Raw genomic sequence first — 57,671 nt, 5'->3', positions numbered from 1 at the left:
TGCTGGACATCTTTGAACATGAAGCTTTTGCAGCCGGCAATACAACAACGAATTTTATTGAGAAAACATTAAAAGTATGAGGAGGAATAATTGTGGCAGTAATTACAGCTAGTATGGCAGGAAATGTATGGAAATTATTGGTAGGTAAAGGAGAAGCAGTAAAGGCTGGAGATGAGGTAGCTATCTTAGAATCAATGAAAATGGAGATACCGATTACAGCTGAGCAAGATGGAATTGTGAAAGAAGTAAAAACGAGCGAAGGGGACTTTATCAACGAAGGCGATGTTTTATTTGAAATGGAATAAAAGGATGTGATTCCATGACTTTACCAAAGCAAGTCACGATTAAAGAAGTTGGACCTCGTGATGGTTTACAAAATGAGCAAAAATGGTTAGCCACTGAAGATAAAGTAGCTTGGATTAATCAATTATCAGCTTGTGGCTTCAATACGATAGAAATCAGCTCGTTTGTATCACCAAAATGGATTCCGGCATTAAAAGACGCGGAAGAAGTTGCCCGGTTAATTGAACGTAAAAATGGGGTTACTTATTCAGCTTTAGTCCCAAATCAACGTGGATTAGAAAGAGCATTGCATGTGGGCGTTGATGAAATCGCAGTTTTTATGTCAGCGAGTGAAACGCATAATCAAAAGAATATAGCTAAATCGATTTCAGCAACATTGCCTGTATTAGAAGAGGTTGTGAGGGGTGCTAAACAAGAAAATAAAAAAACACGTGCTTATGTATCGACTGTTTTTGGATGCCCTTATGAAGGTGAGATATCACCTGAAAATGTTCTTTCCATTGGAGACGCATTGTTTGAGATGGATATAGATGAGATTTCATTAGGGGATACGATCGGTGTCGCAAATCCAAAACAAGTAGAAGATTTTCTCTCATTGTGGCAAAGGAACTTTCCAAAAGAAAAGTGTGCGTTACATTTTCATGATACGCGTGGTTTAGCCCTTGCTAATATTCATGCAGCTTTGACACTAGGCTATACGACTTTTGACGCTTCAACGGCAGGTTTGGGTGGCTGTCCTTATGCTCCAGGAGCATCGGGGAATGTAGCAACGGAAGATTTACTTTACATGCTTCATCATATGGGCATTGAAACGGGCTTAGATGAGCAGGCGATCCTACAGGCGAGCGCATTCGTTTCAAAGAAATTAGCCAGAAAGCAGTTAAGTCATAACTTACAAGTATACATGACTGATAGAGAAACCTATTCCTAGTAGGAGGACTAAATGAAAACAAATAACGAAGAAGTTAAGACACTTGAAGAACGAGCTCAGCGCATTTACCAGGGTGGTGCACAGAAATATCACGAACATAATGAAAAGCAAGGTAAACTTTTTGTGAGAGAACGTTTGCAGTTATTGTTTGACCCAGATTCTTTTGTTGAAGAGGCTCTGTTTGCTAATAGTGAGGCTGATGGTTTACCTGCTGATGGTGTTGTAACAGGTTATGGAAAAATCAATGGTCAAACGGTATGTGTTATGGCTAATGATTCAACCGTGAAAGCCGGTTCATGGGGACAAAGAACCGTTGAAAAGATTATTCGTATTCAGGAACGTGCAGAACGTCTCCAAGTGCCGATGTATTATTTAGTAGATTCTGCCGGTGCTAGAATTACGGATCAAGTTGAAATGTTTCCAGGTAGAAGGGGAGCAGGTCGAATTTTTTATAATCAAGTAAAGCTTTCAGGACAGATACCCCAAATTTGCTTATTGTTTGGTCCGTCTGCTGCTGGAGGAGCATACATTCCAGCCTTTTGTGATATCGTCGTAATGGTCGACCAAAATGCGTCCATGTATCTAGGTTCCCCTAGAATGGCGGAAATGGTGATAGGCGAAAAAGTTAGTTTGGAGGAAATGGGTGGTGCAAGGATGCATTGTTCTATTTCTGGATGTGGAGATATTTTGGCATTGAATGAACAAGAAGCAATTGAAATGGGCCGAACATACTTAAGCTACTTTCCAGCAAATTTTGCCGAAAAGCCAAAACAAGTAAAGGCAGAGGAAGCTGTAATATTTGAAAAAACGATTGAGGATATTATTCCTGCAAATCAGAATGTACCTTTTAATATGTATGAATTAATTGATAGAATCATTGATGAAGGAAGCTTTTTTGAGATAAAGAAGCTTTTTGCACAAGAAGTCATTACTTGTTTTGCGAGACTGAGTGGTCGTTCAGTCGGCATTGTCGCTAACCAACCGAAAGTAAAAGGTGGTGTACTTTTCCCTGACTCGGCTGATAAAGTCGCAAAATTTGTACAATTATGTGATGCCTATCATATTCCGTTAGTGTTCTTAACAGACGTTCCGGGATTTATGATTGGTACAAAAGTAGAGAGAGCAGGAATAATCCGTCACGGTGCTAAAATGGTTGCGGCCATCTCAGAAGCAACGGTACCTAAAATTTCAATCATTGTAAGAAAAGCGTATGGAGCAGGCTTATATGCGATGTGTGGACCTGCATTTGAGCCTGATTGTTGCATAGCCTTACCAACAGCACAAATTGCAGTCATGGGTCCTGAAGCAGCCGTAAATGCCGTGTATGCCAAGAAGATTAGTGAGCTTGATGAAGGGGATAGAGCCGCTTTTATTGAAGAAAAAAGACGTGAGTATAAGGAAAACATTGATGTATATCGTCTTGCATCTGAACTCGTTATTGACGGCATTGTCCATGGAAATGAGCTTCGAAATGAGTTGATCGACCGATTAGATGTGTATGCTTCCAAACAGCAAATTTTTAGCCATAGGAAACATCCGGTATACCCTGTGTAAACGGAAGAAGGGATGAATTATGAGAACCGTTATAGTTGGAGGGGCAAGAACGCCTTTTGGTAAATTTGGAGGACATCTAGCCTCTCTTACAGCTATGGAACTTGGTGGAATCGCTATTAAGGAGGCGATTCTACGAAGTGGTATTGAGAGCAGTTGGATTGATGAGGTAATTATCGGTCATGTTTTACAAGCGGGCCAGGGACAAATCACTTCTCGCCAAGCAGCGAAAGAAGCAGGGCTTGCTTGGGATGTTACCACAGAAACCATTAATAAAGTGTGTGCCTCTGGTTTACGAGCGTTATCACTAGCTGACCAGATTATTCGTTCCGGCGATGAACAGGTTATCGTTGCAGGTGGGATGGAGTCAATGTCACATGCCCCGTACCTTAACAAGGCAATGAGGTGGGGAGCAAAAATGGGTGACATAAAAATGCACGACTCGATGCTAACAGATGGGTTAACATGTGCGTTTACCGGCGTTCATATGGGCTGCTATGGTAATGAAACAGCGAATAAATTTAACATCACAAGGGAAGCGCAGGACGAGTGGGCTTTGAGAAGTCACTCATTAGCTATCAAAGCACAAGAGCAAGGTCATTTTGCAGAAGAAATCGTGCCTGTTTTAATTAAAAATAGGAAAGATGATTCTGTTTGGGTAAAAGCGGATGAAGCTCCTCGAGCAGACACAAGTTTAACGAAGCTTGGACAACTGAAGCCGGCTTTTGGGGCGAATGGTTCCATAACAGCAGGTAATGCACCAGGAGTGAATGATGGGGCTTGTGCGATGGTAGCGATGAGTGAGGACAAAGCTAAGCAATTAGGTATTCAACCGATAGCAACGATTATCGCTCATGCTTCAGTGGCAGTAGAAGCGTCAGACTTTCCAGAAACACCTGGCTTGGTCATTCAACAATTGTTAAAGAAAGCTAATATGAATGTAGCTGATATTGATTTATTTGAAATTAATGAAGCATTCGCAGCAGTAGCTTTAACCACTCAAAAACTCGTTGATATTGATGAAAATAAAATCAATGTGAACGGAGGAGCTATTGCACTCGGTCACCCAATCGGTGCAAGTGGGGCAAGAATCGTCTTAACACTAATTCATGAACTGAAAAGAAGAGGCGGAGGCTACGGTATCGCCTCCATCTGCAGCGGCGGCGGCCAAGGAGATGCGATTTTACTAAAGGTTTAACTCCATCACAATAAAAGTAGTTCATCTCATTTAAGCTTGTTCAACCGAAAACGAACATAGGAAGTACTCTTTCATCTTTTTTGGTATTTTGTCAACTGCCATTATACTGGATTTGGGGAGGTGCTACTTTCTATAGTCGAAAGGTCAAATCAGCTTGAAAATGTGTATCACTTTTATACAAAAGACGACATTTCCACGATGTCGTCTTTTTTATGAAAAAAATATAAAAAAATACTAATCACTCATGTTCGTTTTTTAAATCGGAATCAATGGACTGAACGGAGCCTAATAAGTTAAAACACAATCTGTTACATAACAATTTAACTTTTATATAACAATTTCAAAAATCTTTTATAAAACAGTTCACAAAAGATCGTTACTGTTATATAATACAAATATCGGAAGGGAAGGTTGTTCTAGTACAAGTTAAATTCAGAATTTTAATGCTTTTCCTTCAAGAAAATAGAAAAGTTTAGGAAGGGGAAAAAATCATGGCTAACCAAGAACAAGTAAAGGCATTAGAAGAACACTGGGAGAATGAAGCACGATGGCAGAATATCACGCGACCATATTCAGCTCAGGATGTGTTCAAATTACGTGGTTCACTACAAATTGAATACACGCTAGCACAACACGGAGCTCAAAAGCTATGGAAGCTTGTAAATGAAGAGGACTATGTCAATGCATTAGGTGCTTTAACCGGTAACCAGGCCGTTCAACAGGTGAAGGCAGGACTTAAAGCTATTTATTTAAGTGGATGGCAAGTTGCTGCAGACGCAAATTTAGCCGGTCAAATGTATCCAGATCAAAGTTTATATCCAGCTAATAGTGTTCCTTCTGTTGTGAAAAGAATCAACCAAGCTTTACAAAGGGCCGATCAGATTGATGTGTTAGAAGGTAAAGAAGGCTCTGATTGGTTTGCCCCGATTATAGCAGATGCAGAGGCTGGCTTTGGTGGTCAACTAAATGTATTTGAATTAATGAAAGCCATGATTGAAGCAGGAGCAGCGGGTGTTCATTTTGAAGATCAACTTGCCTCAGAGAAAAAGTGTGGACACTTAGGAGGAAAGGTTTTATTACCGACACAGCAAGCGGTTAAAAACCTAATCTCTGCAAGACTTGCGGCGGATGTATTAGGTGTTCCAACGGTTTTAATTGCTAGGACCGATGCTAATGCTGCTGACTTAATTACAAGTAATATTGATGAATATGATGCTGAATTTATTACGAAGGAAAGAACACCGGAAGGATTTTACCGAACAAATCCTGGAATTGATCAGGCGATTTCAAGGGGTTTAGCGTATGCACCTTATGCTGACTTGATTTGGTGCGAGACGTCGGAGCCCGATCTAGATGAAGCAAGGAGATTTGCAGAGGCTATTCATGAAAAGTTCCCGAATAAATTATTAGCGTATAATTGTTCCCCGTCCTTTAACTGGAAGGCTAAATTAGATGATGACACGATCGAAAGTTATCAGAAGGAGCTTGGTAAGATGGGGTATAAGTTCCAATTTGTAACATTAGCAGGATTCCATGCGTTAAATCATAGTATGTTTGAATTAGCTCGGGGCTATCAGGAAAGTGGGATGGCAGCCTATTCAAAACTTCAACAAGCTGAATTTGCGAGTGAAAAATACGGGTATACAGCGACGAGACATCAACGTGAAGTGGGAACTGGATATTTTGATGAAGTATCGCAAATTATTAGTGGTGGTACATCGTCTACAACAGCGATGAAAAATTCAACAGAAGCGGATCAATTTGTTTAATTTGTCAATATCAACTCATTCAGAAGTGAGCAAATAATGATAATAGTAAAAATTATCGATAGGAGGGGGCTATTTTATGAAAAAAGCTCAGCATGTAACAACAATGATTTGTGCAGATTGTGGACATCAAGTGAAAGCACCTCATGATTCGTATACAACAAAATGTGATCATTGTTTAAGAAAAGAAGTAGAATAGAACCAATCTAATGTAACTTATTACTAGTTGTGTCACTTTTGGATGAAATAAAACTGAATGTTCAAAAAAGGGAGTGAGCTCTTCCTTTTTTGAATTTTAGAGGAGGAAAACAATGAAGTATCAACATTTGGGGCGTATAGATGTAGCAGAGGAGCTTTATGATTTTATTGAAAAAGAGCTTAGGGTAGGATCGGCAATTAGTTATGAGTCATTTTGGCACGGAGTCGAGAGCTTAATTGCGGAATTGACGCCAAAAAACGAACAATTGTTGAAAAAGAGAGTAAAGCTTCAAACTCAATTAAATAATTGGTATCAAAAAGAGGGTTTCTCTCAGACAACCTATGAACCATATCTACGTTCCATCGGATATTTAGAAGAAGAAGTAGCTGATTTTAAAATTTCTACGAGAAATGTTGATACAGAAATTACACATCAAGCAGGTCCACAGCTCGTCGTACCATTAGATAATGCGAGATATGCCTTAAATGCGGCTAATGCTAGGTGGGGGAGTTTATATGATGCATTATACGGAACAAATGTAATATCAGAAGAGGAAGGCTGTGAAAAGGGAACAAGTTATAATCCAAAAAGAGGGGAAAAAGTTATTGCATTTGCCAAAAACTTTCTCGATGAGATAATCCCATTAGAAGTTGGCAGTCACTTTGACGTATCGGAGTATCACGTAGGAGAGAGAGGCTTAGAGATTATACTAGCAGATGGTCAAAAAACTAGCTTAAAATCACCTGAAAAGTGGCTAGGATTTAATAGAGTAAACAACAAGATTGAGTCACTTTTATTTATCAATCATCATTTGCATGTAGAGGTTCAAATAGACCGTGAGCACTTCATTGGTCAAGGCGACAAAGCGGGTGTAAAAGATGTCCTATTAGAAGCAGCTCTAACGACGATTATGGACTGTGAGGATTCCGTTGCTGCTGTCGATACAAAAGATAAACTCCGCCTCTACCAAAATTGGTTAGGGCTTATGAAAGGTGATTTACAAGAAAGTTTTATCAAAGATGGAAAGACGATAACAAGAAAGCTCGCTCCTGACCGCTCCTTTCAAAAGCTAAATGGAGAACGTCTAACTTTATCCGGGCGGTCATTGCTCTTTATCCGTCATGTCGGACATTTAATGACAACGAATATGATTCTATTAGATGGAAAAGAAGTGCCTGAAGGTATAGTTGATACGATTGTGACGTCATTTATTGCGAAATACTCCTTAGTTGGTCGGTCTAACAGAATAAATTCTCAGCAAGGTTCTGTTTATATTGTTAAACCAAAAATGCATGGATCAGAGGAGGTAGGTTTTGCTAATACATTATTTAACCGTGTTGAGGATTTAATAGGTTTAGAGAGAAATACGTTAAAAATAGGTGTGATGGATGAAGAAAGACGAACCTCTGTTAATTTGAAAAACTGTATTTATCAAGTTCGCAAACGGATCGTTTTCATTAATACAGGTTTTCTTGATAGAACGGGTGATGAAATTTTTACTTCCATGGAACTCGGTCCAGTGGTCAGGAAGTCGGCTATGAAACAGCAAGTTTGGTTAGAGGCGTATGAACAATCAAATGTTTTATGTGGGCTTAGTACAGGTTTTTACCATTCTGCTCAGATTGGTAAAGGGATGTGGGCGATGCCTGACCAGATGAAAGAAATGCTGGATCAGAAGAAAAACCATCCTCAAGCAGGTGCTAATACCGCTTGGGTACCTTCACCAACAGCTGCAATATTACATGCTCTTCATTATCATCAAATTGATGTATTCACTATTCAAAAAGAAAAGCAGCATAATAAGTATGATTTAATTAGTCATATACTCACACCGCCACTAGCCACCAAGGAAAGCTGGTCACCTGCAGAAATTCAAGAAGAGCTAAATAATAATATTCAAGGTATATTAGGTTATGTAGTACGTTGGGTCGATCATGGTGTCGGTTGTTCTAAAGTTTTAGATATTCATCATATTGGATTAATGGAGGATCGAGCGACCTTAAGAATCTCCAGTCAACATATTGCTAATTGGCTCCACCATCGTATTTGTACGGAGGAGCAAGTGAATGAAACATTTATAAGTATGGCAAAAGTTGTAGATAAGCAAAATGAGCAAGCTTCCAACTATCGCTCATTATTAAGAGGGGAAAATGGCTCCAATGCTTTTCAAGCAGCGTTAGCGTTAGTTTTTGAGGGCAAAAATCAACCGAGTGGATACACGGAGCCAATCTTACATCGTTTTCGCTTGAAAGAGAAAGAAGAGGCACTATTAAATAGAAGTTTTTAATACATGATTGATTAATGGACTACACATCGACTGATTCATCAATTTTGTCGATGTGTATTTTGTATGAAAGTGGACTTAGGGGCGATAGGTTGTGCCTTAAAGTTATCTGGTCATCCATCTTACGATAGACGACCTTAACAGGACAATGCTCCCTTTTTGGTCGTGCGGACTCCTCATAGTGATGGAGTTGTAAACGGGCCAACTGTTTAAATAGTCGCCACTACTTTCATCTTTGTTGGTGGCGAAGTGAATGGGGCTTCGCCATGTGGGTTTTGTATGAAGGTGTAACTGGGGAGGCGGCCCACCTAAATTCATTTTCAAGATTCATAAACTGGTAAATGGTGAATTAGCATTCAGTTTATAAAATGATGGGAACACATTATCTACAGCAGTTATGGTTTTAATAGGTAGTACGGTATTGATTATTGCTATTCAATTTCTGACATGTAGAGAGAATCACCGCTTTTAACATTGATAATAGTTTTTAACGGAGCAATTCTTTTTCTTGCCTTTCGAGATTAACAGTGATAAAATTCAAACCAATCTAAGGTATAAATATCTTAGAAGACAATCATTATTATGATAATTAAATAGTTTCCTTCGGGGCCGGGTGAAAATCCCGACCGGCGGTGATGAGGTCAACCTCTAAGTCCGTGACCCGGACGCTATACAAGCGGACGGTGGATCTAGTGAAAATCTAGAGCCGACAGTGAAAGTCTGGATGGGAGAAGGAAGTGAAAGCACCTAGACACAGGAGAGATCTAAAATTTTTTAGAGGAACTGTGGTTTATTTGTTTTTCAAAAAAGTGGTAATTTCTTTTTTGAATGTGCAAATACATAGGTTTATTTTGTGCTAGCATTTTGCCTCCCCAATGAACAATCGGGAGGCTTTTTTATGTTCTGTTTCACAAATAAACGTCAGCGTGCAATGTTGCCCTCCCAATCATAATGAGTGATGTAAAGAGAATGAAAGGAGGGGTTTGATGTTTACAGGAATTGTTGAAGAAATGGGTGAAGTGCAAAGCATCCGTCAAGGGCAAGAGCAATTTGTTTTAGTTGTGAAAGCCAATCATATTTTAGAAGATTGTCATGTAGGCGACAGTATAGCAGTAAATGGGGTATGTTTAACCGTTACGCAACTAAAGCCACCATATTTTACGGCAGATGTTATGCCAGAAACATTAAAATCATCTAATTTACAACAGGTTAGAAGTGGCCAACGTGTTAATTTAGAAAGGGCGATGGCTGTAAATGGACGTTTTGGTGGACATATCGTTTCAGGTCATGTTGATGGTACAGGTAGAATTCAGCTTATAAAAAAAGAGAAAAACGCTGTTTATATTCATGTGGACGTCTCTAAGAGTTTAACGAAATATATGATTCTAAAAGGTTCAATTACGGTTGATGGGATCAGTTTAACGATTTTTGACGTGAGTGATGATTCGTTTACGATTTCCATTATTCCACATACGTTCAGTCAAACGGTTTTAAAAAACAAGAAAGTTGGTGATTGGGTCAATATTGAGTGCGACGTTTTGGCGAAATATACGGAAAAATTATTAAGTCAATCACAGACATATAAGGAAGAAAAAACGAACATTACGAATGAATTTTTAGAGAAAAATGGATTTATTTAAAAAAGGTGGTGAAGAGATGGAGAAAAAAGAAGAGCGGTTTGATCCAATTGAAGAGGCTTTAGTGGCCTTAAAAAAAGGAGAAGTCATTATTGTTTGTGACGACGAGGATCGTGAAAATGAAGGTGATTTCTTGGCATTGTCGGAAAAGATAACGCCTGAAATTGTGAACTTTATGGTTACGTTTGGTCGAGGACTTGTTTGTGTACCGATTACTGAAAAGCGTGCTATGGAGTTGGATTTGAAGCCGATGGTCGATACGAATACAGACCCACATGGCACAGCATTTACAGTTAGTGTCGATCATGAACAGACGACGACAGGAATTTCAGCTTATGAACGTTCACTAACGATTCAAAAGATTATCGAACAATCGGAAACGAAATCCTCATTTAAACGTCCTGGCCATATCTTTCCACTCATCGCTAAAGACGGTGGAGTCTTAAGACGAGCCGGACATACGGAAGCGGCCGTTGATTTAGCCCATTTAGCAGGTGCAGAGATAGCTAGTAGTGTGATTTGTGAAATTATGAATGATGACGGAACTATGGCGAGAGTACCTGAATTAAGAAAAATCGCCGAAACACATCAATTAAAAATGATTACCATTAAAGACTTGATTGAATACCGTCTTAAAAAAGAAACGTTTATACAAAGAGAGGTCGTTGTAGATTTACCATCGGAATACGGACACTTTAAAGCTGTTGCTTATACGAACCAAATCGATCAAACAGAAAGTATAGCATTAGTAAAAGGGGAGATAAATGGTGAAACACCTACGCTCGTAAGGGTACATTCCGAGTGTTTAACAGGAGATATCTTTGGTTCGAGACGTTGCGATTGTGGCCCGCAACTGCAAGCGGCTCTTCATGAAATTGAGCGAGCTGGAACTGGCGTTTTGTTATATATGAGACAAGAGGGGCGTGGCATTGGTTTAATTAATAAACTCAAAGCTTACAAACTGCAGGAAGATGGTTATGACACAGTTGAAGCAAATGAAAAACTTGGTTTTAAAGCGGATTTAAGAGAGTATGGGATTGGAGCACAGATTTTACGTGACCTCGGTATTAAACAAATGCGACTACTTACGAATAATCCACGCAAAATCACAGGGTTAAGTGGGTATGGCTTATCAATTATCGAACGTATGCCTTTACATTTTCCTGCTGTGAAAGAGAATCAATCATATTTACAAACCAAATCAGAAAAGCTCGGTCATTTATTTAACATCGACGAATTATTGAGAAATGAAGGAGGAGTTCAGAATGGTCAATAGATTAGAAGGACATTTGATTGGAACAGACTTAAAAATTGGAATTGTAGTAGGAAGGTTTAATGAATTTATTACGAGTAAATTATTATCAGGGGCAGAAGATGCCTTGAAACGACATGGTGTTTTAGCAAGTGATATTGATATTGCGTGGGTGCCAGGTGCTTTTGAAATCCCATTCGCGGCGAAAAAAATGGTGGACAGCAACCGCTATGATGCGGTAATCACGTTAGGTACCGTAATTAGAGGTGCGACACCACATTTTGATTACGTATGTAATGAAGCAGCCAAGGGTATCGCTTCTTTATCTCTATCTTCAGGGAAACCAGTTATTTTTGGCATTTTAACGACAGATTCTATTGAACAAGCGATTGAAAGGGCTGGTACAAAAGCTGGAAATAAAGGCTGGGAATCGGCTACAGCTGCGATAGAAATGGCAAATTTATCAAGAGCATTTGATCAAGAATAGGAAATGAAGAGGTGAGCCAAGCATGTGTTGGCTCACCTGTTTCTTTGTTTTAAGAGTTTTTTCGTTTTATTTGATTCTGGCGTTCTGCGATAACGTCAGATCGGTCTCTCAGTTTATGTTTATGAATAATATAAGGCTCCGTGAATTCAGGTTGCTGCCAGCTAATGCCTAATTCCTCACTTCTCTTTTGTATAAGCTCATGAATTTGTTGATCAAAAAAGGGAATTTTTATTGGCTGGAAAAGAACCTGTATGTGCTGTGCTTGTTCGGGCTCAGAGTTAAGTATGGTTGAAATAGTGTGAATGTGGTTGGAAATATCTGCTGCTAATTGGTCATAATCAATATTTAACTGACGAACAGATTCTGCTTCAGCCATTAAATAATTTCTTGAGCTGAGTAGCATCTTTTTAGCTCCAGCATAATTGCCTCTTCTTTCATGGTAAAGTCCAACAGAAAGCTGAATTAAACCGACCCAGACAGGGTGCCGCTGACTTTCCTCCGCCTCTTTCCAATATTCTTCAAGCACTTCATGGCATTCAAAATAATCATAATTAGCGTGGAAATAAACTAGATAATCTAAAAATGGTTTAGGGTACATCATCATCATCCTTAACTCTCAATACTAAAAACAGATAAACTCAATACTGCTAGTTTATCATTGAAGCCATACAAATGTGAAGAAAAGACCGCCCAAGATGCTCCAACAAGGCAGTTAAGCAAGAAAGTGGGTGAGTTATACTACAGCATGATCGGTAGCGATGAGCAGAGCAAAGCTCCGCATATGAGCATCAGCATCAACTTTCATATAAAACGCCCATGTCGGAGCTAAAATGCTGTGCCACCAACAAAATGAAAGTAGAGTTTAGCTTTTAACTGGTGGCTTTTCGTTCACTTTGCCTTTGTTCTTTTTCATTTTAAAAGAATGATGTTAGACTGTTTTTACTTGAGAATTAGTAGAAACCCAGCAGACGGTGGCGGGCTGAAATCCACTGGCTGTGCCAGTTAGTTCAGCGCGACGTGATTGACGCACAGCATGATTTTCGGTAGCGGCGAGCAAAGCTCCGCACATGAGTACCAGCATCAACTTTCATACAGAAAATCAAAGATAGGGTCTATCGACAAAATATGATATAATTTCTATGAAAATACTAATCATTTAGGAAGTGCTTGTGATGGACTTATGAATACATACGAAGTAAAGCTTGATAGCTTTGAAGGTCCACTTGACTTATTACTTCATCTTATTAATCAAGCAGAAGTTGATATATATGATATACCCGTTGCCAAAATTACTGACCAATATTTAGCATATATACATACAATGCAAGAAATCCAATTAGATGTGGCTAGTGAATATTTAGTGATGGCGGCGACGCTACTCGCGATCAAATCTAAAATGCTTTTACCAAACCAAACGTTAGAGCTTGAGGAAGAAGCGATTGACTATATAGACGATGACGATCCCCGTGATGAACTCGTTCAACGATTAATTGAATACCGGAAATATAAAGATGCTGCCACAGAATTAAAAGAACGAGAGGAAGAAAGAAGCTTCGTTTTAACACGAGCACCAGAGGATTTAGATCCTTATGTAACAGATGAAGAAAAAAGAGATATCTCCATACAAGGAGTATCGCTGTTCGATATGCTTGCTGCTTATCAAAAACTAATGAAAAGAAATAAACTGAAAGCCCCGCAAACAAGAACGATTAGGAATCAAGAATATTCTATTGATATACGAATGACGGAAGTTTTGGACTTTCTACAAAAATCACATGGTCAATGTAAGTTTGAGCAATTATTTGTGCCGGAGGATAAATCTCAAATGGTTGTAACATTTTTAGCCATTTTAGAATTAATGAAAACAAATACGATTACCTGTCAACAGAACTCAAATTTTGAAAGCATTATGATTTATGAAATGAATAAGGAGAACGTAAATGGAGAATAAGGCGTTAATTGGAGTTATTGAAAGCTTATTATTTGTATCTGGAGACGAAGGGTTATCAGAAAACCAATTATTGGAAATCATTGATGCGGAGCCTATGCAAATTCAACTTGCCGTGCAACATTTAAAAGACGAGTATCAACAAAAATCACGTGGATTGCAATTAATTGAGATTGCTAATACGTATCGACTGGCCACTAAACCAGAGCATTTGAGTTATATAAAAGCATTGGCGGTTTCTCCGATACATAAGGGGCTTTCACAGGCTGCTCTTGAAGCACTAGCAATCGTTGCTTATAAACAACCGATCACACGCGTTGAGGTTGAAGATATTCGTGGAGTAAAATCTGAAAAAGCCTTGCAATCTTTAATGACGAAACTTCTAGTGAAGGAAGTCGGGCGAGCGAAAGGCACAGGTAGACCGATTTTATATGGAACGACACTTCAGTTTTTAGATCATTTTGGTTTAAAGACGTTAGCTGATTTACCACCACTACCTGATCATGTTGATGAAAATGATGAAGAGGAGGAAGATGTAGATTTATTTATAAAAGAATTAGAAACAGAAGAAACATGAAGAACTGCAGAGTACTGTAGTTCTTTTTTTTGATCAAAATGAAAATGAGTTCACATTTGGGCTTTTTATTCATAAACTATAAAATGATGTTTTTTAAGGGGGATGACATGAGTATTTATATTAGTGAAGTAAAGCGTTGGTACGAAGACAATAAAGATTTTTTGTATGCTGAACTGAATCACTTATCTGAACAGGAAAAAGGAGAACTTCGTCAACTGTTAACTCAAATTGAACAAGTATTATCATTAGAGCACAGAAGTCATAATCAGATATCCGATGCGAGTTTATCACATTTATTAGATTCCGTTTACATGCTAATTGAAGGGAATTTGAGTCGTGGGGAACGGGCTCCTGTGCCGATTGGTGGTCATACTCTACCACCTTTGCCGTATGCGTATAATGCTTTAGAGCCGTATATCTCGGAAGATATTATGTACTTACACCATGATAAGCATCATAAAAGCTATGTGGAAGGCTTAAACAAAGCAGAATTAGAAATGCAGACGGCCAGAGAAACAGGGAATTATGATCTTATTAAACATTGGGAACGAGAAGCGGCATTTAATGGAGCGGGACATTATTTGCATTCTATCTTTTGGGAGATTATGTCTCCGAACGGTGGGGGTGAGCCAACAGGTGAGCTATTAAGTGAAATTAATCGTTCATTCGGTAGCTTTGATAAAATGAAAGAGCATTTTACTCACGCGGCAGATGCAGTTGAAGGTGGGGGATGGGCAATTTTAGTATGGTCACCAAGGGCTAAACGTTTGGAAATTTTGCAAGCGGAAAAGCATCAGCAACTTTCCCAACAAGATGCGATTCCTCTCCTTGTACTTGATGTGTGGGAGCATGCTTATTATTTACAATATTTAAATGAGAAAAAGGATTATGTGAATGAATGGTGGAACATTGTGAATTGGCCAGCAGTAGCGATGAGGTATGAGAAAGCTAAGCTTGTCCAGTGGAATTAGATAGGAAAAAAAGACGGATCGTATCAACTATTGACACGATCCGTCTTTTGTTTTTTATAGAATAGGAGAAAGTAGTCTGGATATAGACTCTTTAAATCGAATCCAGCTTGAACGATTCTCATATAACTCGGGTGTTAATTCAAACGATAATTTCATATCCTCCTCAAACATTAGAGCTAAATTTTCAGAAGTATTCATGTCATATATAAAAGCTGTAACCTCAAAATTTAATTTAAAGCTTCGCATATCAATATTCGCTGTCCCCACAGCATTAATACTTCGATCAATAATTAATGTTTTGGCATGGATGAAGCCATTATCATAAATATAGACTTTGGCACCTGCTTTTAATAACTCTCCAACATAAGAGTATGTTGCCCAATAGACAAATGGATGATCAGGCTTATTAGGTATCATCACACGTACGTCTACACCGGATAATGCAGCGATTCGAAGAACATCAAATAAGGTTTGATCAGGGATGAAATAGGGGGTCTGAATAAAAATGGAATCATTGGCTTCTGAGATCATTTTTACATAACCGTTTTTAATTTGCTCCCATTCTGAATCCGGACCACTTGATACGATTTGCATAGGCACATTATTTTCTTGTTCAAAATAGTTTTCAGGAAAATAACGCTCCTCGTATTCAATCTCTTTTTTCTTAGCGGCTTGGTTCCAATCTAAGATAAAGCGTGTCTGGATAGCGTGAACAGATTCACCTTGTAAGCGTAAGTGAGTATCGCGCCAATACCCGAATCTCTCTTTCTTGCCAAGGTATTCATTACCGACGTTAAATCCCCCAATATAGCCAGTTTTTCCATCTATATTGACTAACTTTCGGTGATTTCGGTAATTTAATCGTAAGTTAATAATCGTAAAACTTGAAGGAAAGAAAACAGCGACTTCTCCACCCGCGTCTTCAAATTCCTTAAGATGTTTTTTCCTTAATTTCCTTGAGCCTAAATCGTCATATAAAAGCCTAACGGTGACACCCTGCTTAGCCTTTTTAGTTAATAACTTGATTAATTTTTTCCCGAGATCATCATGCTTCAAAATATAATATTGGATGTGAATATAGGAGGTTGCTCGATCAATATCCTCAAATAAAGTATTAAATTTTTCTTTACCATCATAGAAAATATCGATGTGGTTATGCTTGGTGAGAAGTGCGTCATTACTCATCAAATGTAAATAAATTAGATCGCGGTTTTTTTGAACCATTTCATTTCTGAATTGGAATTGAGGGTCGATGAGTTGTTCCTTTTGTACGGAAATAGAATCCTCTAAGCCTATTTTTTTAATACCTTCCCAATAAAAAAGCTTACTTCGTGTTAAGTTTTGTCCAAGTAATAAATAAATGACAAATCCTAAAAATGGAATAAAATAAAGGACTAATAGCCATGCCCACGTTGCAGCAGGATCTTTCCTTTCAATAAAAATAAGGACTGTTGCAAAAATGAAATTTAAAATAAAAAGTACGGTGACGAGTGTTGAAAAAATGTCCATAATTTACCTACCTACATTGTTCTGACATGAAAGCGTATGAACCTTATATCAGAGGAAATATTTACTTTCTTCTATCATACCCGATTCATAGGTAGGATGAAACGAATTTCCCTTTAAATATCCGATTCTTTATATTCAAAATGATATATTCTTTGCTTGTAGTATGTTTGTTAATATTTCTGGATTTCGAAACCCTCATTTTCAATCCAATCAGCATAAAGGACGGCGGTTGGACCCGCAATCCCCCTTCGTAATAATTCATCCATTAACCATGATTCCTTTCTGTTTAAGAAGTTGAGGCTTTCGTAAATAATTTCACCATCCATAATGAGTGCAATCGGCAAATGACTGCTTTTTGCAGGAATTCGTAAGTCTTCGTTTTTAGGTGTATTGTAATTGAATTTTTTCATTACACTTAATGTGCCATTTGTTTCGAGAATGCCATTTTGTACCTCTCGTATCGAAAAGACGTCCTTTTCTCTTAATAAATGCTGTAATTGATTGAGATCAAGTTTATTCTTCTTAAGTTCTTCATATTGAATTTTGCCGTTAACAATGATAAGTGAAGGCTTTCCTTCTAAGAGGGCTCTAGATTCACGGATTTTTTGTGTAATCATTTCGATGAAAAAAATTAATGCTCCCCAAAAACAAATGGCATACAGAACATAATGTAAGCCAATTTCAGGATCGTATATAGCGTTACCTACGAGTTCCCCAAGTACTAATGCAGAGATGAAGTCAAAGGGAGTTAATTGTGTAATTTGGTTTTTGCCTAGAAATTTGGTTAAGGCTAATAAAGCGAAAAAGCCGATTAATAATTCTACTGTTAAGGAGACAAAGTTCATATTCATATGCGTTTGCACCTCTGTTTTTACTTTTGTATGAAAGTTTATGGAGCGTTAATCAACGCTACCGAAAATCATGCTCCGAGACATCACGTGGCGCTGAGCTAATCGGTGCAGCCAGCGGATCTCATCTTTGCCATTACGTCCCATGGGAGTAGATATTTCCGTCCGCTTCGTATTGCTAATTCTCAAGTAAAAAAATCTAACATTATTCTTTTAAATGAAAAGGACAAAATCAAATTAAACGAAAAACTAACTGTTAACCAGTCAAGGATCAATAATTTGGCGGCGGAGCAGTTAGCTGCGTCTAAGGTTAATAAGATGGCTGGTATTTGATTTTAAATAATTGTTGACCTTTCCGACTTTAATTTTGGTCCGTATTTGAAAATTAATCTGGTTATTTTAGTTTGCCATGTGTTAATTAGCTTTTTGGCTGATTTACTGTCTTGTTGCTTGGCTAGATTGAATTCGATTTTTTATTAGCATGTACCTTACTTCTCATTATTATTTCTCGAAGTAGTAGTTGAAACAATTAACATAATTTGTAACTAATAGTTTGGCAATAATGTTGAAAAATATAGAAGAAGTTCGAATATAAATAAAAAGGAGTGAGAGTTATTACTGTTATTGCGAAAATACAACAAACGATGGTGGGATTAAAAAGTGCTCAAGCAAGCTTAGAAAGCTTTGCTTTAGAGACAGATAATCAACAAGCCAAACAATTATACCAACAGCTTTCACAACAAACACAAGCCATTGTGGATAGCTTAGAACCGAGAGTACAGCAAGTGATGCAAGAAGAACCACAGTATCGACAATGATCCATTTTACAGCCTCCATCATTGATCGGAGGCTCGTTTTACATATTTTACAATTATCTAAAAGGGAGGCGAGGAGTTATGAAGACTAAAAGCAGATGTATCGGATTTTTTGTTCTACTTCTTCTATTAAGTGCTTGTTCGAATGGAGATTCACCAACCGTACAATCGTTACTGGTGGATCATAAACAATTTGAACAAACGGAAGCTAACGAGAGTAAGAAAAAGTTAATGGAGCTAGATGAGTTTATTGATGTACATGGGGTATCGATTGAAGATCGGATTTATTTATCACCTAAAGTTAAACAATTGGCACGTTTTCGATTAAATGGACTTAGGAAACAATCCTTTGATCAAATTAAAAACCTATATCCCGAACACGAAATACATGTATCTACAGATAAAAAAGTGTATATGGAACTAGAGAAATTAGAGCAAAGATTAAAGGACGGCAAAATTACAGAAGAAGAGCTTAAGAAAGAGCTTGATAAAATTGAAAAGCATATGAAGGGGTGACTAAACAATGTCAAACAGTAAACAAAAACAAGCGACGCCAACACAGCAGGCTTATCAAGCGTTAGCAAATAGGTACGAAATAAAAAGACCGGTTCTAAAAAACTGTATCAGGGCATTTATAGTCGGAGGCTTGATCTGTATAATCGGACAAGCCATAAATATCTTCTTTTATACATTTTTTGATTTTACGGAGCGCACGGCTAGTAACCCAACCGTTGCTGTGCTTATTTTACTGGCCGCATTATTTACTGGATTTGGGGTGTACGATCGGTTTGCCCAGTTTGCTGGAGCCGGTACAGCCGTCCCTGTAACAGGATTCGCTAACTCAATTACATCAGCTGCCATCGAACATCGAACAGAAGGTTACGTATTAGGTGTCGGTGGTAATATGTTTAAATTAGCAGGCTCTGTGATCGTATTTGGTACCGTCGCTGCTTTTTTGATTGCTTTAATTAAAACCATACTTATCCAATGGGGAGGGCTGTAAACGATGTTACAAGGTCATCAGTCGTGGATTTTTCCTAATAAGCCAGTCATTCTATCAACCGGTACAGTAGCAGGACCATTTGAAGCCAACGGTGCAATCGCTCATGACTTTGATAAGCTACATGACAACCTTTGGCTTGGGGAGGATTCATATGAGAAAGCTCAGAAAGTATTAATTGAAGAAGCGGTAACCATTGCGATTGAGAAAGAAAAGTTAACCAAGGAGCAAATTACATTCATGCTGTCAGGTGATTTAGTGAATCAACTAACTCCTTCGTCCTTTGCAGGACGCACCTTGCAAATCCCATATCTAGGTGTATTTGGTGCTTGTTCAACCTCAATGGAGGGTTTAGCTTTAGCGGCTTTTATAATTAATAATCGCGGGGCGAACTATATCGCTACAGTAGCATCTAGTCATAATGCAGCCACAGAAAAACAGTTTCGTTACCCTACTGAATATGGTGGTCAAAAACCTCCAACATCGCAATGGACCGTGACAGCAGCAGGAGCAGCTATCGTCGCTCCACAAGGAATAGGTCCTGTCGTTACATCGGCAACGATTGGAAAAATTGTTGATATGGGTATTTCCGATCCTTTTAATATGGGGGCAGCGATGGCTCCGGCTGCTGCTGACACGATAGAAGCCCATTTTCGGGATAGACAATTACCCTTTGATTATTATGATTTAATTGTCAGTGGAGACTTAGGGAAAATTGGTCTGAAAATAACGCGAGAATTATTAAAAGAAAAAGGTATGGTTTACTCAGACGAACAGTTTCAAGATTGTGGATTATTAATTTACCGTGAAGGCCAGCCTGTTTTAGCAGGTGCGAGTGGGCCAGGCTGTTCAGCATCGGTGGTGTATGGACATTTATTAAAGAGAATGAGTCAAGGTGAATTTAAACGGATTCTTGTTGTGGCAACGGGTGCTTTATTGTCTCCTTTATCCTTTCAACAAAAAGAAAGTATACCAACGATAGCTCATGCTGTTTCGATTGAAAGGGGAGTGAATATCGAATGATTTTCTTATGGGCTTTTCTAGTTGGAGGTTTAATTTGTGTCATTGGACAATTATTAATGGATGTGGGCAAACTGACCCCTGCACATACGATGACGGTTTTGGTTGTGTCAGGTGCGATTCTTGATGGCTTTGGTTTGTATGAACCTCTTATCGATTTTGCAGGTGCAGGTGCAACGGTTCCAATTACGAGCTTTGGTAATTCACTTGTGCACGGGGCAATGGCAGAAGCCGAGGCTAACGGACTAATTGGGGTGATTACCGGTATTTTTGAAGTAACAAGTGCAGGGATTTCAGCGGCGATCATTTTTGGATTTTTTGCGTCACTTATTTTTAAACCGAAAGGGTAGATTTTATGACTATTGGAAAACAAGTGAAGGGGACTTTAGCCACATTAAAAGGGATGGAAGCGACGATTGCAGCGATAGCACTCCAAGGTGACGGAATTGAGAAGCGAAGTCGTTTCCATGAGGCAAACTTAAAAGTTAAAGCTGTCATTCATGAAATCGAAAAAAGAGTAGCAGAGCTCGAAAGAGAAGAGCCACAGTATAAAGGGAATTGAGGTGGAAAATATGCCTGGATGGTTAGAAGTAACTGTTAGAACAATTGCAGCCTTAGTTAGCTTATTTATCATTTCAAAAGTTGTCGTGAAAAAACCGATTGGAGAAAGCTCATTTTTAGAATTTGCTTTATTTACAGGTACGGTTATGATTGCGGCCATTAGTGCTGTCATGTTAAGTATTCCACCAGTTTTAGCTTTATTAGCATTAGTTATTTGGACTTTGTCAATTGTATCTATTTATTTTATTGCAATTAAAAGTGCCTCATTTCGAACATTCTTTTTTGGGAAGGGTACCGCAGTCATTCAAGAAGGAAAAATATTAGAGGATGCATTAAACAAACAGCATATTACGGGTGATGAATTGTTAAGAAAGCTAAGGCAGAAAGATATTTTTCGATTTGCTGATGTTGAATTTGCTCTTTTAGAAACAAATGGTGAGTTAAATGTTTTACTAAAAGATGAGAAGGTCCAAGTGATAAAACGAAAAAGTGTTAAACAAAGTAAACAGCCTGAAACGGTTATTGCTGATGGGCGTATTTTGGATGAAAGCCTCGGCAATAGAGGATTGAATCGAGATTGGTTGCAAACAGAATTAGCGAAACAAGACATTTCACTTGAGAATGTTTTTTTAGGACAAATTGATGAGAATGGCGATTTATATGTTGATGTATTCGATGATAGCTTACAGCAAGTTGAACCTGTAACCTTACCATTATTAAAAGCACAAATTCATAAAGTACAGGCCGATTTACAATCTTACGCATTAGATACAAACAATCCAGAAGTAAAACAAACCTATCAATGGTGCTATAACCAAATCACTGAAGCATACTTAACGTTAAAAGGCGACCTTCATTAATGTTGAATAAGCTGAATATGTGTATCTTCTCGTGTATATGCGAGAGTAAGCTGTTGGTTAGGGTCGCTCGTACAAAGAAATACATCTTCAATTCGAGCAATACCTTTGTCATAAATAAAAGATAAAATATAATCCTTGTTAATGGAAAGCTCTTTCATTACTTCTAATTGAAAAAGACCATCGATAATGACAGGGTAAGTAATCCCTGAAGAAACCTTACGTAATCCCATATCTTCTAAGGCCGGAGACGCTTTTTCTGGCTTTTTTTGTATACTGATATCTCCATTAGCTTCAATAATACCTATCTCTACTTCATCAAGATCAAAAACACCCTTTTGTCTAAGTAACTGCAAGATATTATCAATCGTATAACGAATCGATTCAATGTTTTGGACGAGTAATTTTCCATTTTTAATAATGACAGTAGGCTCAAAAGTAATCCATTTGCCCATTTTTCTATTCTTGATTAACATACGAGCGATTAATTTCTGAAATAATGCGATCACCATAATGGCAAATACAGTATGGATGTGAGGGATCGTAGGATCAGCAATATCAGCACCTGTTACGGAGGCTAAACTCATAATAATTAAGAAATCAAAAATCGGTAGTTCACCAATTGATCGCTTACCCATTATAAGTGTAGCAAATAATAATAAAGGGAAAATGGAAATGATTCTTAAAAAAATGATGGCAAATTCTTGCAGTAACATGTAAGAGCAGCTCCTTAAAATTTCCACATAATGGCTAGTGTGTGCGGTAATTGGTTTTATTATGAATCTGTTTTGATAAAAAGGCATAAGTAAGCTTGTCTAGCATACATTTTTTAAGAAGAGACATGCTATAAGAATCAAAGTGCTTAGATAAGATGAATTTGGAATGTAGGTGATCGTATGAAACGAATGAAGTGGTTAATGATTGTTATGGCAATGTGTATTCTTTTACCAAACGTAACGACAGTGAAAGCAGTGAATGACCGGAATTTCTCCGTATCGGCCCAGGCTGCTATTTTGATGGAGCAATCTTCAGGACGCATTTTATACGCGAAGGCAGAGCATGAACCGTTAAGAATCGCTAGTATCACAAAAATTATGACAGCGATTCTTGCCATTGAATCAGGTATGTTAGATGAAACGGTCGTTGTTTCTGATCGAGCGATTCGAGCAGAGGGCTCATCGATTTATTTACGTGCCAATGAAAAAATTAAATTGCATGACCTTGTTTATGGATTAATGCTTAGGAGTGGAAATGATGCTGCTGTAGCGATAGCTGAACATGTGGGTGGAAGCTTAGATGGATTTGTTATGCTTATGAACCAAAAAGCAGAAGAAATTGGTATGGAACATACAAGTTTTAAAAATCCGCATGGCTTGGATGATCATGAGGACCATTACTCAAGTGCTTATGATATGGCTTTATTAACTCAATATGCGATGAATAATGAGAAGTTCAGGACCGTATCAAGCACGAAGTCCTATAAAAGTTTAAACCTAGATGAGGAAATACGTGTATTCAAGAATAAGAATCGTTTATTAACAGAGCTCTATCCCCACTCAACAGGTGGAAAGACAGGTTACACCAAAAGAGCGAAAAGAACGCTTGTGTCGACAGCATCCAAAGAGGATATGGATTTAATTGTCGTAACGATTAATGCACCGAGTGATTGGCATGATCATATGAATTTATTTGAATGGGCGTATGACCAATATGAATTAGAGGCAATCTTACCTAAAGGAAAGGTCGAGGATGTGGGCGATGAATTTTATCGTGACCATGTGATCAGCAAAAACGAACTTACCTACCCGTTGACTGAATCTGAAAAAGGACAGCTTCATAAAAAATTTACCTTTTTAAAAATACCAGAAAAAAGGGTAGAGCATTCATTTCAAAAAAATAAACCCGTAGGTAAAGTTGAATTTTATCTAGATGAACAACTGATAGAGAAGATGGCCCTTTATTATGACGGTCCTTTTGAGGAAAAGAAAAAAGGTTTTTGGTCAAGGTGGTTTCATATTTTTATTCATACAATAGGAGTCGATCGTTATGATTAATATCATTTGGGTATCGTTATTGTTGGTTGGCTTAATTTATGCAGCCTTTAATGGAACAATGTCAGACGTAAATGAGGCTGTATTTACTGGAGCCAAAGAGGCTGTGACCATATGTATTGGCTTAATAAGTATATTAGTTTTTTGGTTAGGGTTAATGAAGATTGCGGAGAATTCAGGTTTACTACGTAGTTTCTCGAAATTATTAAGACCAATCTTTAGAAGATTATTCCCTGAAGTACCTTCCGATCATCCAGCAATGGGTTATATCTTATCAAATATGACAGCTAATATGTTTGGTTTAGGAAATGCCGCGACGCCAATGGGTATTAAAGCGATGGAAGAACTAAAGGTACTGAATGGTGGACAAGATTATGCAAGTCGTTCCATGATTACATTGTTAGCAATTAATACGGCTGGTTTATCTTTAATTCCAACAACCGTTATTTCCATACGTATGACCTACGGTTCAGTGAACCCTACAGAGATAGTAGGAACGACTTTAATCGCTTCTCTTATATCAATGATCGGTGCCATTTTAATTGACCGTTACTTTTATCATAGACGGAGGAGGAAGGGGCGTGTGGTATGACGTTTATTACGGAAGTATCAACATGGATTATCCCTGCATTAATTGCGTTTATCTTGATATATGGTACGTATAAGAAAGTACCAACCTATGAAACTTTTGTACAGGGAGCGAAGGATGGATTTGGTCTTGCGATCTCTATTATTCCTTTCTTAGTTGGCATGCTTGTAGCCATATCCGTATTTCGAGCTTCTGGAGCTATGGACTTTATTGTTGACTTATTAAGACCCTTACTTTCATTTGTCGGTGTTCCTGCTGAAGTTGTACCACTCGCAATGATTCGGCCGATATCAGGCACAGGGGCATTAGGCATGACGACTGACTTAATTGCGACACATGGTCCTGATTCTTTTATTGGTCGCCTCGCAGCAACTATGCAAGGAAGTACAGATACGACTTTATATATATTAACTGTTTATTTTGGTGCGGTGGGCATTAAGAAAATGGGCGATGCACTAAAGGTAGGTTTACTGGCTGATATTGTTGGTTTAGTTGCAGCCATTGTTGTCGTCACTCTCGTTTTTGCTTAAAGTAGATTCATAGTTTCAAAGAGAGCTAATCTCGTTATTCAAACATAAAACGAGTTCGATGAATTCATCGGGCTCGTTTTATTATTTATTTAGAAGTAACCTCATAGTCTTATTATTCGTTAGGTTCAAGCTTATGAAGTTTGTGTAAAAGTAGGTTCATGAATAGTAATGACTTACATGGATACAATACCCATTAGTAATAAGTGGTAGGGGTGAAGGTCGTGTATAAAATATCGAGCTATGAATTATTTTGGATGCTAACGCTTATGTCAATTGGTATGACCGTGTTAATTACCGTCCAACCAGCTATCCATTATGCGGGACATTATGCATGGATATCGATGTTATTAGCAGGAGCTGCTGCGACATTTATTACCTATCAAGCGACCGTATTAGCCAAGAAGTATGAAGGAAAGTCGTTTGTTGCGATGTGTGAACAGTTGCTTGGTAAATGGCTATCTAAGCTAGTTATCATTAATTACTTATTAATGTGGTTAAGTGTTACAGCCATTATATTAAGGATCTCAAGTGAATTAATTTATGAATTTATATTATATAAAACACCATTAATTGTAATAGTGGGATGTTTAAGCCTATTGATTTTATATGGTGCACATTTAGGCATCGAAGTACTTTCAAGAAGTGCAACGATTTTTGGTCCTTTTGTTATCTTGAGTATTCTAGCCACGTTAGTCTTTAATATTCATAATGTTGAATTAGACCATATAAAACCCATTATTGCGACACTAGAGTGGCAGCCTGTATTAATGGGTGCTTTAACACCTGTCTCTTTATTAGGGGAAACGGTTATTATTATTGCTCTTACAGCTTTTATTAAAGATGCCAAGATGAGTCAAGGAGCTTTTATGGCAGCAATTATCGGTACATCTTTATGCTTAACATTCGTTACACTTTTTGTTGTTGCTGTGCTGGGTGTTCCTTTTGCTGTTCATCAAATATTCCCTTACTTTACGATGGTTCGGAATATCTCGATTTTTAACATCCTTCAAAGATTGGATGCTTTGGCTATTGTCATCTGGATTATGAGCATTTTTTTTAAAATGAGCTTATATACATATTGTTTTAGTCATGTCGCTCAAGATGTAACAAAAGCAACTAATAGATTTATTATCACGACATCTTTTGTTATCGCTGTCTTATGTCTTTCACTTATACCTAACAACTATGTGATAGATGAGTTATTTTACCGTACTACTTATTGGATTCAGTATGCTTTACCAATTAATATGATCGGAATTCCACTTTTGCTCATCTGCATTCATTATATAAAAGAAAAAATGAGAAAAAGAAAAGAAAAATCAAAAACTCATTCAAATGTCATACAAACATAAGGAGGAGTTATGCCTAAGTTAACATCGATTTTAAAAAAGCATCGTCGGTATCCAATGACTCCTTTAAAAAGTAAACAGCAAAAATCTATGAATAGAGAAGGTCAGGAGATTCATTCAAAATTAATACGTAATGTCAATTATCTAAAAGAGAAAACGGGAAACAGCCAAGACCTCATATTTCGCACACTAACATTTATGGAAGGGCAGCAATATTTGATTTCAATTGGTTATATAGCGGAGCTAACCGAGCAACCTTTCATTGAACAATTAATTCAGAATGTATTAATGAAAGAAGTGAAAGAATATCTAAATAAAGAGAATACGACTGCTTTTAAATTGTTTCAGTATTTGAAGCATTACGCATTGCCAATTGATGCTCATCAACAATTAACCACACTTGATGACGTTTTTGATTATCTCTTTAATGGTGACATCATCTTATTCATTGATGGTGTGCCGCATTGTTTAGTTATTGGTGCGGAATTAAAAGAAGGTAGAGGGGTTGAGGAGCCTACATCACAAACGTTAGTCAGAGGACCAAAAGATGGATTCACTGAAACGATTAGTGTCAATAAGTCACTGATACGAAGAAGAATTAAAGTGCCTGATTTGTGGATGGATAAAATGATAATTGGTCGAAAAACAAAAACAGAAGTAGCCATCGTATATTTAGAAACTGTTGCTGATAAAAAAATGGTTGATGAGTTAAAAAGTAGAATGAAGAAAGTAGATATTGATGGGTTGCTAGAGGGTGGTCAATTAGAAGAGTACATTCAAGATGCTACATTCACACCTTTTCCAACGATCATGAACACAGAAAGGCCAGATGCGGCCACAACGGCGATACTAGATGGAAAAATTGTTGTGATAGTGGATGGCTCACCTTTTGTGCTTATATTACCTGCTGTGTTTGCGAATTTCTTTGAAACGAATGAAGATTACTACCAAAGAGTGGATATTAGTACAGCACTAAGAATTTTACGTTACCTAGCTTTTTTTCTCGCCTTACTTGTCCCTTCATTATATATTGCCGTAACCACCTACCATCAAGAAATGTTGCCGACGGCCCTATTAATAAGCCTTGCCGCACAAAGGGAAGGTATTCCTTTTCCAGCGATTATTGAAGTTTTTATGATGGAAATTGCTTTTGAGATTCTACGTGAAGCAGGAATTCGTCTACCGCGTGCTGTTGGTTCAGCTATTTCAATTGTAGGCGGTCTAGTGCTTGGACAAACAGCGGTAGAGGCTGGTATTGTTTCATCAGCGATGGTTATTGTTGTTTCATTAACAGCGATTAGTAATTTTGTTTCGCCTTCTTTTAACTTAGCCATTTCTGTCCGATTATTACGGTTTCTGTTCATAATTTTGGGTGGGATTTTGGGGTTATATGGAATTATCCTAGGCTTAATCGGGCTTGTTTTACACTTAACAAGTTTACGTTCTTTTGGTGTTCCTTATATGACACCTTTTGCTCCTTTTATATTAAAAAATCAAAAAAATACGTTATTGCGATTTCCTTTATGGGCACTCAGAGATCGTTCTTTATTCATTTCTAAGAAAAATACAAAACGTGCAAATACGGAGAAACCGGCTCCGCCATCAAAGGGGGCATCATCATGACCTTGATCAAAAAGAGTGCCATTTATATTTTAATGATGTGTATGTTAACGGCTTGTTGGAGCAATGTCGAATTAAATGAAATAGGCATCGTCACAGCCATTGGCATTGATTATATAGATGAGGAATATGTGGTTTCGATGCAAATATTAAATCCTTCAGAGATTGCTCAGAATGGAAGTTCTAATCAAATTCCCGTTTTCGTATACTCCATGAAAGCGGACTCGGTTTTGGAAGCTGTTAAAAAAATGAGTACGCTCGTATCTAGAGAAATTTATATTGCTCATACGAGAACCGTCATTGTTAATGAACAATTGGCCGAAAATGGGATTTCCGAAATTTTAGACTTTTTTACGAGATATAATGAGATACGTCCTGATTTTTTTCTATTAATCGCTAAGGACTACCGGGCAGAGGAGATTATTAGTATTTTAACTCCATTAGAAAAAATACCTGCAAATAAAATGTATACATCTTTACTGTTATCTGAAGACGTGTGGTCTCCAACAAGAGGGATAAAAATGAATGAACTGATTAACTCATTGGCAACAAAAGGGTTAGAACCTGTATTAACAGGGGTTACCTTATATAGCAGTAGTAATCAATCAGAAGGCGAATCTGAATCAAATGTTAAACAAGTGAATCAATATGAAGATTTACAGTTAACAACATTAGGTGTTTTTAAAGATGATCAATTAATTGGGTGGTTAAATGAACGTGAAAGTATTGGCTTAAATTATTTAAAAGCGGAACAATTTTCGGTATTAGGACCGATCAATTGTCAAGAAGGGGATAAGCATAATTTCACTATGGAAATAACAGGTGGGAATCTAAGAGTCGGGAGTACGATTCAAAACGGAAAGCCTGTTTTTCAAACAAAAGTATATGTAAAAGCAGAATTGGCTGAAACATCTTGCCGATATAACCCAATTTTGAAAAACGACTTAAAGAAATATCAACTCATGGCTGAGGAAGAATTATACGATATCCTCGTAGAAACATTTGAGGCGATTAAAAAGTATCAATCTGATTTTGTTGGTTTAGGTGATTTATTAAAAAAGGAGCATCCAGACTACTGGGCAGAAAATGAAGAAATTTGGCAAGAACGATTACAAGATTTTGAAGTAGAATTGGATATTGAGGTGAAAATCAAAAGGTTTGGTACGACAACAGCCCCTTACCAATTTAAGCAGTGAATGGAATTCCAATTTTTAACATGGTCAAAAAAGCCGTTTATTGATAGACTAGACGATTGTAAAGGACTAGACAGAAATAATGGAATACAAGTAAGGAGTAGTTTTATGAGCAAAGTAATCACACAGGCAGATGTAAAGGTTCGATCGAAGAAAAAGAGAATCCGTAATAAAGTAGCAAAGAGAGTCATTCAAAACCCCCATCGTGTTGAGGTGGTCATGAAACAAGAAAGAATACCAGAATCAAAGCCAGCTTTTCAAGAAGAGAATAACGAGGAACTTAACCAATTTGATAAAATGCCTATCACGAAATTATTAAAGCTAGGAAAGAATTTTATTAAAGAAGAAGAAGTCATTAAATATTATTACACAGCAGGAAAAGATCCTTATTATAAAAATAAACCTCTATTAGTTAAAACCATTAAGAAAAACATGATTCAGCTAACAGAAGAAAAACAAAACGAACTAATGAAGCTTGTTCAATAGTTATCTAAAAAAACTTACCAAACCCAAGGGGATGGTAAGTTTTTTTATGGCCGGTGTTGTAGGGAGAGCCCGAGTAAAATGAGGACCTTGTGATATAGAAAAGCGCAGAAACGTAAGCAATTACTTTGTAAGCACCTTTACTATTTGGGTATACTTATAATTGAAAATCAAAAGGAGGAATTTACATGGCATTTCAAAGTAAGCAAGCATTTTTAGCAGAATGGGCAACAGAAACAGAAAGAACAACAATGGTTTTACGCAATTTAACAAACGAAACACTATCTCAATCGATTGTCGAAGACCATAATTCTTTAGGTTGGTTAAGTTGGCACTTAGTAGTTTCTATCTCAAGCCTTGGTCAATTGGCTGGCATTTCATTTTCTTCAGTAAAACAACAAGCCGATAATCCCAATGATGCCGAACAGATTTTAGCTACATATCAACAAGTAACCAAGGATGTTAATCACTTTGTCGATTCTAATTGGACGGATCAGAACTTAGCTAAAGAAATCGATATGTATGGAGAAGCGATGACAGTTGGTCGTCTCCTCCAATTGGTTTTATTACATCAAACACATCACCGTGGGCAAATGACCGTATTAATGAGACAAGCAGGACTAAAAGTACCTGGTTTATTTGGACCAACAAAAGAAGATTTAGAAGCGTACAAATAAGCAGTAATACTAGTTATGAGCATACAAAACGCCGATGGTTGAGCAAAATCAGCTCCACCACTAACAAAGAGGAATGTTGAGTTTGGCTCTTTGACTGTTGACACTCAATTCAATTAGTTTTTGTTCATTTTCATTTTAAATAAATGGTGTTAAATTGTTTTGAGAACTTGAGAATTAGTAGTAACCAAGCGGACAAAATATGCGGAGACTCACGCGGGACGTTGTGGCGGGCTGTAATCCACTGGCTGTGCAGTTAGTTCAGCACCAGCCCACAGGACGCGGAGCATAATTTTCGGTAGCGCTGAGCAATGCTTCATGTTCGCACTAACTTTATACAAATCGAGAGGAGATTTTCGAATGACAACTTTTAAAGCGTTTTGGATTGAGCAGAATGAAGAAACGAAGGAAATAAAAAGAGGAATTCGAACAATCACATTAGAAGATTTACCACCTGGGGAAGTCTTAATCAAGGTCCATTATTCGAGTGTTAATTATAAGGATGGTATGACATTATTAACCAACAATAAAGTAGTTACTAAATATCCGATGATTCCTGGTATCGACTTAGCTGGAGAAATTGTATCCTCACAAAATCAGCAATTTCAAGCAGGCGAACCGGTGATTGTCACTAGCTATGACTTAGGAACTGGTCATTTTGGTGGTTATGCTGAATATGCTCGTGTTCCTAGCAATTGGGTTGTACCGTTACCAGCTAATCTTACATTAGAGGAGGCGATGATATACGGCACAGCTGGATTTACAGCCGCTTTATCGATAAAACGCTTACTTGATGAAGGGGTCGATCCAAACAAAGGTCCTGTGCTAGTAACAGGGGCAACGGGTGGTGTTGGTAGTTTAGCCGTTTATATGTTATCAAGACTTGGTTTTGATGTTACGGCTAGCACAGGAAAAGAGAGTGAAACTTCTTATTTGCGCAAACTAGGGGCTCAATCAGTCATTGAACGTCAAACGTTGTCAGAAGCCAATACACGTCCTTTGCAAAAAAGTCACTGGCAAGCTGCCGTTGATCCAGTAGGTGGCCAAACTTTGGCGAATGTATTGGCTCAGCTAGCGTATAATGGGACTGTTGCCGTAAGTGGTTTAACGGGAGGAGTCTCTATCCCAACGACAGTGATGCCATTTATATTACGTGGTGTTAATCTAGTAGGGATCGATTCTGTTCATTGTCCGAGCGAAACAAGGTTAGCGATATGGAGCTTCATTGCGGACAAATTGCATGATCCTGAGCAAATAAAAGAGCTTAAATCTGTTGTGCCTTTATCTGAAGTAGAACACGTTTTAACGAAGATAACAGCAGGGACGCATAAAGGACGAACCGTTATAAAAGTAAAATAATCTCCTACTATTATTCTCCTATAAAAGCTCGACCCTTTGTTGAAAAACGAAAGGTCAGGCTTTTTTTATGCTTCTTTGTTTCAAAGAAAGATTAGATGCATAATATGACCTTCTATTGGGGGAAGTTAATCATAAAGGATATGTACAGTGAGGAGGAATCTTATGATTAGCAAAAGTGAAATGACGATTAAACAAGTATTTTTTATCTTGCTATTATCTATAGGGCTTGTCAATCATGTCCAAATGATTCCTATTCTCTTACAAAATTCAGGGAAAGATTCTTGGATTGCTGTATCAATCGCTTTTCCGATTATTGTAATTTTTGTTTGCCTAATTGGGTTCGTTATGAAACGTCTAGGTCATACTCCATTTCTTGTATGGGTAGAACAAAAAAGTAACCATTTTTTAGCGGTAGTCGTAGCTCTTTTATTTTTTTTCCACTTTTTTATTAACGCACTTTTAACATTAAAAGGAGTGATTGATTGGACACAGGTTACATATTTAAGACAAACTCCCCTTCTTGTGACAACTTTAGCCTTACTTTTCTTAGTCTTGTTTTTAGTGATTAAAGGTTTAAGGACAATTGGAATCGTCGCAACGATATTACTCCCTTTTGTCCTTCTTGCTGGATATTTTGTGATGACTGCCAATTTTCAGTATAAAGATTACCAGTTATTATTTCCGCTATTCACGCAGTCTTTTAATGATATTGCCATAACAATCTTATATATTGTAGCATCTACACTGGAATTAATATCAGTTTTGTTTATTCATCACCATTTAAATAAAAAACTTAAAACAAGTCATTTAATATGGTTAAGTTTTTTATTAATAGGCTTAACTTTAGGTCCTTTAATGGGTTCCATTGCTGCATTTGGCCCCTTCTCTTCTTTAATGAGATTTCCGGCATTTGAACAATGGCTACTCGTTCAAATCGGTGATTATATATCAAATGTCGATTTTTTATCTATTTATCAATGGTTATCTGGAGCATTTATACGTCTAGCTTTTGAATTTTATTTGCTTGGTGAAATTGCCAAATATCTATTTAAACTTAAACAGATAATCTATGTCTATGTAATCGTTGCGGTTATCTATTTATTTGTGACGATCTCTCCTATTACTTTTATAACTGATTCAATTTGGTTTTACGAAGTCTATATGCAGAGCGTATTTTCATTTTATATGTTTTCTATCTTAATATTTGTTCTCTTAGCTATTAGGAAAAGGAAAGGAGGTAGTCATTATGAAAAGACTAACAAGAATGAGAGCATCTAGTGAAGAAAATGACCAAGCCATTAATGAACAGTTATTTGACCAACATTCATTATCAGATTGGGACTTGGCAAAGCTAAAAAATGAATTTAAAAATGCTGAGGACTTTGAATTTGTAACGGTGAATTATCGAGACGATCTTGTAGTGACCTTTATTTATTCAGATGTCATGGTCGATTTAAAGCAATTAAATGAATATGTTTTACCGCAAGCAGCAGAGATGAATAATCATGACGCGGATGTGAGTTTTGTTTTTTTACATAAATTAGCTTTTCATAGCATTGAAACAGACCGTGGCTTATTTGAACGTTTATTATCAGGTGATTTAGTCATTTTCATAGAACATGAAAGTGAAAAATCACTATTATATAGAAAGATGTCTGATATCGCGAAGCGTGAAACGGAAGAATCGGCTACAGAAATCTCGATAAAAGGGCCGAGGGATGGGTTTACCGAGGAACTGGATACGAATATTTCACTATTAAGAAAAAGACTTAAAACACCGTTACTTAAGAACCGCGAATTTTTATTAGGTGAAAAAAGTCAAACGACCATTGCTTTGGTTTATTTGGAGAAAACGATTAGCACTGAATTGATAGAAATTGTTATTGAAAGACTTAACTCATGTAAAATTGATTATTTGGAAAGTAGTCAGCAGCTAGAAGAATATTTGGGTAATAATCGTTTGTCTTTATTTCCTTTGGTGAATTATTGTGGGAGGGCTGATTTTTTAGCACAAAGCTTAAGAAGGGGAAGATTTGGGATTATTATTGATGGATCTCCTATGGCATTAATTGCACCTTCTAATCTCACTGAACAAATTAAATCACCTGAGGACTTCTATCATCCTTTTTATTTTGTTGCTTTAGAAAGGTTACTACGCCTTTTTGCTTTTATAGTAGCCATATTTTTACCTGGATTTTATATCGCATTAGCTTCCTATAATGTCGAACAAATACCTTTATATTTACTAGCAACGATTACAAATTCTAGATTCGGTATCCCATTCTCAGGTCCAATGGAAGCCTTCTTAATGATTTGGATGTTTGAGATTTTTAGGGAAGCAGGTGTTAGGCTGCCTAAATCAGTAGGACAAACCATTGCAGTAATTGGAGGACTTATTGTTGGAGATGCTGCAATTCGGGCTGGGTTAACATCTCCGACCTTACTAGTTGTTATGGCTGTTGCCGCTGTTGCTCAATTTACATTAATTAATCAATCTCTATTAGGTTCTGTTACAATTTTTCGGTTATTTGTTTTAAGTGGTGCTTCTTTACTAGGTATGTATGGCTTTTTCTTAAGTTTATTTTTTATTGTTGTGTATGCAGCTGGCCTCACTTCTTTTGGTGTGGGATATTTGGAACCGATCGCTCCGGTATCCTTTAAAGAATGGATAGCCGCTATATTAGATCGACCGAAAAGCTCACACGTCGCTCTCCCAAAAATGTTAAAGAAATAATAAGGATGGTCAATATGTGTAAAAAAATTATCGTGAAGGTGATCATAGTGTTGTTGACCGTATGCATGTTGACTGGTTGTTGGGATTTATATGATATACAAGACGTCAATTATGTAGTAGCTGTCGGATTAGATTATGATCAAGAAAGAGATATATTTATCTCATTTGCTCAGATGTTAGATTTTACATTCGTTGCAAGAAACGAACAACCTCCTGGCTCAGAACCAATCGTCTTTATAGGGCGTGGTGAAGGGAAAACGGTTAATATGGCATTAACAGACCTTTATAAAACAGCTCAAATGAAAACTATGTGGAGTCACGTTACATCAATCGTGTTTTCACAAAGACTATTAGAGAATGGTATCGATGAAGTGATTGATGGATATATTCGTTATCCAGAATCACGACTTTCACAATGGGTTTTTGCGACATCCGAACCAATTGATGACTTATTTGCAACCCCTGCCTTTTTTAACTTATCCACCTTATTAACTTTACTACATAAACCAAACGAGATATTGGAACAACGTACATATTTGCAAGCAAAACGCTTAAAAGATGTATTAATCGAATTAAAAGAACCTGGGAAAGATGTAAGTATTCCTTCTCTCAGCATTAACCATACTCAATGGAATCAAAATAAAAAATCAATCGATAAGATGGAATACGATGGGATGTATTTCCTCAAAGACAGTGAATATAAAGGGTTTTTAAGTTTAAAAGATTTTAACGGTATTCATTGGGCGACAAAGGATAACGAACGTTACCCATTATTTTTAGAAAAGGACAATGAGAAATTAGGTGTATTAGTATTTGGTCCAAGTGATGTAGAAATTGAATTGGTCAATCAAAACGGAAAACCTAGATATAATATGGATATTAAAATAAAAGCAGACTTAAATGAATTAATGTCGGATTCGACCCAAACGGAGCTAGAAGATATGTCTGAGGACATAATAAAAAATCAAGTAAGGGAAACGTATAAAAAGGCTAATGAGAAAGAAATTGATATTTATGGGCTTGAATATTATACGTATGTCCATCATTTTCAATTATGGAAAGAATTAACCAAAAATGAATTCAAATTGGAAGAAGATTCATTAGGGGATATAAAAGTACAAGTAACAATTATTCACTCTGGTTTATTAAAATATGATCAAAGTGCTGAAGAAGCGAGTAAAGAAAAGAACCGTTTTGAAAATTAAGGATTAAGTTTTAGATGAAAGTGTACTTAAGTGTGATAGTTCATGCCTTGAAGTTAGCTGGTCATCCTTCTTACGATAAATGACCTTATATATGACCTCCTCCATAAAATACAATCCTACCATCGTCAAAAAAGTTCATGTATAATAAATTAGTTATGTCAATTTAGAACAAATAAAGGAGTTATACATGAACAAACAATTACCATTCACTATAGAAAAAAACGAAAAATTCTTCGATAAACTAGGCGACTATATCGGTGATGTTTTCTATGATATTTTGCCTGAAAAAGGATTTGAATTACGCGATGAACAAATTTTTATGGCATTTCAGTTAGAGCAAGCCTACAAAAATAAATCAACCATTTTTGCAGAAGCTGGAGTAGGAACTGGAAAAACGATTGTTTACCTCCTATATGCACTTTGTTATGCCAGGTATACGGGAAAACCAGCAATCATAGCGTGTGCCGATGAAACGCTTATTGAACAACTCGTTAAAAAAAATGGTGACATTGAAAAGATTGAAAAAGCACTTGGTTTAACAATAGATGCAAGGTTAGCAAAATCACGTGACCAATATGTATGTGTAAAAAAGCTTGAAACAGAAGTAACAAAAGGCTCGAATGAAAAGTATGATGAAGTTTATGAGCAAATACCGTCCTTTGTATTCCAGACAAGTGGTTCCTTGCAAAATTTTTCTCATTACGGTGACCGAAAAGAATATAGCTCTTTAACTAATGACGAATGGGAAAAAATTACGTGGGATCCTTTGCAACAATGTTCAACCTGTGACTTACGCCATCGCTGTGGACAAACATTAACTCGAGACTACTACCGTCATGCAACAGATTTAATTATATGTTCTCAAGACTTTTACATGGAGCACATTTGGACAAAGGAATCACGAAAGAGACAAGGACAATTACCTTTATTACCGGAGGCTAGTAGTCTAATCTTTGACGAAGGCCATTTATTAGAGTATGCCGCTCAAAAAGGGCTAACTTACCGTTTTCATTCACAAACACTTACGCATGTATTAACCGGATATATGCAACAAAATGTTCGGGAGGAATCGTTAATGTTGATCGAAACCATTATTGAACTTCATGATGAGTGGTTTGATATGATGGTTGAAGAAGCAATAGAATTAGAAGCTTCCCAAAGAGCATATATCCATCGATCTCAGAAGATGATGTCATTAGTTTCCCGCTTAAACGAAGCAGTAGAACAACTACTTGATCAGCTTGTCTTTGACTCTGAGTTATTTACCATAGATGAATATCATATCAAGATGATAGAGGAATATGTAGAGTTCTTATCATATGGATTGACGACTTTTATGAAAGAAAATGAAGGAATTTATTGGTTAGAGCAAAATGAAGGAGAGACGACCTTTGTTATCATGCCAAGGTTAGTAGAGTCTATCTTAAAAGAAGAACTATTTTCTAAGAATCAACCGATTATTTTCTCGTCAGCAACACTCTCACAAAACAAAGATTTCTCTTTTATTGCTCATAATCTTGGTATCTCTTCATACGACTCATTTTCGGTCAATTCTCCTTTTGATTATGAATCCAAAATGTCGATTCATCTTCGAATGGAGCAAGAAAAACAGAGGAAATGGGAACAGATTGAAGAAGCTCTCCGTCAAAAAGAAGGCAGTTCGCTTGTTTTATTTGCGAATAAGTTAGAAATGGAATCATTTAAATCAACGATGAAGGATAAAGAGTTTCCTTTTGAGATTTTATATGAAGGTGACCAGGAGATAAGTGTATTAGTGCAACAATTTCAACAAGAGAATTCGACGGTTTTATGTTCACACCATCTTTGGGAGGGCCTTGATATTCCCGGACAATCTCTTTCTCAAGTTCTTATTGCTTCGTTACCATTTCCACCCAAAGATCCAGTGTTTGATGCTAAAAGAGCTCAAAGCAAGCTTCCTTTTCAAGAGGTCGATTTACCTTATATGCTTTTACGATTAAGACAAGGTGTCGGAAGATTAATTCGGACAGAGTCAGATTCAGGGAATGTTCTGATCTGGTGTAGTCAAGAAGAGTTAGAGTTATTGTCTGAGTTAAAAGGTGTATTGCCAGTCGAAATGATTTTATCTTAAAAAAGAAGCAAATAATCGAGGACAAAATCAATTTTTCTTGGTTAATATGTTACAATAAGAAGATAATGGTAGAGATTGTGAGAAATGGAGTGTAGCTGATGCGTTTTATTGCTAGTTTCATTATGATCGTTGGTTTAGCGTTTTTATTTTATGGTGGTTACGAAATATTTCAAGCAAACCAAAAGCAAAAACAATCACTTGCTGAGGCTAATGAGGTTTTGGCAGTGGACCGAGAAAATAGTGAAGAGGTTGGTAGTGCGGAAACGATGGAATTTTCCGATGGCGATGTAATTGGTCTCTTAAAGATTCCTAAACTTGAGAAGGATTTACCGATCATTTCTGGTACGGATGAAGAGGAATTAAGCCGTGGTGTTGGGCACTATAAAACAACAAAACTTCCAGGGCAAGATGATCAAATACTTTTATCGGGACACCGTGATTCTGTCTTTCGTGGGTTTGGTGATTTAGAAATAGGCGATCAGTTTATCGTCGAAATGCCTTATGGTACTTTCGTTTACGAGTTTTACGAGTCTGAAATTGTGCCAGCTGATGATACGACAGTCATTCGTTCAACGGCACCTGATGAAGTGTTAACCTTATCTACATGTTATCCATTTAACTTTATTGGTAGTGCACCAGATCGATATATTATCTACGCAAAACCGGTTGTAGAAGAGTAAAGCTAACATCTCCATGAACATTACGTTGTGGAGATGTTTTTTTCTGTGTAATGGAAGTTGCTAAAACAAGAGGTAAATATATTTGTTTTCGAATCTTTGTGAATTTTTATTATTCATAGTTTGTTAGATTATTGTATAATAAAAAGAGTCTATATTTTTTTAGTATAATTTTTAGGTAAGGGTGTAGGGGGTTCGAATGAGAAACGTAAAGTCGTGGAGTTTTATAGGAATATTCGCATTGTTATTAGCAGGCTGTGTTAATGATGTAGAAGAACATCCAATGTATCCTCAACAGGAACAAGATGCCTTAGATAACCAACCTCAAGACGTAGAGGTTATAACGGACGAATTGGTTTTTAATGATTTTTCACAAGAATATCGAGTCGATGCAAGAGTTATTAATCAAGAGACACAAGGGAAACAAGGTTCAGGTAATGAGTTAGTTGAAGATATTGAAAGTATTGTTGTACCAATTGATGCAGTGGTCAGTACAAGTGATGAAAATGAAATGCTTTCCATAACGGGTAACGGTTATAATTATGGGTACGAGTTTATGGAATCAAAATATATGGAAATGGTTAGTATCGTTCAGAATTTTCGTAAAGCCATCGTAGAATTTGAGCCAAATTATGATGTAGAGGTAAAAGATTTATATGTGGCAGATTATGAAGGAATTTCTGATTTTGATTATTTTATAGAGGCTGAACGTGAACATGAAATAATGTATTTGCTATTAAAAGAAGAAAATCGTGATGATGGTTTGTACTTACACTATACGGCCATTAGTATGTCTAAAGAAGTGGCTAATGAAGAGTTGCTACGAACGATTGTTGCTAGTATTGCTTCAATTGAATTAAAAGATTGATGATTTATTTTATTTGTAGGGAAGCTTATTCTAAAAGCTATTTACTTTAGATAGCTTCTTTTTTTGTGAGTAGTGGCTGTTTGTGCGGTGCGCTGAATCTTTTTAAAAGGGCTCTTATGAGAAGCTGAGTAACTTACACGAAAAGGGCAAGAACATGCCGATGAAGGAGGCTGGTCGACATGATCACGGGCAAAAAAGGGCAAGAACATGCCGATGAAGGAGGTTGGTCGACATGATCACGTGCAAAAAAGGGCAAGAACATGCCGATGAAGGAGGCTGGTCGACATGATCACGGGCAAAAAAGGCCAAGAACATGCCGATGAAGGAGGCTGGTCGACATGATCACGGGCAAAAAAAGGCCAAGAAGAGCTGAACGAGACAGTTGGTTCTTTAACTGGTGGCTTTTCATTCACTTCGCTACCAACAAAGATGAAAGTAGAGGCTACTTCTTAAACAGTTGGCCCGTTTACAACTCGATCACCATCAGGAGTCAGCCTATCAAACAGGGGGCACTTTCCTGCTAAGGTCATCTACCGCAAGATGGATGACCAGCTAAATTCAAGGCACAAACTATCACCTATAAGTACACTTTCATATAAAACGCTTATAGATCACTTTTATTGATAGCAAGTATCAATCATATATAGGAGTGGTTTAACCATATAATGAATAGACGCGCAATGAGAGGTGATTAATGAAACCGATGTTGATGTTACGTGAGTTCATGGCACAAAAACCATTAGAAATCATTATCGAGTCCATTGATGAAGCGATACACATTGTTGACCAAGACGGTGTGACGATGTATTATAATTCAATTGCAGCGAAGTTAGATGGATTAAGTCAAGAAGAAGTGATCGGGAAACATCTGCTAACAAATTTTCCTTCATTAACCTCAGAGTCTAGTACGTTACTTCAGGTGTTATCAACGAAAAAAGCCATTTTTAAGCGTCCACAAAATTATTATAATCATTACGGTCAATTAATCGAAACCATTAATACAACGATTCCGCTCTTGTATAAAGGAGAATTACTTGGTGCGATTGAAATTGCCAAGGATATCAAACATATTAAGCAGCTATCAGAAAAACTGTTAGAGTTAGAGAATTTGCATCGAACCATGACATCTCCCCGTCAGAAACAGAACTCAAATAAAAATACACTTTATCAATGGCATGATATCATTACGGAAGATCCTGTTATGATTGAGCAAATAGAAATTGCCCAAAAAGCAGCTAGAACCACTTATCCGATTATGGTATATGGGGAAACAGGTACAGGAAAAGAATTAATGGTGCAAGCTATTCATTCAGAATCAAATCGTCAAGCTGGACCATTTGTGGTGCAAAATTGTGCATCTTTACCGGGTAGTTTACTAGAGAGCCTTTTGTTCGGAACGAAGAAAGGCAGCTTTACAGGTGCAGTGGACCGAAAAGGATTATTTGAACTTGCAGATAAAGGTTCGCTTTTTCTAGATGAAATTCAATCGATGCCACTTGATTTTCAAGCAAAGATATTGAGAACGATTGAGGATGGATATATTAGAAGGGTAGGAGGGACAGAGAGTTACCAAATTGATGTTCGAGTGATTGTGGCGATGAATAAGCACCCACTTGAATGTTTAGAACAAGGTGTATTAAGAGAAGATTTGTATTATCGATTATCCTTCTTTTTATTAGAATTGCCACCTTTAAAAAAGCGCCAAGCTGATATCGCTCGGCTAATAAGGCATTTTTGTACATTAAACGCGAAAACAGAAGTTCAATTAGAAGACTCTGTCCAACAGTTTTTTGAAAAGTATACATGGCCAGGCAATATTCGTGAGTTAAAACATGTGATAGAATATGCGATAACGTTATGCTCTGATCGTATTATTATGCCACAACATTTGCCACTGCATTTACAAAAAAAATATGAGCAATTACTTTCTAGTAACACGAGATTTGCCAAAAGAATAGGGTTAAAGGAACAACTAGAAGAAGATGAGAGACATTATATTAAAGAGGCTTTGGAGCGTACAAAAGGGAATGTCAAAAAAGCGGCAGAGTTACTTGATATACCTCGACAAACATTGCAGTATAAAATAAAAAAATTCAAAGTGAAAGGGAAGAGAGATGGAGAGTAAAGGAGCTAGTAAAGCAGCCACATATGAATATATGGAACTAGAGCAGGTTGAAGCTGACCTCTATATTGACTATTACAATGAAAGAATACGTATCGACCATTATAAAGGCGCTTTTAAAAACCTCTTAAAGGAATTAGAGGTAAGACGTGAAAAGCAACCATTTACCAAATTAATTGTTTATACAAAACCAACGCAATGGCAACAATTGATAGCGGATGGATTTCAGTTAGAGTCGATTATGAAAGGTTATTTTAATGGTGTTGATAACTATGTCATGTGTCGCTATTATTCGAACGAAAGAAAAAAGCAAGGTAATTGGGTTGAAGAGGATCAATTAATCGACCAGGTTATGGCAAAAGAATCTAGTGCAATGAAGCGTTTACCGGATAGTTATGAAATGCGTAAAGTAAGGGAAAGTGATTTATATGAGCTTGCGACCTTTTATGGTACGGTTTTTAGCAGTTATCCAACACCCATTCATGAAGTCGACTATTTGACTAAATCGTTAAAAGGTGGAACGCTGTTTTTTATAGTAACATTTGAAGGTGAAATTGTAGCAGCAGCTTCTGCAGAGGTACAGAATGTTTTCCATAACGCAGAGATTACGGATTGTGCAACAAACCCGGATCATCGTCAATTTGGTCTTATTAGACATATCATTAAGGAATTAGAAAATGAGTTATATGAGAAACGAATTTATTGCACGTATTCCATTGCGAGGGCGAACTCTTTTGGCATGAATCGAGTCCTAAAGCAAATGGGCTATCACTATGAAGGAAGATTAACGAATAATTGCTTTATGGAAGGTTCGTATGAGAACTTAAATGTTTGGGTGAAATACAAAAAATAAGAAGTGCTTAATAATCGGCGTTTTTATAAAAAACTGCCCATTATTAGGCACTTTTTTTGCGTTCATTTTTGAGTGCAAGGACAGGAGCAAATTTGGGTTTGATTGATTTTGGGCTTCATAGCAGACCTAATTTTAGGATTGGGCACCTGCTGAACCAATTAATCATATTCTATAGAAAGCACAGAACGGGGAGAACGTTTAATCTTGGCACGTTCTTTGCATTTATATAAGTGATGACAAACAAGGAGGTCATGAAGCATGAAATCATTTGTTTATAAACCAAAAAGGGATTGGAAAGATATTGATTTGTGGAAAGATGTAACAGAAGAGCAATGGAATGATTGGTTATGGCAGTTAACACACACGATTCGTACGTTAGATGATTTGAAAAAGGTCATAAACTTAACGCCAGCTGAGGAGGCAGGGGTGAAAATTGCTACGAAAACTATACCATTAAATATTACCCCTTATTATGCATGGCTCATGAACCCAGATGATCCTCATTGCCCGGTGCGGATGCAGTCCGTTCCAATAGAATCTGAGCTTCATAAAACGAAATACGATATGGAAGACCCTTTAGAAGAGGATGAGGATTCTCCTGTACCTGGTTTAACTCATCGATATCCGGACCGTGTGTTATTTTTGGTGACAAATCAATGTTCGATGTATTGTCGCTATTGCACCAGAAGACGTTTTTCCGGACAAATTGGAATGGGTGTACCGAAAAAGCAGTTAGATGATGCGATTGCTTATATTCGAGCAACCCCTGAAGTTCGTGATGTTTTGATATCAGGTGGTGATGGGTTATTAATAAATGATAACATCCTTGAATATATATTAAAGAACTTACGTGAAATTGAGCATGTTGAAATCATCCGTATTGGTACAAGGGCACCTGTTGTATTCCCGCAACGTATTACAGATAATCTTTGTGAAATTTTAAAGAAATATCATCCAGTTTGGTTAAATACGCATTTTAATACGTCTTTAGAGATAACAGAAGAATCTAAGTTGGCCTGTGAAAAGTTAGTTAATGCAGGGGTGCCAGTGGGCAATCAAGCTGTTATTTTAGCAGGAATCAATGATAGTGTCCGTATTATGAAAAAGCTGATGCATGATTTAGTTAAAATGCGTGTGCGACCTTATTATATTTATCAATGTGATTTATCAGAAGGAATTGGACATTTTAGAGCACCTATTTCAAAAGGGCTAGAAATAATTGAAGGTTTGCGTGGTCATATCAGTGGCTATGCTGTGCCAAATTTTGTCGTTGATGCTCCAGGTGGTGGTGGGAAAATTACCCTTCAACCTAATTATCTAATATCACAAAGTCCAGATAAAGTCGTACTTCGAAACTTTGAAGGGGTTATCACCTCATATCCAGAGCCAGAACATTATGTCGCAGGAAGAGCTGATGCTTATTTTAATGAATTTTACCCTGCTGAGAAGGGACCAAAAGATTCAACGGGAGTATGGGAGCTATTATCTGACAAGAGAACGAGTATGATCCCTCAATCTTTAGAGCGTATGGGTCGGAGAGAGAAATATGATTCAAACCCCGCACATAGCTCGTTAAAGGATAAACGTGAATTACGTGAAAAGTTAAAAGAGAAAAAATATAAAGCAGAGCAACAAAAAACACAGAAGAAGGAGGGGACTCCTGATGATCAAGTGTAATTGGTGTGACCAGATTGCTGCGAAGGAAATAATGGACTCCGTTTTTTGGGAGCTTCCTAGTGGTCTGCGAGCGATTGAAATTAAAGCGACGCCAACTATTTGTTGCGAGGCGTGTTCGATGGTATATCAACAGGATGAAATCGTTGAGGAAATCGAAGACCAACTTATGCTCATAAAAAGCGATGAGCTTCCCACAAGTATCACTTATCGTGAATTAATGGAAATACCGAAATTATTAAAAAAGAATTATTTTCGCTTCTAGGTAGTACGTAACGAAGTAAGGAAATGATGACACAGGGGGTGTCCTTATGGCGAATTCATATCTCATTAAACCAGATTTTCAAAAAACGTATGCGGAAATTACGCATGGAAAAGGTGTATTTCTCTATGATGTAGATGGAAAAGCGTATTTAGATGCTTCGTCTGGTGCTGTAACAGCTTCGCTCGGTCATGGTGTGACTGCTATCAGAAAAGCGATACATGAACAATTAAAAAAAGTAAGTTTTGTCTATCGCTCTCAATTCACAACCGCAGCTGCCGAAAGGTTGGCAGCGACTATTAATGAGAAAATGCCAACTAACACGCCCTATTATTCTTTTTTTGTCAATAGTGGGTCTGAAGCAACTGAAACAGCAATGAAAATAGCGATTCAATATTGGCAAGACAGGAATCAGCCGACTAAGACGTTTATTTTATCTCGTTGGTTTAGTTATCATGGTATAACAATGGGGGCACTTTCGATGTCAGGTCATCTAAAAAGACGCGAGAGATTTTCCTCTTTGTTAGAAAAATACCCTCAAGTTGAAGCACCATACTGTTATCGATGTCCTTATCAATTAAGCTATCCTACCTGTCAATTAAAGTGTGCACAAGAATTAGAGACCGTTATTCAACGAGTAGGGGCGAAACAAATTGCAGCATTTATTGTAGAGCCTGTCGTGGGTGCAGCTGGTTGTGCCATCACACCACCTAGAGGTTATTATGAAAAAATTAAAGAGCTTTGTGAAAAATACGAGATTTTATTGATAGCTGATGAAGTCATGACAGGTGCGTATCGAACGGGTCCTTTCCTAGCCTTAGAACATTGGGGTGTAGAAGCTGATATCGTTACTTTAGGGAAAGGTCTCGCGGCAGGTTATGCAACGATTGCTGCTGCTGTTATCTCTGAAGAAATCTATCAAACAATAGGTCATCATTCGAAAATCATTATGAGTGGGCATACACACAGTGCCAATCCTTTAGCGTGTGCTACCGCCCTAGCAGTTTTGCAATATGGTCAAGAAGAAAATTTTTCGGAAAAAGTCAAAAGAAAAGGACACTATTTAAAACGACAGCTCCAACACTTAGCTGAAAGACATTCGTTTATTGGGGAAATAAGAGGGGTTGGCTTATTACTTGGTGTAGAGCTTGTGCAAGATCGAAAATCAAAGTCCATGTTCCCCCGTCATATCCTTCTATTAGAGAAATTAATTACGATTGCAGAAGAACATGGTTTACTGCTTTATCCAGGTAGCTGTGGTAATGGCTTGGAGGGGGATGGTTTCTTAATAGCACCACCGTTTACGATTACGTATGCAGAAATGCATGTGCTAACAGCCAAACTGCAAAGCACTTTTACAGAATTAGAAAGAGTTTTGAAAGAGGAGGGTATTTATGAATAAAGTATGTGAACTTGATGAGATTTTTCCTGTTCTTAAAAAAGCTCAAACGATTATGTATAGTGGTTTTGGAGGTATTGGCAATCCACCATTACTCGTGAAGGTCTTAGCAGACATTGACTTATCAGCCGTTACGTTAATTGGGAATGATGCTGCCTTTCCGACGATTGGAATAGGGCCTGTCATTGCTAATAAAAAGGTAAAAAAGTTAATTACATCACATATCGGTTCTAACCCTATAGCAGGCCAAAAGATGATTTCTGGTGAGCTTGAAATTGAGTTTTCACCTCAAGGAATATTAATGGAACGAATTAGGGCAGGCGGTAGTGGTATAGCCGCAGTGCTAAGCGATATTTGTTATGCCGAAGCTTTAAATCAACCAGTTGAAACAATGAGATGGCAAAATCAAGATTATTTCATTGAGCCAGCTCTAACTGCTGATGTCGCGATTATTTATGCTAAAAAAGCCGACCGTTTTGGGAATTTAATGTACGAGGCAACCGCACGAAATACGGCACCACTTATGGCAATGGCTGCCGAGCAGGTAATCGTTGAGGTAGAAGAGATGGTGGATGTCGGGGAGTTAAATCCTGAGCATATTATGACACCTGGTTTATTTGTTACACATCTTGTTCAAAGTCAAGGCATTGATTGGAGGTGGGCATGGGAGGCATGATCAAAGAGAACATGGCGAAAAGAGCGGAACAAGAAATTCAATCAGGGATGATTGTCAATTTAGGGATTGGCATTCCTTCTCTTGTTGCTAACTACATTCAACAAGATAAACATGTTTTTTTACATGCAGAGAATGGTCTATTAGGTATGGGCGTTCGCCCTAAGCAAGGGGAAGAGGATCCGATGATTTGTCATGCTGGTGGTCTTCCTGTCACTTTACGAAAAGGGGCTTCTTTTTTTGATAGTGCGACGGCTTTTGCGATGATTCGTTCTGGTAAAATCGACATGGCGATATTAGGAGGACTAGAAGTTAGTGCCCAAGGTGATTTAGCGAATTGGTTAGTTCCAGGAAAAAAAGTACCAGGGATAGGAGGGGCCATTGAACTTGCACAAAAAGCAAAACGTATTATTGTTTTAATGAGCCATACGAACAAATTCGGTCAACCTAAAATCGTTAAACAATGCACATACCCTCTCACCGCAGCTTCTTGTGTACAAATGATCATAACAGAACGTGCTGTTTTTACAATAAAAGATAAACAGCTTATTTTAAAAGAAATCTTTGCTCCATATACTTTAGAAGAAGTAACCGCTTCAACAGAAGCAAGCTTTCTAATGGATTCTAGCATTTATGGGGGGAGTTGAATGAATAAACAAATTGAAAAATTACTGGAAGTCCATCAGCAATCATTTGTTCAACATCTCTGTCAATTAGTTAATTATGAATCGACTTACCAAAATGAATGGCAAGCCCAACAATATATCAACATGTTATTAACGGAGTTAGAAATGGATATTGATTGGTTTGAACCAGATGTTAATGAGTTAATGAAACATGAGGCATTCGTTTCCACTAGAGATCAATTTGAGCGGAGTCCTAATGTGATTGGGGTATGGAAAGGGGAGGGAGGAGGTCGCTCGTTACTGTTAAATAGTCATATTGATGTAGTGCCAGGTGGTGACCTACGGCAATGGAAGACAGCTCCGTTCCAAGCTTACTTTGATGGCGAGCGGGTTTTCGGTCGTGGTACGACGGATATGAAGGGCGGGACAATTTCTTTATTATTAGCTCTTAAAGTCATAAAAGAGTTGAACGTCCGTTTGAAAGGAAACCTCATCTTCCAAAGTGTCGTGGATGAAGAATGTGGAGGTGCTGGAACATTAGCGGCAACTTTAAAAGGTTATCAAGCGGATGCCGCACTTATCCCAGAGCCAACCAAATTGAAGATTTTTCCTCTTCAACAAGGTTCCCTTTGGTTCCGAATTAAGGTAACAGGCAGGGCGGCACATGGTGGTACTCGATATGATGGTGTGTCAGCAATCGATAAAGCTTACGTAGTTATTGAGCAGCTCAAAATGTTAGAAAAGCGTCGTAATGAACAAATTCATCATCCTTTATATGAACATATTCCGATTCCCATTCCAATAAACATTGGGAAAATCTCTGGTGGAGACTGGCCATCGATGGTACCAGATCACGTAATCATCGAAGGAAGGTATGGCGTTTTTTTTGAAGAAACGATAGAAGAAGCGAAAGAAGTTTTTGAGCAAATCCTTCATCCGTCGATGTTCTTAGATCCGTGGTTTATTGAACATCCTTTGGCTGTTGAATGGTTTGGGGCTCAGTGGATGCCAGGTAGTATTAATATGGATCACCCCTTTCTCCATGTCATAAAAGATACAGTGATGAAGGTATCTGGTCAAAAAGCAAAAGTCGAAGCAGCCCCGTGGGCCACAGATGCTGGTGTTCTTTATCAAGTCGGTCATATTCCAACCGTCGTTTATGGTCCTGGTACGACAGAGCTAGCTCATTATCCGAATGAATCGATTGAAGTAAAAGCAATGGTTGAAGCGGCTAAAGTATTCGTGCATTTAATTTTACGTTGGTGTGAATTTGAAACTGATAGTTAAGTAGATGTTTCTTGCTAGAACCCTAGTTATCTCGTTATAATGATATAATGTGTAACTAGGATTGGAGCTGAAACAGTGAAATTAGTCTCATGGAACGTTAATGGTATTCGTGCATGTGTGAAAAAAGGATTTTTAGATTATTTTCATGAGGTAGACGCAGATATTTTTGCGATTCAGGAAACAAAATGTCAACGAGAGCAAATTGAATTAGCATTAAACGGGTATCAACAATATTGGAATGATGCAAAAAGAAAAGGCTATTCGGGTACAGCTGTGTTTACGAAGGAGACACCCTTATCCGTACAGTATGGCATTGGTGAAGAGTTAATCGACCTTGAAGGGCGTGTCATTACACTTGAATTTGAAAGCTTTTATTTTGTTACGTGTTACACGCCTAACTCGAAACGCGATTTATCAAGGCTTGACTATCGTCTACAATGGGAGGATTACTTCCTCGCATTTCTTAAAAAGCTAGAATTGTTGAAACCAGTTATCCTTGCAGGAGATTTGAATGTTGCTCATACAGAGCAAGATATAAAAAACTCAAAATCTAATATTGGGAACTCAGGTTTCACATTTGAAGAAAGAGAAAAAATGACACGGATGCTTAATAGCGGTTTTGTCGATAGCTTCCGTTCAATACATGCAAATGTAGCAGATAGATTCAGCTGGTGGTCATACATGAATAAAGTGAGGGAAAGGAATATTGGCTGGAGAATCGATTATTTTATCCTCTCATCCATTTTACAAGGTACAATAAAAACGGCCGATATTCATGACCATATCCTAGGAAGTGACCATTGCCCCGTTGTCCTTGAACTAGAAATATAAATAAAATCAAAGCAAGGAAAGAAAACTAACTCTTTCTTTGCTTTTTTCGATCACGTAAGTATTACTCCCGCATAAGCCTAAAGGACTAAACAAAAACTAGAACATGGCTAATCTAGGAATGTTCAAAAACGATTAAATAACAATGTACACTTTTGTATGGGCAAAAGCATGTCAGTTAATCGAGGGAAAAAGGTGAGTAACTACACGTAAAGAAAGTAACAATATAAGCCGAGTAAAAGCATTGCTATGTTGTAGGAAAAGCAAAGAAGTAACAACATAAGTGGGGTCAAAGGAGTAATATGTTGTAGGAAAGTGTTTGCTATCCTCATCCACCATTGACGACAAACTACGGCACTTCCTTTACAGTTTCACTCTTTACTATGGGCTCTTTATTCAATTTGATTTTGTTCTTTTTCATTTTAAAAGAATAGTGTTGAATTGTTTTTTTTTGAACTTAAGAATTTACGGTAACCCAGCGGACGAAAATATGCGGAGACTCCCGCGGGACGTAGTGGCAGAGCCGAAATCCACTAGCGAAGCTAGTTAGTTCGGCGCCACCCCGCAGGACGCGAAGCATAATTTCGGTAGCGACGATTAACGCTCCATGTTCTCACAAACTTTCATACAAAAAACTCAAAAATCAAGCAGGAGATTCACGGAAAATACCGTATTATTATAATAAATAACAGGGAAGGAGGCACAGGACTAAAGTAGTCTAAAGAATAACCTCTCCATACAAAACCAAAAGAATCTCCCTTCATACAAATGAGACCTACAAAACCTACCTCTTTCAATTTTGTCAACCATCTATCATTTGTTTTTTCCATCCATACTGTGATAAGGTAGCTTCAAAAAGAGTGATAACCTTGTCAAAATCCCAGACCTTCTTATTTTATACAAGCACTTTCATCTTTTTGATCATGACGATTCTAGTAATGACACAAGAAGAACTCTATATGGATAACCTACTATTTAAATTAACTTTATCCCTAGAAAATTCCTTCACAAATGAACTATTCGTTTTAATTACAGAACTAGGCTCTAAAACGTTTCTAATTGTAGGAACCATCGTATTGTCCATTGTCTTCCTTCTGCTAAAAAAGAGGCAGGATGCCTTGGTTTTGGGCTGTCTTATGATAGGAGGAAGTTGCCTTAATTTATTGTTAAAAGCTGTTTTTTCACGAGAACGACCAGAAGTGATCATGATGTATGATGGATTTGGTTATAGTTATCCAAGTAACCATTCCATGATGTCTTTTCTACTCTACGGGTTTCTCATTTATTTCATTGGGAAACATTTTCACAAAAATAGCGTGACAATTCTTATTCAAATCCTGATAGCTTTACTGATAGTCCTTATAGGTTTTAGTCGAATTTATTTAGGTGTTCATTATGCTTCCGATGTATGGGGAGGGTTTGCTTTAGCGGCAATGATGCTCATTATGGCAGATGTTGTGAGAGAACATTTTAATAGGAGGAACATACATTGACGGAATTTAAATATGATATTATTAAAAGCATTGGTACGATTTCTGAAAGTCCAAAAGGCTGGAAGAGAGAACTGAATTGGATTAGTTGGAATGGGCGAGACCCGAAATATGATATACGTGATTGGTCGCCTGACCATGTCAAAATGGGAAAGGGAATGACGTTTACGAAAGAGGAATTACTAGAATTAAAAAAGCTATTAACAAGTTCTGATTAACGTGATGTAACAAGATTGGTCAATATCGGCCAATCTTGTTTTTTTATAAGGTGGTTCATTAGAGCTATGTCTAAAAGAGTAAAAATTTCTAATAGTATATAATTATTAGTAGCTTAAGCTCATTTTGAACGTTTAATCAATGATTTGTATAAATTCAACAAATTTTATATTGGTTGTAAAGGATATGTATTTAAAAGAAACTACTTTAAGGAGGACTTTGGTTGATGACAAACCAATTATCAGAAATCTTCTTGCCGATCTCCTTCATTCAAGGTACGCTATAACGTATAGGTAATTCGTGAGAGATAGGGAGTGGGGAAGAGTGAAGGCGATTTTTTTTGATTTAGATGACACGTTATTATGGGATAAGAAAAGCATAGATACCGCATTTGCAAAAACAAGTCAAGATGTAGAGAATAAGTATCAAGTAAATGCTCAATTATTTGAAGAAACAGCTCGAAAAATAGCACGTTCCCTCTATGAAGAATATGAGACATATTCATTTACACAACTCATTGGTATCAACCCTTTTGAAGGACTTTGGGGTCACTTTGAAGAAGACCATCCAGAATTTCAAAAAATGAATGCTATGGTGAAAAATTATCACTTCGATACGTGGGAAAAATCACTAAAGCAGGTTGGGATTGTGGATAAATCTTATGCAAAAGAGCTTGCAATAAAGTTTCGAACATACCGGATGGAGTCCCCTTTTTTATATGAAGAAAGTTTAGAAGTGCTTGAAAGATTACAAAAGGATTATCGCCTGTTATTATTAACAAATGGGTCACCACAATTGCAAAATACAAAGCTGTCAATTACGCCTGAACTCAAACCTTATTTTGAAAAAATTATTATATCAGGTGATTTTGGAAAAGGAAAACCAGAGCCAGCTATTTTTCAATATGCTTTAGATGAAATGAATCTAGAAAAAGACGAAGTAATGATGGTTGGCGACAATTTAATGACAGACATTTTAGGTGCTAATCGAGTCGGAATTCGGTCAGTATGGTTAAATCGCGAAAAAAAGGAAATGAATGAAGTAAAACCCAATGATGAAATTAGTGATTTACATGATTTATTTCCGTTGTTAGAAACATTAAAAAAAAGAACGTAATGTAGTCTTTTGGAGGTATAGATGGAAGAAAGAATAGAAAAAGCCTTATTAATTGGGGCAGAGTTAGCGAAACAAGAACATATAAATGTTTCACTTGAGGAACTTGAGCAACTTGCTCTTGCTTGCGATGTAGAGGTCGTAGCTACATTAACACAACGTCTTGATAAAGTGAATCCATCTACATATGTAGGGGCGGGTAAGTTACAAGAAGCGAAAGTGTTACTGGAACAATTTGAAGCGAATGTCGTTATTTTTGATGATGAATTATCACCATCTCAAATTCGAAATATCGAAGCAATTCTTGAATGCAAGGTGATTGATCGAACCATTTTGATTTTAGATATTTTTTCAAAAAGAGCCAAAACGAAGGAAGCGAGGCTACAAGTAGAACTTGCCCAAATGCAATATATGCTACCACGATTAGTTGGATTAAGGCAATCTTTAGGACGACAAGTTGGTGGAGTCGGTACGACAAACCGTGGTGCTGGTGAGACTAAGCTTGAGCTTGATCGAAGAAAAATCGAAGAGAAAATGGTCATTTTGAAAAAGGAGTTAAGTAGGTTAGTTAAACAACGGCAAATACAACGTGAGCGTCGCAAAAAGGACGGCATTCCGGTTGTCGCTTTAGTAGGTTATACAAATGCGGGGAAATCAACGTTACTTAATGCTTTGTTGGATATGGATGTAAACCTCGGAGAGAAGAAATTAGTGTTAGAGAAAAATATGCTTTTTGCTACATTGGAAACAGCTGTTCGTAAAGTGACATTAGAGAAAAAACGTTCATTTTTACTCACAGATACAGTTGGTTTCGTTCATAAATTGCCTCATCATTTAGTCCAAGCATTTCGCTCTACACTAGAAGAAGTCAAAGAAGCTGATTTATTAATACACGTCGTAGATTATTCTAATAGTGCACATGAGCAGCATATTAAAGTTACTAATGACACATTAAAAGAAATTGGTGTTGAACAAGTTCCGATGGTATATGTATTTAATAAAAGCGACCTTGTTGAAAAGCATTTCCAATGGAAGGACAAGGGAGTTATCTATGTGTCAGCGAAAGAAGGCACGGGTTTTCTTGAATTACAAGAGCAATTAGAGCAGCATCTTTTTTATGATGATGTGGAGGCGGAATTCCTATTTCCTTATTCAGCTGGGGAGCTGGTCGCATACTTCCAACAGCATGCCGATGTTCTTGAGGTGAAACATGATGAGTTAGGGACATATATGAAAGTTCTTTGTCGTCAAAAGGATTTTAAGAAGTATAAACAGTTTGTTAAAGAAAACGAATAAATAAGGAGGGGCTTGCTTATCTGGCAGGCTCTTTATTTTGATTAGCTTTAAAAGGATTTCCATAAACTTTGTGAAGCTGATTTCGGATATTCTTTTCTCTAATGGTGACACTATTGCCAATAACATTGGAGAGAGGGTTTGTAATGAGACTGGGTACATTGGTAAAGGTTCTTGATGAAAAGCTGGATATGTCTAATGCTCAAAACACAGTTATTTCAGGTATTCATTTTCATTCACAAAAAGTTGAACCAGGCTTTGTTTTTGTTGCTATAAGGGGGTTTAGTGAAGATGGCAATCAATATGTTCAAGAAGCTATTGCCAGTGGAGCTGTTGCAATTATTGGAGAGGACAAACTTGAGCATATTAACGGAATTCCTTACATATCAGTTCCAGATAGCCGATTAGCTTTATCAAGACTGTCAGCTGCTTTTTATCAATTTCCGGCAAGGAAGCATAAAGTAATTGGTATTACTGGAACAAATGGCAAAACTACGACAGCTTTTATGCTCCATCACCTTCTTACTTATGCCAAAAAGACCGTGACATTAGTGAGTTCTGTCTACCATATTATCAATGGCGAACAGAGACAATCTACGGCCACAACCCCGGATGCTAGAACGATTCAAAAGATATTAGCTGAAAGTCAAGATGAATTCGTCATTATTGAGGTTTCTTCCCATGGTTTAGATCAAAAGCGAGTGGAGGATGTTGTATTTGATTTGGCAATCTTTACTAACTTAAGCCACGACCACCTTAATTATCATCAAAATATGGAAGAGTATTTTTTGAGTAAAAGGCATCTTTTTCAACTGCTAAAGGAAAATGGACAAGCGATTATTGCAACGTATAGTCAAAACTTTGGTGAGCGGATGGCTAACGAAGTAAGAAAGCAAGGCGTTATGGTTACAACGATCGGTGCAAATTCGAGCAATGATGTTTATTCAACCTATTCGACTGAGTTTTCCACTCTATTTGAATTGAACAAAAAAGAAAACCCAAATGATTCGCTTATGTTGAAGCTCCCTATTAAGGGCGTTTATCAAAGTAGAAATGCTCTTATTGCTTATATAACTGCCGAAAAATGTGGGCTTGAAGCTCCGATTATTCAAGCGGCTTTCTCAAGCTTTCAAGGCGTACCTGGTAGGTTTCAAATGACTCATTTAAAAAATGGAGCGCATGTAGTCATTGATTATGCTCATTCACCAGACGCCATTCAAGCATGCTTACAAACCGTTGCGAGTTATCAACCTCATTCAATTTATCATATTTTTGGTTTTAGAGGTGATAGTGATGCTTCTAAAAGAAAAGTGATGGTAGACAACTCAATTACGTATAGTGATTACACCATTTTGACGTTAGATGATTTAAACGGTGTCAGTATGACGGAAATGGAGTCAGTGTTAAGGTATTATCAGAAAGTCGCAAATGTGCAAGTTCGAATCATATTAGATCGAACAATGGCTATCGAAACAGTGTTTAACCAATTGCAAAAGGATGATTGGCTCGTGATAACTGGTAAAGGACATGAGACGTATAAACAAAAGTTCGAAAGACCCGTAACGGATGATCAAGGGATGATTAATCATTTGATTGATTATTCAAAATAATTAGATAACAAAAGAAAACTGTAGAAATAGCTTGGATAAGTAAGTTTTTTGGATGAAATCGGATTTTTACTTTTGTCACATAATCAATTAAAATACAAATAACCGAAAAAGAAAGGAGAGAACGTATCAAATCCTCTTGATGGGATGTGATTCCAATGACGTAGGTGAGCGAAGTGTACAATGAAAGGGTGTACACGGGAAACTTATTATAAAATTTAAAAGCATGATCGTTTTTGTCTAGGTAAAGCAAGGCTTTTGTGCAATTAGAAGGGAAATGTATTTGAATGTATGAAAAAAAGAAAGAATAAATGACCCCAAAACCAACAAAGGTAATGGGGTTATTTTTTTATGTTTTAATTATTGGTTGCATTGTTATCAATCGACTTTTTTCTATTCATCATAACGTATTTATTTATTATTTTTATGAATTTCTTTACTAATAATAGCAGCAAGTTCATCATTTCCATATAAAGAAAGCATGTTGAGTACGGTTTCGTCTTCGATATGACCGGCTTCTTCTTTTGTGACTGTTAACTTTTGTGTGTCGGTTAATAAGGGGTTATCTCGTTGGGTTGGGTAAGCTTGTGCATAAATTTCAAAGGGATCGAGGTTATGATTAATACACCATTGGCTGAAGACTAGCACCATCATTTTTTCATCTTGCTGATATTGCTTTATAATTTGTTGTTCGATTTCTTTATTCATACATATCTTCTCCTTTATTTAAGGGTGATCATTTGTGTCATTGCTCCCTTTTTGTTCGTGCAAACGAGCATATTGCTTTTTCAAGGTGAGTTAAACTTTTAGTTTTAGTTTTTGGACCTTATTTGACCTTTCAGATGAATAAATTCATCTAAGTTTCATTCAATTTTCAAAACTGCGGTTGCGTGAAGTAGCCAAGTAAACCTGTTATCTGTTGATTATCTCATTGATGATTTGTGGACACAATAGAAATGTATAAGCAGATGATTAGACGAATGTTAGGAGATGAATTACTCTTAGTAGTGAGTTTATTGAATTATGTACTGTAAAAAAGGAGTGACATGAGATGTCTTCACATAAATCATTAAAGGATATTCGTTTGTCTATATTGGACTTAGTACCAATTTCGGAAGGGAAATCTGTTTCTCAAGCATTTGAGGCGACAGTCCAACTAGCTAAAAAGGCCGAGGAATTAGGTTTTCACAGGTTCTGGGTTGCTGAACATCACAATATGCCTGGTATTGGAAGCTCGGCAACTTCGGTTGTAATCGGACATATTGCTAACCATACATCGAAAATTCGTGTCGGTGCAGGTGGAATTATGTTACCAAATCATTCCACACTTATGATTGCTGAACAATTTGGTACGCTAGAAGCAATGTATCCTAATCGGATTGATCTAGGACTAGGCAGAGCTCCTGGGAGTGACCAGGCTACGATGCGTGCAGTGAGAAGAGGGCTTGGTACAACAGGTGATGAGTTTCCAGAGCAAGTAGAAGAGCTACGTCAATATTTTGAACCAGAGCGAGCTCCGTTTCCTCCTCTTGTCCGTGCTTATCCAGGGGAAAATCAAAATGTACCGATTTGGTTATTAGGATCAAGTGGATTTAGTGCAAAGTTAGCAGCAGAACTAGGTTTACCATTCGCTTTTGCTAGTCATTTTTCACCTGATTTTACACTGCCCGCTTTAGACATTTATCGAAGTCAGTTTCAACCATCAGAAATTTTAGATGAACCATATGTAATGGTGGGTAAAAATGTCATTGCTGCCAATAGTTTAGAAGAGGCTACTTATTTAGCTACTTCTCAAGATCAGCAATTTTTAAGTTTAATTCGAGGTAGACCAGGAAGATTACAGCCACCTACTAATGAAGAAATGAGATACCATACGATACATGAGCAGGCGGCGCTTGAAAAAAGAGGGGATTCAACCATAATCGGTGATCCATCTTCTGTAAAAGAAGAATTAGAGCTCTTTTTAGCGGAGACAGATGCTGATGAAATTATTATAAACTCAACCATCTATGATGAGGAAGCAAGAAAAAAATCATTAGAAATTATTTCGGAAGCAGCAAGATGAGGTTAAGTATCCTCGATCAAGTTCCATTATCAGAAGGATCTAGCTATCAAGAAGCTTACGAACAAGCAAAGGATTTGGCCGTTTTAGCGGAAAAGCTTGGTTATCATCGATATTGGATTGCGGAGCATCATCATTTATCGGGGCTTGTTTGTCCAAGCCCTGAGGTGTTGCTCACCTATATTGGCACTCAAACCAGACGAATTCGCCTCGGTTCAGGTGCAACGCTTTTGCCTCACTACAAACCTTATAAAGTCGCTGAGACCTTTCATATGCTGGCGACGTTATTTCCTGGACGAATTGATTTAGGAGTTGCTAGATCTCCTGGCGGTTCAGCAGAAGTGACAAATGCATTAAATGATCATTTTCTGCAGAAGGTTTTTAAATACGCTGAACTTATCGATGAATTAAAGAGCTTCATAAAAAATCCAAAACAGAATCCCAAAACATTGGCCATTCCTATACCAGAAACGAAACCTGAAATTTGGATTTTAGGGTCAAGTCATAAAAGTGCTCTATTAGCTATAGAGAAAGATCTTCCATATACATATGGGCATTTTCAACCTATTAACGATGCAATGGAACCACTCGAGCTTTACAATGAACAGACAAAAAGTGAAGACAGAAGGAAAAAGATTGTAGCCTTACCTGTCATTTGCGGAGAAACGGAGGAAGAAGCACATGAACTTGCTTTAAGTGAAAGCTACCGTCATTTACTTATTGAAACAGGTAGTGAAGAAATGCCATATATACCTTCAACCAAAAGCGTCAAGCAGAAAGTAAAGGAACGACCTGAACTTTATGAGCAGCTGTTATCTATACGTAAGCGAATGTTAGTGGGCTCACCAGAAAGAATAAAAACAATTTTACTACATATATCTAACCAATATGATATCGATGAATGTATGCTACTCACAAACATTCACGCATTCAACAAAAAGAAACAATCATTTGAGCTAATAATGGCAGCATTCGACAAGTGAACAAGTACAAATCACTAATTTCAAGTA

58 protein-coding genes and 1 riboswitch (1 of these 59 running past the window's edge) are annotated in these 57,671 nt (G+C 37.3%); of the genes, 53 read left to right on the top strand and 5 right to left on the bottom strand.

All coding sequences use genetic code 11. From position 1 onward, the window contains the following. The 11 genes from PQ479_RS03420 to ribH form a co-directional block, all read left to right on the top strand. Positions 1–80 carry the 3' end of an acetyl-CoA carboxylase biotin carboxylase subunit gene (locus PQ479_RS03420; protein ID WP_047989010.1) on the top strand. The gene continues 1,261 nt to the left of window position 1, outside the view, so 80 of the gene's 1,341 nt are visible here — the last part of the coding sequence; its start codon lies off the left edge, out of view; its stop codon occupies positions 78–80. Positions 81–92: 12 nt separating this feature from the next. Then, positions 93–305: an acetyl-CoA carboxylase biotin carboxyl carrier protein subunit gene (locus tag PQ479_RS03415; RefSeq protein WP_047989011.1), complete on the top strand. Its 213-nt coding sequence runs from the start codon at positions 93–95 to the stop codon at positions 303–305. A gap of 14 nt (positions 306–319) precedes the next feature. Next, a complete protein-coding gene (locus tag PQ479_RS03410; protein ID WP_047989012.1) occupies positions 320–1,234 on the top strand; it encodes a hydroxymethylglutaryl-CoA lyase in 915 nt (304 codons plus the stop codon). 12 nt (positions 1,235–1,246) lie between these two features. Next, positions 1,247–2,788, top strand: a complete 1,542-nt coding sequence (locus PQ479_RS03405; protein ID WP_047989013.1) for an acyl-CoA carboxylase subunit beta — start codon at positions 1,247–1,249, stop codon at positions 2,786–2,788. Positions 2,789–2,804: 16 nt separating this feature from the next. Further along, complete coding sequence (locus PQ479_RS03400) at positions 2,805–3,983, top strand: acetyl-CoA C-acetyltransferase (protein ID WP_047989014.1); 1,179 nt, start codon at positions 2,805–2,807, stop codon at positions 3,981–3,983. A 491-nt stretch (positions 3,984–4,474) separates the two neighbouring features. Then, entirely contained in the window at positions 4,475–5,752 is a 1,278-nt protein-coding gene (gene aceA / locus PQ479_RS03395; RefSeq protein WP_047989015.1) for an isocitrate lyase, read from the top strand. A gap of 76 nt (positions 5,753–5,828) precedes the next feature. Then, positions 5,829–5,948, top strand: a complete 120-nt coding sequence (yhfH, locus tag PQ479_RS21975) for a protein YhfH (RefSeq protein ID WP_475652155.1) — start codon at positions 5,829–5,831, stop codon at positions 5,946–5,948. Between the two features lie 112 nt (positions 5,949–6,060). Further along, a complete protein-coding gene (locus PQ479_RS03390) occupies positions 6,061–8,235 on the top strand; it encodes a malate synthase G (protein WP_047989016.1) in 2,175 nt (724 codons plus the stop codon). A gap of 592 nt (positions 8,236–8,827) precedes the next feature. Further along, positions 8,828–8,972, top strand: a riboswitch (FMN riboswitch). 246 nt (positions 8,973–9,218) lie between these two features. Further along, positions 9,219–9,872 (top strand): riboflavin synthase, encoded by a 654-nt coding sequence (gene ribE, locus PQ479_RS03385; RefSeq protein ID WP_047989017.1) that lies wholly within the window; start codon positions 9,219–9,221, stop codon positions 9,870–9,872. 16 nt (positions 9,873–9,888) lie between these two features. Next, the gene (locus tag PQ479_RS03380) at positions 9,889–11,145 is read left to right on the top strand and encodes a bifunctional 3,4-dihydroxy-2-butanone-4-phosphate synthase/GTP cyclohydrolase II (protein ID WP_047989580.1); all 1,257 of its coding nucleotides are present in this window, start codon (positions 9,889–9,891) and stop codon (positions 11,143–11,145) included. Next, on the top strand, positions 11,135–11,608 hold the full coding sequence (gene ribH, locus PQ479_RS03375; RefSeq protein WP_047989018.1) for a 6,7-dimethyl-8-ribityllumazine synthase: 474 nt from the start codon (positions 11,135–11,137) through the stop codon (positions 11,606–11,608). The genes PQ479_RS03380 and ribH overlap by 11 nt, the downstream gene beginning before the upstream one ends. Positions 11,609–11,657: 49 nt before the next feature. Here the strand turns inward: ribH and PQ479_RS03370 are convergent, their stop codons facing one another. Next, on the bottom strand, positions 11,658–12,206 hold the full coding sequence (locus PQ479_RS03370) for a DUF309 domain-containing protein (RefSeq protein WP_047989019.1): 549 nt from the start codon (positions 12,204–12,206) through the stop codon (positions 11,658–11,660). 582 nt (positions 12,207–12,788) lie between these two features. On the opposite strand from PQ479_RS03370, the gene PQ479_RS03365 reads away from it, so the two are divergent. From PQ479_RS03365 to PQ479_RS03355, 3 genes are all read left to right on the top strand, one after another. Continuing rightward, entirely contained in the window at positions 12,789–13,559 is a 771-nt protein-coding gene (locus tag PQ479_RS03365; protein ID WP_047989020.1) for a segregation/condensation protein A, read from the top strand. Beyond that, positions 13,549–14,133, top strand: coding sequence for an SMC-Scp complex subunit ScpB (scpB, locus tag PQ479_RS03360; RefSeq protein WP_047989021.1), 585 nt, complete (start codon positions 13,549–13,551; stop codon positions 14,131–14,133). Before PQ479_RS03365 ends, scpB begins: the two co-directional genes overlap by 11 nt. Before the next feature lie 107 nt (positions 14,134–14,240). After that, positions 14,241–15,104, top strand: a complete 864-nt coding sequence (locus PQ479_RS03355) for a superoxide dismutase (protein WP_047989022.1) — start codon at positions 14,241–14,243, stop codon at positions 15,102–15,104. Positions 15,105–15,158: 54 nt separating this feature from the next. Here PQ479_RS03355 and cls read toward each other — a convergent pair whose 3' ends face one another. Together cls and PQ479_RS03345 are read right to left on the bottom strand one after the other, a co-directional pair. Beyond that, positions 15,159–16,613, bottom strand: a complete 1,455-nt coding sequence (cls, locus tag PQ479_RS03350; RefSeq protein ID WP_047989023.1) for a cardiolipin synthase — start codon at positions 16,611–16,613, stop codon at positions 15,159–15,161. Between the two features lie 170 nt (positions 16,614–16,783). Beyond that, positions 16,784–17,464 (bottom strand): DUF421 domain-containing protein, encoded by a 681-nt coding sequence (locus tag PQ479_RS03345; protein WP_047989024.1) that lies wholly within the window; start codon positions 17,462–17,464, stop codon positions 16,784–16,786. A gap of 105 nt (positions 17,465–17,569) precedes the next feature. Here PQ479_RS03345 and PQ479_RS03340 point away from each other — a divergent pair, with 105 nt between their 5' ends. The 8 genes from PQ479_RS03340 (at position 17,570) to PQ479_RS03305 (ending at position 21,717) form a co-directional block, all read left to right on the top strand. Then, a complete protein-coding gene (locus PQ479_RS03340) occupies positions 17,570–17,794 on the top strand; it encodes a hypothetical protein (protein WP_047989025.1) in 225 nt (74 codons plus the stop codon). A gap of 281 nt (positions 17,795–18,075) precedes the next feature. Next, positions 18,076–18,279 carry a DUF1657 domain-containing protein gene (locus PQ479_RS03335; RefSeq protein WP_047989581.1) on the top strand — a complete coding sequence of 68 codons (204 nt, stop codon included), beginning with the start codon at positions 18,076–18,078 and terminating at the stop codon, positions 18,277–18,279. A gap of 78 nt (positions 18,280–18,357) precedes the next feature. Further along, complete coding sequence (locus PQ479_RS03330; RefSeq protein WP_047989026.1) at positions 18,358–18,792, top strand: hypothetical protein; 435 nt, start codon at positions 18,358–18,360, stop codon at positions 18,790–18,792. Between the two features lie 7 nt (positions 18,793–18,799). Next, positions 18,800–19,279 (top strand): stage V sporulation protein AC, encoded by a 480-nt coding sequence (gene spoVAC / locus PQ479_RS03325; protein ID WP_047989027.1) that lies wholly within the window; start codon positions 18,800–18,802, stop codon positions 19,277–19,279. Positions 19,280–19,282: 3 nt separating this feature from the next. Next, positions 19,283–20,299, top strand: coding sequence for a stage V sporulation protein AD (gene spoVAD, locus PQ479_RS03320; protein ID WP_047989028.1), 1,017 nt, complete (start codon positions 19,283–19,285; stop codon positions 20,297–20,299). Then, complete coding sequence (gene spoVAE, locus PQ479_RS03315) at positions 20,296–20,646, top strand: stage V sporulation protein AE (RefSeq protein WP_047989029.1); 351 nt, start codon at positions 20,296–20,298, stop codon at positions 20,644–20,646. The genes spoVAD and spoVAE overlap by 4 nt, the downstream gene beginning before the upstream one ends. 5 nt (positions 20,647–20,651) lie before the next feature. Beyond that, positions 20,652–20,858 (top strand): DUF1657 domain-containing protein, encoded by a 207-nt coding sequence (locus tag PQ479_RS03310; protein ID WP_047989030.1) that lies wholly within the window; start codon positions 20,652–20,654, stop codon positions 20,856–20,858. A 10-nt stretch (positions 20,859–20,868) separates the two neighbouring features. Continuing rightward, positions 20,869–21,717, top strand: coding sequence for a DUF421 domain-containing protein (locus tag PQ479_RS03305; RefSeq protein WP_047989031.1), 849 nt, complete (start codon positions 20,869–20,871; stop codon positions 21,715–21,717). Here the strand turns inward: PQ479_RS03305 and PQ479_RS03300 are convergent. Then, a complete protein-coding gene (locus PQ479_RS03300) occupies positions 21,714–22,430 on the bottom strand; it encodes a DUF421 domain-containing protein (protein WP_047989032.1) in 717 nt (238 codons plus the stop codon). The genes PQ479_RS03305 and PQ479_RS03300 overlap by 4 nt on opposite strands. 189 nt (positions 22,431–22,619) lie before the next feature. Between PQ479_RS03300 and PQ479_RS03295 the strand changes: the two genes are divergently transcribed. From PQ479_RS03295 to PQ479_RS03155, 29 genes are all read left to right on the top strand, one after another. Beyond that, complete coding sequence (locus tag PQ479_RS03295) at positions 22,620–23,768, top strand: D-alanyl-D-alanine carboxypeptidase family protein (protein ID WP_420535535.1); 1,149 nt, start codon at positions 22,620–22,622, stop codon at positions 23,766–23,768. Beyond that, positions 23,761–24,357, top strand: a complete 597-nt coding sequence (locus PQ479_RS03290; protein ID WP_047989033.1) for a nucleoside recognition domain-containing protein — start codon at positions 23,761–23,763, stop codon at positions 24,355–24,357. Before PQ479_RS03295 ends, PQ479_RS03290 begins: the two co-directional genes overlap by 8 nt. Next, positions 24,354–24,884: a spore maturation protein gene (locus PQ479_RS03285; protein ID WP_047989034.1), complete on the top strand. Its 531-nt coding sequence runs from the start codon at positions 24,354–24,356 to the stop codon at positions 24,882–24,884. The genes PQ479_RS03290 and PQ479_RS03285 overlap by 4 nt, the downstream gene beginning before the upstream one ends. 221 nt (positions 24,885–25,105) lie before the next feature. Further along, a complete protein-coding gene (locus PQ479_RS03280; protein WP_047989035.1) occupies positions 25,106–26,236 on the top strand; it encodes a GerAB/ArcD/ProY family transporter in 1,131 nt (376 codons plus the stop codon). Between the two features lie 9 nt (positions 26,237–26,245). Next, positions 26,246–27,856 carry a spore germination protein gene (locus PQ479_RS03275; RefSeq protein ID WP_047989036.1) on the top strand — a complete coding sequence of 537 codons (1,611 nt, stop codon included), beginning with the start codon at positions 26,246–26,248 and terminating at the stop codon, positions 27,854–27,856. After that, entirely contained in the window at positions 27,853–29,049 is a 1,197-nt protein-coding gene (locus PQ479_RS03270; RefSeq protein WP_047989037.1) for a Ger(x)C family spore germination protein, read from the top strand. The genes PQ479_RS03275 and PQ479_RS03270 overlap by 4 nt, the downstream gene beginning before the upstream one ends. 105 nt (positions 29,050–29,154) lie before the next feature. Beyond that, positions 29,155–29,532: a hypothetical protein gene (locus PQ479_RS03265; RefSeq protein WP_047989038.1), complete on the top strand. Its 378-nt coding sequence runs from the start codon at positions 29,155–29,157 to the stop codon at positions 29,530–29,532. 185 nt (positions 29,533–29,717) lie between these two features. Continuing rightward, positions 29,718–30,206 (top strand): DinB family protein, encoded by a 489-nt coding sequence (locus PQ479_RS03260; protein ID WP_053070411.1) that lies wholly within the window; start codon positions 29,718–29,720, stop codon positions 30,204–30,206. Positions 30,207–30,563: 357 nt separating this feature from the next. Further along, on the top strand, positions 30,564–31,562 hold the full coding sequence (locus PQ479_RS03255; RefSeq protein ID WP_047989039.1) for an oxidoreductase: 999 nt from the start codon (positions 30,564–30,566) through the stop codon (positions 31,560–31,562). 162 nt (positions 31,563–31,724) lie between these two features. Next, positions 31,725–32,840: an endospore germination permease gene (locus PQ479_RS03250; protein WP_047989040.1), complete on the top strand. Its 1,116-nt coding sequence runs from the start codon at positions 31,725–31,727 to the stop codon at positions 32,838–32,840. Further along, the gene (locus PQ479_RS03245; RefSeq protein ID WP_047989041.1) at positions 32,809–34,296 is read left to right on the top strand and encodes a spore germination protein; all 1,488 of its coding nucleotides are present in this window, start codon (positions 32,809–32,811) and stop codon (positions 34,294–34,296) included. Before PQ479_RS03250 ends, PQ479_RS03245 begins: the two co-directional genes overlap by 32 nt. Positions 34,297–34,310: 14 nt before the next feature. Further along, the gene (locus tag PQ479_RS03240; RefSeq protein WP_047989042.1) at positions 34,311–35,501 is read left to right on the top strand and encodes a Ger(x)C family spore germination protein; all 1,191 of its coding nucleotides are present in this window, start codon (positions 34,311–34,313) and stop codon (positions 35,499–35,501) included. 187 nt (positions 35,502–35,688) lie between these two features. Then, positions 35,689–37,611 carry an ATP-dependent DNA helicase gene (locus PQ479_RS03235; RefSeq protein WP_047989043.1) on the top strand — a complete coding sequence of 641 codons (1,923 nt, stop codon included), beginning with the start codon at positions 35,689–35,691 and terminating at the stop codon, positions 37,609–37,611. A gap of 98 nt (positions 37,612–37,709) precedes the next feature. After that, positions 37,710–38,291 carry a class D sortase gene (locus PQ479_RS03230; protein WP_047989044.1) on the top strand — a complete coding sequence of 194 codons (582 nt, stop codon included), beginning with the start codon at positions 37,710–37,712 and terminating at the stop codon, positions 38,289–38,291. Between the two features lie 196 nt (positions 38,292–38,487). Further along, entirely contained in the window at positions 38,488–39,156 is a 669-nt protein-coding gene (locus PQ479_RS03225) for a hypothetical protein (protein ID WP_047989045.1), read from the top strand. A 694-nt stretch (positions 39,157–39,850) separates the two neighbouring features. After that, positions 39,851–41,281 carry a sigma-54 interaction domain-containing protein gene (locus PQ479_RS03220; RefSeq protein ID WP_273716754.1) on the top strand — a complete coding sequence of 477 codons (1,431 nt, stop codon included), beginning with the start codon at positions 39,851–39,853 and terminating at the stop codon, positions 41,279–41,281. Next, positions 41,271–42,131 carry a putative beta-lysine N-acetyltransferase gene (gene ablB, locus PQ479_RS03215; RefSeq protein ID WP_047989047.1) on the top strand — a complete coding sequence of 287 codons (861 nt, stop codon included), beginning with the start codon at positions 41,271–41,273 and terminating at the stop codon, positions 42,129–42,131. Before PQ479_RS03220 ends, ablB begins: the two co-directional genes overlap by 11 nt. A gap of 258 nt (positions 42,132–42,389) precedes the next feature. Continuing rightward, on the top strand, positions 42,390–43,808 hold the full coding sequence (gene kamA, locus PQ479_RS03210) for a lysine 2,3-aminomutase (RefSeq protein ID WP_047989048.1): 1,419 nt from the start codon (positions 42,390–42,392) through the stop codon (positions 43,806–43,808). After that, positions 43,798–44,070: a YokU family protein gene (locus PQ479_RS03205; protein ID WP_047989585.1), complete on the top strand. Its 273-nt coding sequence runs from the start codon at positions 43,798–43,800 to the stop codon at positions 44,068–44,070. Before kamA ends, PQ479_RS03205 begins: the two co-directional genes overlap by 11 nt. A 46-nt stretch (positions 44,071–44,116) precedes the next feature. Next, on the top strand, positions 44,117–45,469 hold the full coding sequence (locus PQ479_RS03200; RefSeq protein WP_047989049.1) for an aspartate aminotransferase family protein: 1,353 nt from the start codon (positions 44,117–44,119) through the stop codon (positions 45,467–45,469). Next, positions 45,462–46,142 carry a CoA transferase subunit A gene (locus PQ479_RS03195; RefSeq protein ID WP_047989050.1) on the top strand — a complete coding sequence of 227 codons (681 nt, stop codon included), beginning with the start codon at positions 45,462–45,464 and terminating at the stop codon, positions 46,140–46,142. Before PQ479_RS03200 ends, PQ479_RS03195 begins: the two co-directional genes overlap by 8 nt. Continuing rightward, entirely contained in the window at positions 46,124–46,786 is a 663-nt protein-coding gene (locus PQ479_RS03190) for a 3-oxoacid CoA-transferase subunit B (RefSeq protein WP_047989051.1), read from the top strand. The genes PQ479_RS03195 and PQ479_RS03190 overlap by 19 nt, the downstream gene beginning before the upstream one ends. Beyond that, positions 46,787–48,052: a peptidase gene (locus tag PQ479_RS03185; RefSeq protein ID WP_047989052.1), complete on the top strand. Its 1,266-nt coding sequence runs from the start codon at positions 46,787–46,789 to the stop codon at positions 48,050–48,052. It abuts the gene before it with no gap. A 75-nt stretch (positions 48,053–48,127) separates the two neighbouring features. Continuing rightward, positions 48,128–48,883: an exodeoxyribonuclease III gene (locus PQ479_RS03180; protein WP_047989053.1), complete on the top strand. Its 756-nt coding sequence runs from the start codon at positions 48,128–48,130 to the stop codon at positions 48,881–48,883. 956 nt (positions 48,884–49,839) lie between these two features. After that, complete coding sequence (locus PQ479_RS03175) at positions 49,840–50,373, top strand: phosphatase PAP2 family protein (RefSeq protein ID WP_053070412.1); 534 nt, start codon at positions 49,840–49,842, stop codon at positions 50,371–50,373. After that, positions 50,370–50,588 carry a YdbC family protein gene (locus tag PQ479_RS03170; RefSeq protein ID WP_047989054.1) on the top strand — a complete coding sequence of 73 codons (219 nt, stop codon included), beginning with the start codon at positions 50,370–50,372 and terminating at the stop codon, positions 50,586–50,588. Before PQ479_RS03175 ends, PQ479_RS03170 begins: the two co-directional genes overlap by 4 nt. 322 nt (positions 50,589–50,910) lie before the next feature. Next, positions 50,911–51,702 carry an HAD family hydrolase gene (locus PQ479_RS03165; RefSeq protein WP_047989055.1) on the top strand — a complete coding sequence of 264 codons (792 nt, stop codon included), beginning with the start codon at positions 50,911–50,913 and terminating at the stop codon, positions 51,700–51,702. 21 nt (positions 51,703–51,723) lie between these two features. After that, positions 51,724–52,995: a GTPase HflX gene (gene hflX / locus PQ479_RS03160; protein WP_047989056.1), complete on the top strand. Its 1,272-nt coding sequence runs from the start codon at positions 51,724–51,726 to the stop codon at positions 52,993–52,995. Positions 52,996–53,138: 143 nt separating this feature from the next. Further along, complete coding sequence (locus tag PQ479_RS03155) at positions 53,139–54,602, top strand: UDP-N-acetylmuramoyl-L-alanyl-D-glutamate--2,6-diaminopimelate ligase (RefSeq protein ID WP_047989057.1); 1,464 nt, start codon at positions 53,139–53,141, stop codon at positions 54,600–54,602. 408 nt (positions 54,603–55,010) lie between these two features. Here PQ479_RS03155 and PQ479_RS03150 read toward each other — a convergent pair whose 3' ends face one another. Then, positions 55,011–55,307 carry a hypothetical protein gene (locus PQ479_RS03150; RefSeq protein WP_047989058.1) on the bottom strand — a complete coding sequence of 99 codons (297 nt, stop codon included), beginning with the start codon at positions 55,305–55,307 and terminating at the stop codon, positions 55,011–55,013. Positions 55,308–55,650: 343 nt separating this feature from the next. On the opposite strand from PQ479_RS03150, the gene PQ479_RS03145 reads away from it, so the two are divergent. Continuing rightward, positions 55,651–56,664, top strand: coding sequence for an LLM class flavin-dependent oxidoreductase (locus tag PQ479_RS03145; RefSeq protein ID WP_047989059.1), 1,014 nt, complete (start codon positions 55,651–55,653; stop codon positions 56,662–56,664). After that, positions 56,661–57,644: an MsnO8 family LLM class oxidoreductase gene (locus PQ479_RS03140; protein ID WP_047989060.1), complete on the top strand. Its 984-nt coding sequence runs from the start codon at positions 56,661–56,663 to the stop codon at positions 57,642–57,644. The genes PQ479_RS03145 and PQ479_RS03140 overlap by 4 nt, the downstream gene beginning before the upstream one ends. The last annotated feature ends 27 nt before the right edge of the window (positions 57,645–57,671 follow it).

This window comes from Alkalihalobacillus pseudalcaliphilus, assembly GCF_028610675.1.
Classification (GTDB): Bacteria; Bacillota; Bacilli; order Bacillales; family Bacillaceae_D; genus Alkalihalobacillus; species Alkalihalobacillus pseudalcaliphilus.
Note: the sequence above shows the minus strand (reverse complement) of the source record. Positions and strands in the feature narration are given on the sequence as shown.

Coding starts and splice junctions, on each gene's coding strand:
- aceA (WP_047989015.1), top strand. CDS start 4,475: ATGGCTAACCAAGAACAAGTAAAGGCATTAGAAGAACACTGGGAGAAT.
- PQ479_RS03295 (WP_420535535.1), top strand. CDS start 22,620: ATGAAGTGGTTAATGATTGTTATGGCAATGTGTATTCTTTTACCAAAC.
- PQ479_RS03265 (WP_047989038.1), top strand. CDS start 29,155: ATGAGCAAAGTAATCACACAGGCAGATGTAAAGGTTCGATCGAAGAAA.
- PQ479_RS03185 (WP_047989052.1), top strand. CDS start 46,787: ATGAATAAACAAATTGAAAAATTACTGGAAGTCCATCAGCAATCATTT.
- PQ479_RS03195 (WP_047989050.1), top strand. CDS start 45,462: ATGAATAAAGTATGTGAACTTGATGAGATTTTTCCTGTTCTTAAAAAA.
- PQ479_RS03220 (WP_273716754.1), top strand. CDS start 39,851: ATGAAACCGATGTTGATGTTACGTGAGTTCATGGCACAAAAACCATTA.
- PQ479_RS03200 (WP_047989049.1), top strand. CDS start 44,117: ATGGCGAATTCATATCTCATTAAACCAGATTTTCAAAAAACGTATGCG.
- spoVAD (WP_047989028.1), top strand. CDS start 19,283: ATGTTACAAGGTCATCAGTCGTGGATTTTTCCTAATAAGCCAGTCATT.
- ablB (WP_047989047.1), top strand. CDS start 41,271: ATGGAGAGTAAAGGAGCTAGTAAAGCAGCCACATATGAATATATGGAA.
- PQ479_RS03230 (WP_047989044.1), top strand. CDS start 37,710: ATGCGTTTTATTGCTAGTTTCATTATGATCGTTGGTTTAGCGTTTTTA.
- PQ479_RS03155 (WP_047989057.1), top strand. CDS start 53,139: ATGAGACTGGGTACATTGGTAAAGGTTCTTGATGAAAAGCTGGATATG.
- scpB (WP_047989021.1), top strand. CDS start 13,549: ATGGAGAATAAGGCGTTAATTGGAGTTATTGAAAGCTTATTATTTGTA.
- PQ479_RS03250 (WP_047989040.1), top strand. CDS start 31,725: ATGATTAGCAAAAGTGAAATGACGATTAAACAAGTATTTTTTATCTTG.
- spoVAE (WP_047989029.1), top strand. CDS start 20,296: ATGATTTTCTTATGGGCTTTTCTAGTTGGAGGTTTAATTTGTGTCATT.
- PQ479_RS03225 (WP_047989045.1), top strand. CDS start 38,488: ATGAGAAACGTAAAGTCGTGGAGTTTTATAGGAATATTCGCATTGTTA.
- PQ479_RS03355 (WP_047989022.1), top strand. CDS start 14,241: ATGAGTATTTATATTAGTGAAGTAAAGCGTTGGTACGAAGACAATAAA.
- ribH (WP_047989018.1), top strand. CDS start 11,135: ATGGTCAATAGATTAGAAGGACATTTGATTGGAACAGACTTAAAAATT.
- hflX (WP_047989056.1), top strand. CDS start 51,724: ATGGAAGAAAGAATAGAAAAAGCCTTATTAATTGGGGCAGAGTTAGCG.
- spoVAC (WP_047989027.1), top strand. CDS start 18,800: ATGTCAAACAGTAAACAAAAACAAGCGACGCCAACACAGCAGGCTTAT.
- PQ479_RS03290 (WP_047989033.1), top strand. CDS start 23,761: ATGATTAATATCATTTGGGTATCGTTATTGTTGGTTGGCTTAATTTAT.
- PQ479_RS03345 (WP_047989024.1), bottom strand. CDS start 17,464: ATGAATATGAACTTTGTCTCCTTAACAGTAGAATTATTAATCGGCTTT.
- PQ479_RS03240 (WP_047989042.1), top strand. CDS start 34,311: ATGTGTAAAAAAATTATCGTGAAGGTGATCATAGTGTTGTTGACCGTA.
- yhfH (WP_475652155.1), top strand. CDS start 5,829: ATGAAAAAAGCTCAGCATGTAACAACAATGATTTGTGCAGATTGTGGA.
- PQ479_RS03380 (WP_047989580.1), top strand. CDS start 9,889: ATGGAGAAAAAAGAAGAGCGGTTTGATCCAATTGAAGAGGCTTTAGTG.
- PQ479_RS03410 (WP_047989012.1), top strand. CDS start 320: ATGACTTTACCAAAGCAAGTCACGATTAAAGAAGTTGGACCTCGTGAT.
- kamA (WP_047989048.1), top strand. CDS start 42,390: ATGAAATCATTTGTTTATAAACCAAAAAGGGATTGGAAAGATATTGAT.
- cls (WP_047989023.1), bottom strand. CDS start 16,613: ATGGACATTTTTTCAACACTCGTCACCGTACTTTTTATTTTAAATTTC.
- PQ479_RS03255 (WP_047989039.1), top strand. CDS start 30,564: ATGACAACTTTTAAAGCGTTTTGGATTGAGCAGAATGAAGAAACGAAG.
- PQ479_RS03235 (WP_047989043.1), top strand. CDS start 35,689: ATGAACAAACAATTACCATTCACTATAGAAAAAAACGAAAAATTCTTC.
- PQ479_RS03270 (WP_047989037.1), top strand. CDS start 27,853: ATGACCTTGATCAAAAAGAGTGCCATTTATATTTTAATGATGTGTATG.
- PQ479_RS03310 (WP_047989030.1), top strand. CDS start 20,652: ATGACTATTGGAAAACAAGTGAAGGGGACTTTAGCCACATTAAAAGGG.
- PQ479_RS03275 (WP_047989036.1), top strand. CDS start 26,246: ATGCCTAAGTTAACATCGATTTTAAAAAAGCATCGTCGGTATCCAATG.
- PQ479_RS03370 (WP_047989019.1), bottom strand. CDS start 12,206: ATGTACCCTAAACCATTTTTAGATTATCTAGTTTATTTCCACGCTAAT.
- PQ479_RS03175 (WP_053070412.1), top strand. CDS start 49,840: ATGGATAACCTACTATTTAAATTAACTTTATCCCTAGAAAATTCCTTC.
- PQ479_RS03330 (WP_047989026.1), top strand. CDS start 18,358: ATGAAGACTAAAAGCAGATGTATCGGATTTTTTGTTCTACTTCTTCTA.
- PQ479_RS03300 (WP_047989032.1), bottom strand. CDS start 22,430: ATGTTACTGCAAGAATTTGCCATCATTTTTTTAAGAATCATTTCCATT.
- PQ479_RS03285 (WP_047989034.1), top strand. CDS start 24,354: ATGACGTTTATTACGGAAGTATCAACATGGATTATCCCTGCATTAATT.
- PQ479_RS03405 (WP_047989013.1), top strand. CDS start 1,247: ATGAAAACAAATAACGAAGAAGTTAAGACACTTGAAGAACGAGCTCAG.
- PQ479_RS03260 (WP_053070411.1), top strand. CDS start 29,718: ATGGCATTTCAAAGTAAGCAAGCATTTTTAGCAGAATGGGCAACAGAA.
- PQ479_RS03140 (WP_047989060.1), top strand. CDS start 56,661: ATGAGGTTAAGTATCCTCGATCAAGTTCCATTATCAGAAGGATCTAGC.
- PQ479_RS03390 (WP_047989016.1), top strand. CDS start 6,061: ATGAAGTATCAACATTTGGGGCGTATAGATGTAGCAGAGGAGCTTTAT.
- PQ479_RS03245 (WP_047989041.1), top strand. CDS start 32,809: ATGAAAAGACTAACAAGAATGAGAGCATCTAGTGAAGAAAATGACCAA.
- PQ479_RS03365 (WP_047989020.1), top strand. CDS start 12,789: ATGAATACATACGAAGTAAAGCTTGATAGCTTTGAAGGTCCACTTGAC.
- PQ479_RS03305 (WP_047989031.1), top strand. CDS start 20,869: ATGCCTGGATGGTTAGAAGTAACTGTTAGAACAATTGCAGCCTTAGTT.
- ribE (WP_047989017.1), top strand. CDS start 9,219: ATGTTTACAGGAATTGTTGAAGAAATGGGTGAAGTGCAAAGCATCCGT.
- PQ479_RS03145 (WP_047989059.1), top strand. CDS start 55,651: ATGTCTTCACATAAATCATTAAAGGATATTCGTTTGTCTATATTGGAC.
- PQ479_RS03150 (WP_047989058.1), bottom strand. CDS start 55,307: ATGAATAAAGAAATCGAACAACAAATTATAAAGCAATATCAGCAAGAT.